General features: G+C 72.9%; 52 protein-coding genes (2 of these 52 running past the window's edge). 26 read left to right on the top strand and 26 right to left on the bottom strand.

Annotation, left to right across the window (positions count from 1 at the left end):
- Positions 1-114 carry the 3' portion of an SsgA family sporulation/cell division regulator gene (locus AB0D49_RS35185; protein WP_362765948.1) on the top strand. Its footprint begins 297 nt before the window's first position, so the window shows 114 of its 411 coding nt (coding positions 298-411); its start codon lies off the left edge, out of view; it ends in the stop codon at positions 112-114.
- Positions 115-125: 11 nt separating this feature from the next.
- Here AB0D49_RS35185 and AB0D49_RS35180 read toward each other — a convergent pair whose 3' ends face one another.
- Positions 126-1,046 carry a dioxygenase gene (locus AB0D49_RS35180; protein WP_362765945.1) on the bottom strand — a complete coding sequence of 307 codons (921 nt, stop codon included), beginning with the start codon at positions 1,044-1,046 and terminating at the stop codon, positions 126-128.
- A 186-nt stretch (positions 1,047-1,232) separates the two neighbouring features.
- Here AB0D49_RS35180 and AB0D49_RS35175 point away from each other — a divergent pair, with 186 nt between their 5' ends.
- A complete protein-coding gene (locus AB0D49_RS35175; RefSeq protein ID WP_362765942.1) occupies positions 1,233-3,827 on the top strand; it encodes a long-chain-fatty-acid--CoA ligase in 2,595 nt (864 codons plus the stop codon).
- Positions 3,828-3,852: 25 nt separating this feature from the next.
- On the opposite strand, the gene AB0D49_RS35170 is transcribed toward AB0D49_RS35175, so the two are convergent.
- From AB0D49_RS35170 to AB0D49_RS35160, 3 genes are all read right to left on the bottom strand, one after another.
- Positions 3,853-4,872, bottom strand: coding sequence for a Gfo/Idh/MocA family oxidoreductase (locus tag AB0D49_RS35170; protein ID WP_362765939.1), 1,020 nt, complete (start codon positions 4,870-4,872; stop codon positions 3,853-3,855).
- Between the two features lie 54 nt (positions 4,873-4,926).
- A complete protein-coding gene (locus AB0D49_RS35165) occupies positions 4,927-6,021 on the bottom strand; it encodes a chemotaxis protein (protein ID WP_362765936.1) in 1,095 nt (364 codons plus the stop codon).
- Positions 6,022-6,110: 89 nt separating this feature from the next.
- A complete protein-coding gene (locus AB0D49_RS35160; RefSeq protein WP_362766011.1) occupies positions 6,111-7,844 on the bottom strand; it encodes an alpha/beta hydrolase in 1,734 nt (577 codons plus the stop codon).
- Positions 7,845-8,266: 422 nt separating this feature from the next.
- Between AB0D49_RS35160 and AB0D49_RS35155 the strand changes: the two genes are divergently transcribed.
- The gene (locus tag AB0D49_RS35155; protein ID WP_362765933.1) at positions 8,267-8,977 is read left to right on the top strand and encodes a chaplin; all 711 of its coding nucleotides are present in this window, start codon (positions 8,267-8,269) and stop codon (positions 8,975-8,977) included.
- A gap of 76 nt (positions 8,978-9,053) precedes the next feature.
- Here the strand turns inward: AB0D49_RS35155 and AB0D49_RS35150 are convergent, their stop codons facing one another.
- Positions 9,054-9,536 (bottom strand): nucleoside deaminase, encoded by a 483-nt coding sequence (locus tag AB0D49_RS35150; protein ID WP_362765930.1) that lies wholly within the window; start codon positions 9,534-9,536, stop codon positions 9,054-9,056.
- A 202-nt stretch (positions 9,537-9,738) separates the two neighbouring features.
- Between AB0D49_RS35150 and AB0D49_RS35145 the strand changes: the two genes are divergently transcribed.
- Complete coding sequence (locus AB0D49_RS35145) at positions 9,739-10,530, top strand: GNAT family N-acetyltransferase (RefSeq protein WP_362765927.1); 792 nt, start codon at positions 9,739-9,741, stop codon at positions 10,528-10,530.
- On the opposite strand, the gene AB0D49_RS35140 is transcribed toward AB0D49_RS35145, so the two are convergent.
- Positions 10,512-11,888, bottom strand: coding sequence for a Cmx/CmrA family chloramphenicol efflux MFS transporter (locus AB0D49_RS35140; RefSeq protein ID WP_362765924.1), 1,377 nt, complete (start codon positions 11,886-11,888; stop codon positions 10,512-10,514). The genes AB0D49_RS35145 and AB0D49_RS35140 overlap by 19 nt on opposite strands.
- A 388-nt stretch (positions 11,889-12,276) precedes the next feature.
- Positions 12,277-12,858 carry a hypothetical protein gene (locus AB0D49_RS35135; protein WP_362766008.1) on the bottom strand — a complete coding sequence of 194 codons (582 nt, stop codon included), beginning with the start codon at positions 12,856-12,858 and terminating at the stop codon, positions 12,277-12,279.
- An 88-nt stretch (positions 12,859-12,946) separates the two neighbouring features.
- Between AB0D49_RS35135 and AB0D49_RS35130 the strand changes: the two genes are divergently transcribed.
- Entirely contained in the window at positions 12,947-13,717 is a 771-nt protein-coding gene (locus AB0D49_RS35130; protein WP_362766005.1) for a metalloregulator ArsR/SmtB family transcription factor, read from the top strand.
- A gap of 126 nt (positions 13,718-13,843) precedes the next feature.
- Here the strand turns inward: AB0D49_RS35130 and AB0D49_RS35125 are convergent, their stop codons facing one another.
- Positions 13,844-14,290: an SPW repeat protein gene (locus tag AB0D49_RS35125; RefSeq protein ID WP_362765921.1), complete on the bottom strand. Its 447-nt coding sequence runs from the start codon at positions 14,288-14,290 to the stop codon at positions 13,844-13,846.
- A gap of 485 nt (positions 14,291-14,775) precedes the next feature.
- Here AB0D49_RS35125 and AB0D49_RS35120 point away from each other — a divergent pair, with 485 nt between their 5' ends.
- The 5 genes from AB0D49_RS35120 (at position 14,776) to AB0D49_RS35100 (ending at position 19,245) form a co-directional block, all read left to right on the top strand.
- Positions 14,776-14,928 carry a putative leader peptide gene (locus AB0D49_RS35120; RefSeq protein ID WP_362765918.1) on the top strand — a complete coding sequence of 51 codons (153 nt, stop codon included), beginning with the start codon at positions 14,776-14,778 and terminating at the stop codon, positions 14,926-14,928.
- A 143-nt stretch (positions 14,929-15,071) separates the two neighbouring features.
- Positions 15,072-16,196 carry a dimethylsulfone monooxygenase SfnG gene (gene sfnG, locus AB0D49_RS35115; protein WP_362765915.1) on the top strand — a complete coding sequence of 375 codons (1,125 nt, stop codon included), beginning with the start codon at positions 15,072-15,074 and terminating at the stop codon, positions 16,194-16,196.
- A 23-nt stretch (positions 16,197-16,219) separates the two neighbouring features.
- Positions 16,220-17,437: an acyl-CoA dehydrogenase family protein gene (locus AB0D49_RS35110; RefSeq protein WP_362765913.1), complete on the top strand. Its 1,218-nt coding sequence runs from the start codon at positions 16,220-16,222 to the stop codon at positions 17,435-17,437.
- A gap of 68 nt (positions 17,438-17,505) precedes the next feature.
- Positions 17,506-18,060 (top strand): NADPH-dependent FMN reductase, encoded by a 555-nt coding sequence (gene ssuE, locus AB0D49_RS35105; RefSeq protein ID WP_362765910.1) that lies wholly within the window; start codon positions 17,506-17,508, stop codon positions 18,058-18,060.
- Positions 18,061-18,120: 60 nt separating this feature from the next.
- Positions 18,121-19,245, top strand: a complete 1,125-nt coding sequence (locus tag AB0D49_RS35100) for an LLM class flavin-dependent oxidoreductase (RefSeq protein WP_362765907.1) — start codon at positions 18,121-18,123, stop codon at positions 19,243-19,245.
- Here AB0D49_RS35100 and AB0D49_RS35095 read toward each other — a convergent pair.
- Entirely contained in the window at positions 19,242-20,348 is a 1,107-nt protein-coding gene (locus AB0D49_RS35095; RefSeq protein ID WP_362765904.1) for an acyl-CoA dehydrogenase family protein, read from the bottom strand. The two genes, AB0D49_RS35100 and AB0D49_RS35095, sit on opposite strands and share 4 nt — an antisense overlap.
- A gap of 359 nt (positions 20,349-20,707) precedes the next feature.
- Between AB0D49_RS35095 and AB0D49_RS35090 the strand changes: the two genes are divergently transcribed.
- Together AB0D49_RS35090 and AB0D49_RS35085 are read left to right on the top strand one after the other, a co-directional pair.
- Entirely contained in the window at positions 20,708-21,589 is an 882-nt protein-coding gene (locus AB0D49_RS35090; RefSeq protein WP_362765901.1) for a glycoside hydrolase family 19 protein, read from the top strand.
- A gap of 69 nt (positions 21,590-21,658) precedes the next feature.
- Positions 21,659-23,029, top strand: a complete 1,371-nt coding sequence (locus AB0D49_RS35085) for a phospholipase (protein ID WP_362765898.1) — start codon at positions 21,659-21,661, stop codon at positions 23,027-23,029.
- A gap of 140 nt (positions 23,030-23,169) precedes the next feature.
- Here AB0D49_RS35085 and sph read toward each other — a convergent pair whose 3' ends face one another.
- Positions 23,170-24,165 (bottom strand): sphingomyelin phosphodiesterase, encoded by a 996-nt coding sequence (gene sph / locus AB0D49_RS35080; protein ID WP_362765895.1) that lies wholly within the window; start codon positions 24,163-24,165, stop codon positions 23,170-23,172.
- Between the two features lie 120 nt (positions 24,166-24,285).
- Positions 24,286-24,747, bottom strand: a complete 462-nt coding sequence (locus AB0D49_RS35075) for a pyridoxamine 5'-phosphate oxidase family protein (RefSeq protein ID WP_362765892.1) — start codon at positions 24,745-24,747, stop codon at positions 24,286-24,288.
- A 379-nt stretch (positions 24,748-25,126) separates the two neighbouring features.
- Between AB0D49_RS35075 and AB0D49_RS35070 the strand changes: the two genes are divergently transcribed.
- Positions 25,127-25,522, top strand: coding sequence for a VOC family protein (locus tag AB0D49_RS35070; RefSeq protein ID WP_362765889.1), 396 nt, complete (start codon positions 25,127-25,129; stop codon positions 25,520-25,522).
- A 67-nt stretch (positions 25,523-25,589) separates the two neighbouring features.
- Positions 25,590-26,672 carry an adenosine deaminase gene (locus AB0D49_RS35065; protein ID WP_362765886.1) on the top strand — a complete coding sequence of 361 codons (1,083 nt, stop codon included), beginning with the start codon at positions 25,590-25,592 and terminating at the stop codon, positions 26,670-26,672.
- Here the strand turns inward: AB0D49_RS35065 and AB0D49_RS35060 are convergent.
- Positions 26,642-27,151, bottom strand: a complete 510-nt coding sequence (locus AB0D49_RS35060) for a DinB family protein (protein WP_362765883.1) — start codon at positions 27,149-27,151, stop codon at positions 26,642-26,644. The two genes, AB0D49_RS35065 and AB0D49_RS35060, sit on opposite strands and share 31 nt — an antisense overlap.
- A 516-nt stretch (positions 27,152-27,667) precedes the next feature.
- Positions 27,668-28,573, bottom strand: a complete 906-nt coding sequence (locus AB0D49_RS35055) for a LysR substrate-binding domain-containing protein (RefSeq protein ID WP_362765880.1) — start codon at positions 28,571-28,573, stop codon at positions 27,668-27,670.
- A 117-nt stretch (positions 28,574-28,690) separates the two neighbouring features.
- Between AB0D49_RS35055 and mgrA the strand changes: the two genes are divergently transcribed.
- Complete coding sequence (gene mgrA / locus AB0D49_RS35050; protein WP_362765877.1) at positions 28,691-29,683, top strand: L-glyceraldehyde 3-phosphate reductase; 993 nt, start codon at positions 28,691-28,693, stop codon at positions 29,681-29,683.
- Positions 29,684-30,063: 380 nt separating this feature from the next.
- Complete coding sequence (locus tag AB0D49_RS35045; RefSeq protein ID WP_362765874.1) at positions 30,064-30,474, top strand: hypothetical protein; 411 nt, start codon at positions 30,064-30,066, stop codon at positions 30,472-30,474.
- A 536-nt stretch (positions 30,475-31,010) separates the two neighbouring features.
- Here AB0D49_RS35045 and AB0D49_RS35040 read toward each other — a convergent pair.
- Entirely contained in the window at positions 31,011-32,342 is a 1,332-nt protein-coding gene (locus AB0D49_RS35040) for a streptophobe family protein (RefSeq protein ID WP_362765871.1), read from the bottom strand.
- Positions 32,343-32,490: 148 nt separating this feature from the next.
- Between AB0D49_RS35040 and AB0D49_RS35035 the strand changes: the two genes are divergently transcribed.
- Complete coding sequence (locus AB0D49_RS35035; RefSeq protein WP_362765868.1) at positions 32,491-32,946, top strand: ATP-binding protein; 456 nt, start codon at positions 32,491-32,493, stop codon at positions 32,944-32,946.
- Positions 32,947-33,021: 75 nt separating this feature from the next.
- On the opposite strand, the gene AB0D49_RS35030 is transcribed toward AB0D49_RS35035, so the two are convergent.
- Complete coding sequence (locus AB0D49_RS35030) at positions 33,022-33,909, bottom strand: RNA polymerase sigma factor SigF (RefSeq protein ID WP_362765865.1); 888 nt, start codon at positions 33,907-33,909, stop codon at positions 33,022-33,024.
- Between the two features lie 231 nt (positions 33,910-34,140).
- Between AB0D49_RS35030 and AB0D49_RS35025 the strand changes: the two genes are divergently transcribed.
- Positions 34,141-34,632: a helix-turn-helix transcriptional regulator gene (locus tag AB0D49_RS35025; RefSeq protein ID WP_362765862.1), complete on the top strand. Its 492-nt coding sequence runs from the start codon at positions 34,141-34,143 to the stop codon at positions 34,630-34,632.
- A 13-nt stretch (positions 34,633-34,645) separates the two neighbouring features.
- Here the strand turns inward: AB0D49_RS35025 and AB0D49_RS35020 are convergent, their stop codons facing one another.
- Positions 34,646-35,254: an ATP-dependent Clp protease proteolytic subunit gene (locus tag AB0D49_RS35020; RefSeq protein WP_362766002.1), complete on the bottom strand. Its 609-nt coding sequence runs from the start codon at positions 35,252-35,254 to the stop codon at positions 34,646-34,648.
- 28 nt (positions 35,255-35,282) lie between these two features.
- A complete protein-coding gene (locus tag AB0D49_RS35015; protein ID WP_362765859.1) occupies positions 35,283-35,942 on the bottom strand; it encodes an ATP-dependent Clp protease proteolytic subunit in 660 nt (219 codons plus the stop codon).
- A gap of 205 nt (positions 35,943-36,147) precedes the next feature.
- Here AB0D49_RS35015 and AB0D49_RS35010 point away from each other — a divergent pair, with 205 nt between their 5' ends.
- Positions 36,148-36,627, top strand: a complete 480-nt coding sequence (locus tag AB0D49_RS35010) for a VOC family protein (RefSeq protein WP_362765856.1) — start codon at positions 36,148-36,150, stop codon at positions 36,625-36,627.
- Between the two features lie 27 nt (positions 36,628-36,654).
- Here AB0D49_RS35010 and AB0D49_RS35005 read toward each other — a convergent pair whose 3' ends face one another.
- Positions 36,655-37,572 (bottom strand): SGNH/GDSL hydrolase family protein, encoded by a 918-nt coding sequence (locus tag AB0D49_RS35005; protein ID WP_362765853.1) that lies wholly within the window; start codon positions 37,570-37,572, stop codon positions 36,655-36,657.
- Between the two features lie 169 nt (positions 37,573-37,741).
- On the opposite strand from AB0D49_RS35005, the gene AB0D49_RS35000 reads away from it, so the two are divergent.
- Positions 37,742-38,941, top strand: a complete 1,200-nt coding sequence (locus AB0D49_RS35000; protein WP_362765850.1) for an esterase-like activity of phytase family protein — start codon at positions 37,742-37,744, stop codon at positions 38,939-38,941.
- A gap of 55 nt (positions 38,942-38,996) precedes the next feature.
- Here AB0D49_RS35000 and AB0D49_RS34995 read toward each other — a convergent pair whose 3' ends face one another.
- Positions 38,997-40,001 (bottom strand): zinc-binding alcohol dehydrogenase family protein, encoded by a 1,005-nt coding sequence (locus tag AB0D49_RS34995; RefSeq protein ID WP_362765999.1) that lies wholly within the window; start codon positions 39,999-40,001, stop codon positions 38,997-38,999.
- A 124-nt stretch (positions 40,002-40,125) separates the two neighbouring features.
- On the opposite strand from AB0D49_RS34995, the gene AB0D49_RS34990 reads away from it, so the two are divergent.
- The 3 genes from AB0D49_RS34990 (at position 40,126) to AB0D49_RS34980 (ending at position 43,065) form a co-directional block, all read left to right on the top strand.
- Positions 40,126-40,926 carry a VOC family protein gene (locus AB0D49_RS34990; RefSeq protein WP_362765847.1) on the top strand — a complete coding sequence of 267 codons (801 nt, stop codon included), beginning with the start codon at positions 40,126-40,128 and terminating at the stop codon, positions 40,924-40,926.
- 105 nt (positions 40,927-41,031) lie between these two features.
- Positions 41,032-41,721 carry a ribonuclease H gene (locus tag AB0D49_RS34985; protein ID WP_362765844.1) on the top strand — a complete coding sequence of 230 codons (690 nt, stop codon included), beginning with the start codon at positions 41,032-41,034 and terminating at the stop codon, positions 41,719-41,721.
- 123 nt (positions 41,722-41,844) lie between these two features.
- Complete coding sequence (locus AB0D49_RS34980; RefSeq protein ID WP_362765996.1) at positions 41,845-43,065, top strand: FAD-dependent monooxygenase; 1,221 nt, start codon at positions 41,845-41,847, stop codon at positions 43,063-43,065.
- Between the two features lie 48 nt (positions 43,066-43,113).
- Here AB0D49_RS34980 and AB0D49_RS34975 read toward each other — a convergent pair whose 3' ends face one another.
- From AB0D49_RS34975 to AB0D49_RS34945, 7 genes are all read right to left on the bottom strand, one after another.
- On the bottom strand, positions 43,114-43,773 hold the full coding sequence (locus tag AB0D49_RS34975) for a DUF2238 domain-containing protein (RefSeq protein ID WP_362765840.1): 660 nt from the start codon (positions 43,771-43,773) through the stop codon (positions 43,114-43,116).
- Between the two features lie 75 nt (positions 43,774-43,848).
- Positions 43,849-44,925: a hypothetical protein gene (locus AB0D49_RS34970; RefSeq protein ID WP_362765993.1), complete on the bottom strand. Its 1,077-nt coding sequence runs from the start codon at positions 44,923-44,925 to the stop codon at positions 43,849-43,851.
- Positions 44,926-45,191: 266 nt separating this feature from the next.
- Positions 45,192-46,772, bottom strand: coding sequence for a serine/threonine-protein kinase (locus tag AB0D49_RS34965; protein WP_362765837.1), 1,581 nt, complete (start codon positions 46,770-46,772; stop codon positions 45,192-45,194).
- 133 nt (positions 46,773-46,905) lie between these two features.
- Positions 46,906-47,865 (bottom strand): threonine/serine dehydratase, encoded by a 960-nt coding sequence (locus AB0D49_RS34960; RefSeq protein WP_362765990.1) that lies wholly within the window; start codon positions 47,863-47,865, stop codon positions 46,906-46,908.
- Positions 47,866-47,927: 62 nt separating this feature from the next.
- Positions 47,928-48,608, bottom strand: a complete 681-nt coding sequence (locus AB0D49_RS34955; RefSeq protein ID WP_362765834.1) for an AIM24 family protein — start codon at positions 48,606-48,608, stop codon at positions 47,928-47,930.
- Between the two features lie 58 nt (positions 48,609-48,666).
- A complete protein-coding gene (locus tag AB0D49_RS34950; RefSeq protein WP_362765831.1) occupies positions 48,667-50,010 on the bottom strand; it encodes a CAP domain-containing protein in 1,344 nt (447 codons plus the stop codon).
- Positions 50,011-50,407: 397 nt separating this feature from the next.
- Positions 50,408-52,531: an alpha-galactosidase gene (locus AB0D49_RS34945; protein ID WP_362765828.1), complete on the bottom strand. Its 2,124-nt coding sequence runs from the start codon at positions 52,529-52,531 to the stop codon at positions 50,408-50,410.
- A gap of 178 nt (positions 52,532-52,709) precedes the next feature.
- Between AB0D49_RS34945 and AB0D49_RS34940 the strand changes: the two genes are divergently transcribed.
- The 3 genes in view from AB0D49_RS34940 to AB0D49_RS34930 are tightly spaced (at most 36 nt apart) and all read left to right on the top strand, a layout consistent with a single transcriptional unit that may run on beyond the window.
- A complete protein-coding gene (locus AB0D49_RS34940) occupies positions 52,710-53,951 on the top strand; it encodes an ROK family transcriptional regulator (RefSeq protein WP_362765825.1) in 1,242 nt (413 codons plus the stop codon).
- 15 nt (positions 53,952-53,966) lie between these two features.
- Complete coding sequence (locus AB0D49_RS34935) at positions 53,967-55,280, top strand: ABC transporter substrate-binding protein (protein WP_362765822.1); 1,314 nt, start codon at positions 53,967-53,969, stop codon at positions 55,278-55,280.
- Between the two features lie 36 nt (positions 55,281-55,316).
- Positions 55,317-55,740 carry the start of a sugar ABC transporter permease gene (locus AB0D49_RS34930; RefSeq protein ID WP_362765819.1) on the top strand. 488 nt of this gene lie beyond the right edge of the window, so 424 of the gene's 912 nt are visible here — the first part of the coding sequence; its start codon is at positions 55,317-55,319; its stop codon lies off the right edge, out of view.

The raw sequence follows: 55,740 nt of genomic DNA, 5'->3' as shown, positions 1-55,740 counted from the left end.
ACCGCCGCCCTGCGCCGCTTCCTGGTCCGGACCTACGCCGTCGTGGCCCCCGGCACGGAGGACCTCGGCCCCGCGGTGGAGCGCTGTCTCAACGAACTCACCGGCCAGCCCTGAGCCCCGGGCGGCTAGGAACCCTCGGAGCGCGGCGGAGAGGCGGGCGCCAGGACGAGATCGTTGCGCACGGAGAACCAGGGACCCTCGGTACCGGCCGGGCGCCCCGGGGCGTCGCCGTCGTGCGCCACGAAGGCGCGGATCAGCGACGGCTTGACCGCGAAGACCGTGTCCGAGTCGAGGTATGCGCTGTCCGCGTCGAAGATGTGCGTGGTCAGCGACTGGAAGCCGGGCGCGTCGACCCGCAGATGGATGTGCGCCGGACGCCAGGGATGCCGTCCGGTGACCGCCAGCATCCGCCCGACCGGCCCGTCGTCCGGGATGGCGTACGCCGTCGGCCGGACCGCGACAAAGGAGTACGAGCCGTCCTCGCGGGTACGGAACCGGCCCCGCAGATGGTGCTCGGGCGCGCTCGGGTCCTGGACCGCGTAGAGCCGGTCGTCGCCGTTCTGCCAGACGTCGACCACCGCCCCGGCCACCGGTGCGCCCGAGGTGTCCAGGACCCGGCCGTAGACCCGGGTGGCCGGGCCCGCCGGGCGCTCGGCGATAGCGGCGCCGTACGGGCGTTCGGGTGAGCCCGCCGCCCAGAACGGGCCGAGGACGGTGGACTCGGTGGTCGTGCCGCCCTGTTCATGGGTGAGCGCGTCGACGAGCATGGACAGCCCGAGGGTGTCCGAGAGCAGGATGAACTCCTGGCGCTCGGCGGTGGTCAGCTCCCCGGCCGCCGTCAGGAACCGGATACCGGCGTACCACTCCTCCTGGGTCAGGCCCACCTCGGTGGCGTAGGCGTGCAGATGGTGGACCAGCCGCTCCAGGAGCAGCCGCAGCCGGGGCCGGGGGCAGTCCGCGAAGCTGGCGACGACGGCCGCGGTGATCTCCTCGGGGGTGGTGACGTCCGCCGTACGGCCGTCATCGGTGGTCGAGTCCCCGGTCATCCCGTTCTTCCCTTCTCCGGTCCCACATGACTCCTGCATGACTCCTGCGTTCTCCCCTCTCCCTTCCCCGGGAACGGCTCGGGCGGCCCCGGGACGCATGTTCGTACCCCCGCGGGGGCGGGCAGGTCGTCCGGGGTACGGATGCCGGTACGGCGGCGGACGACCGGATGAGGAGGGGTACCCCGGATGCAGGACCAGGGCATCGGCTCATGGCCCCGGCGGCGGGCCCGCAGGAGCCCCGACCGGATCGCCGTCGTCCACGACGGCACCCCGCTCACCTATCGCGCGCTGCACGAGCGGGTCGGCCGGCTCGCCGGGGCGCTGCACGAGCGGTGGGGCGTGGCCCCCGGCGACCGGGTCGCCCACCTCGGCCCCAACCACCCGGCGTTCCTGGAGAACCTGTTCGCCACCGCCGCCCTGGGGGCCGTCTTCGTCCCCCTCAACACCCGGCTCAGCGAGCCCGAACTCGCCCACATGCTCCAGGACAGCGGCGCCGGTGTGCTGATCGCCGGTCCGGAGCACGCGGCCACCGCGCGCGCCCTGCGGCCCGGGGCCCTGATCGTCGGCGACGCCTACGAGGCCGCCCTCGCCGCCGCGCCGGACCGGCCGCCCGCCGAGCGGACCGTCCGCCCCGAGGACCCCTGCGTCATCATGTACACCTCCGGCACCACCGGCACACCCAAGGGCGCCGTCCTCACCCACGGCAATGTCCACTGGAACAGCTTCGACGTCCTGATCGACCTCGACCTCACCGCGGACGACATCACCCTCGTCACCGCGCCGCTGTTCCATGTCGCCGCGCTCACCATGACCTGTCTGCCCACCCTCCTCAAAGGCGGCCGGGTCGTCCTCGCGTCCCGGTTCGACCCCGAGCGGGTCCTCGACCGGATCGCGCACGACCGGATCACCTTCCTGTTCGGGGTGCCCACCATGTACGCCCGGATCGCCGCCTCGCCGCGCTGGGCCGACGCCGATCTGTCCGCGCTGCGCATCCTGCTGTGCGGCGGCGCCCCCGTCCCCGAGGCCCTCATCCGGACCTATCTCGACCGCGGACTGTCCTTCGTCCAGGGCTACGGCATGACCGAGGCCACCGCCGGAGTGCTCTGCCTCGACACTGAGCAGAGCCGGGAGAAGGCCGGATCGGCGGGGGTGCCGCACTTCTTCACCGATGTCCGGGTGGTCGGCCCGGACCTCTCGGACGTGCCGCCCGGCACACCGGGGGAGGTCGTCGTCGCCGGGCCCACCGTGTTCCCCGGCTACTGGGGGCGCCCCGACGCCACCGCCGACGCGTTCACCGACGGGTGGTTCCGCTCCGGCGATGTGGCCGTGACCGACGCCGACGGGTACACCTCCCTCGTCGACCGGGTGACGGACCTGTTCATCTCCGGCGGCGAGAACGTCTATCCCGCCGAGGTCGAGAACGTGCTCCACCGCCATCCCGCCGTCGCCGAGTGCGCCGTCCTCGGCGTGCCCGACGCCACCTGGGGCGAGGTCGGCCGGGCTCTCGTCGTACGGCACGCGGACAGTACCGCCGACGCCGCCGAACTCCTCGCGTTCGCCGCCGAGCGGCTCGGCCGGTACAAGGTGCCCAGGACCGTGGAGTTCGTCGACGCCCTGCCCCGCAACGCGGCCGGGAAGGTCCTCAAGGCCCAGCTCAGAAGGACAGCCCCCGTCGCGGCGCAGAAGGAGCCCCGTATGGAAGCCGACGCCACCGGATGCGTCCCGATCGCGTTCGACCACCGGCCGCCGCCCACCCGGGTGACCTTCGGCCCCGGCGCCCTGGACACACTGCCCCGGCTCGCCGCCGACCTGGGCCTGCGGCGGCTGCTCGTGCTGTCCACACCGGGCCGTGCCGGGCTCGCCGCGACCGCCGCCGAACTGCTCGGACCGCACTGCGCGGGCCGCTTCCCGCACGCCCGGACGCACGTCCCCGCCGAGGTCGCCGGACAGGCCCGCGCGGTGGCCCGCGACCTGGGCGCCGACGGCTGCGTCGCCGTCGGCGGCGGCTCCACCACCGGACTCGCCAAGGCGCTCGCCCTGGACCCCGGCCTGCCCTACGTGGCCGTCCCCACCAGCTACGCGGGCTCCGAGGCCACCTCCGTGTGGGGCCTGACCGACTCCGGCCGCAAGACCACCGGCCGCGACCCCGCCGTCCTGCCCCGCGCGATCCTCTACGACACCGACCTCACCCTCACCCTGCCCGCCCGCACCTCCGTCACCAGCGGCATCAACGCCATCGCGCACGCCGCGGAGGCCCTCTACGCCCCCGACACCTCCCCCTTCGTCGCGCTGCTCGCCGAGGACGGCGTCCGGCGGCTGGTGGGCGCGCTCCCCGGGATCGTCCGCGACCCCGTGGACCGCGCGGCGCGCGGCGACGCCCTGTACGGGGCCTGGCTGTGCGGCTCCTGTCTCGGCCTCACCACGATGTCCCTGCACCACAAGCTGTGCCATGTCCTCGGCGGCGCTCTCGACCTGCCGCACGCCGAGACCCACACCGTGGTCCTGCCCTATGTCCTCGCCTTCAACGAGGAGGCCGCGCACGACCGGCTCGCACCGCTGCGCCGGGCGCTGGACACCCCGTACCCGCCCACCGCGATCCAGCGGCTGGCCCGCTCGCTCGGCGCGCCCCGTTCGCTCGCCGACCTCGGGATGCGGGCCGACGACATCGACCGCACCGCGGAGCTGCTGCTCGCCCAGGGGCCGTTCACCAACCCGCGCCCGGTCGGCCCCGCCGACGTCCGCGCGCTGCTGCGGGCGGCACACGGGGGAACGGACGTGTGACGGGATCTGCGGGGCGGCCCGCCGGTCAGGCGTCCGGGTACAGCGCCGGGCGGGGGGCCAGGTCGACCGGCGTGCGGACGCCCGCCTCCAGGGCGCGCACGCCCGCCTCGGCCACCGCGGTCGCCGCGTAGCCGTCCCACGCGTCGGGGCCGGTGACCCGGCCCTCCCGCGCGGCGGCCACCCAGTCCCGCAGCTCACGGTCGTAGGCGTCGGCGAACCGGACGACATAGTCCTGCGGGACGTCCTCGCGGGCCTCGCCGTCCACGGTGAGGCGCGGACCCTGGTCCTCGCCGATCCGGGCGCTGCCGCGCTCGCCGACCGCCTCGCAGCGCACCTGGTAGCCGAAGCCGCAGTTGACGAAGATCTCCACATCCACCAGGGCGCCGCCCGCGGTCTCGAACAGCAGGAACTGCGGGTCCTGGAGCCCGTCCGGCGCCCGCCCGGACGGGGTCGGCCGCAGCGCCGTGACGGCGGTGATCTCCTGGCCGAGCAGCCAGCGCGCGGCGTCGATCTCATGCGACACGGAACTGCTGATCAGCATCGCGGAGGTGAAACCGGGCGGCGAGGAGACATTGCGGTGGACGCAGTGCAGCATCAGCGTCCGGCCCAGCCGACCCGCGTCCAGCACCTCCTTCAGCCGCCGGTACCCGGCGTCGTAGCGCCGCATGAACCCGAGCTGCACCAGCCGCCTGCCGAGCGCGGTCTCCGCCGCCAGCACCCGCAGGGCGCCCGCCGGGTCCGGTGCCAGCGGCTTCTCGCACAGCACCGGCAGCCCCCGCTCCAGCGCGGCCAGCACCGCCGCCTCGTGCAGCCGGTCCGGCGAGGCCACGATCACCGCGTCCACCCCCGGCGACTCGAGGGCGGCCTCCGGCTCCGCGTGCAGCGCCACACCGTCCAGCCCGGCCGTCGCCCGCTCGGCCCGCTCCCGGTCGGGGTCGGCCACCGCGACGACCCGGGCGCCGCCCACCCGCCGCCCGATCCGACGAATGTGGTCCGCGCCCATGTGCCCCGCACCCAGCACGGCAACGCCCAGCAGTTCACCCACGTACGCACACTCCCTCGGGCCGGAGACCTCCGGCCAGGGTAGATCGCGGGGCGGTCAGTAGCGCAGGACGCCCGCGATGCCCCGGGCGTCGCCCAGCGTGCCGTCCGGGACGAAACGGACGTCGGCGCCGGTCTCCAGGCAGGTCTCCACGATCTCGTCCACGATGTCCTCCCGGGCGTCGAGGTCGCCGCCCTCGGCCGGGATCAGATGGTCGCCGTCGTCCCGGACGGTGACCCGGAAGTTCTCCTCGACCGCCAGCAGCCGCACCCGGGCCTCCCGGGCGTTCCGCCACAGCTCGTCCACCCCGGCCGCGAACTCCTTGCGGCCCCGCGCCGCTTCCAGCTCCCCGGTGATCTGCCGCACCGCCCGCGCCGCCGCCTCCCGGACCGCCGGGCGCACCGCCTGCCACACCGCGTCCGGGGTGCCGTGGGTCAGCCCGCCGTGCGGTACGTGCACCGCGCCCCGCACGACCGACCCGACCTCGTCCAGCGTGGCCAGCGCCGTCGTCTCCCCGGTGACGAACAGCGGCCGGGGGCTGCCGCGCAGGACGGCGTCCATCGCGCCGTCCGCCGCCCGCAGAAAGGCGCGGGTGCGCTCGTCGCGGAAGGTGCTCGGCGTGTCCCCGATCTGCTCCTGGCGCTCCGGGTCGAAGTTCTCCGCCGCCCGGGTCATGGGGAACGCCCCGACGACGGCCTCCCGGACCCGGTCGCCGCCGCCGTTCCACAGCGTGGCCCGGTCCGCCGACACCGACAGCACCCAGAACGGCCGCTCGGCGGCCTGCGCGGAGACCAGATTGCGGGTCAGGAACGTGTCCGAGAGCACCACCCGCTCCGGCACACTCCGGGCCAGCGACCACACCTGGTGCTCACCCGGCGCCGCGAAGATCACCAGACCGTCCTCGGAGTGCGCGAGATCGACCTCGGTCAGCGCCTGGTCGAGCTGGGTCACCACCTGCGCCCGCCGCTCCTTGGTGACCGCGGGATCGGCCTCCAGTTGCTTCTTGGCCTCGGCCAGCACATTGCGCAGCCGGACCGGGTCCTGGGCGTTGTCCGGCTCACGGCGGTGGGTGGGGGTCAGGACGGAGACGGCCGGATAGGGCCGCGGACGGCGCAGCTCGGCAAGGGTCGCGGGACTCAGTGCGTGCTCCATGACAGCACCATAGGGCCGATTCACGGACGGGGCATTTGGTGGCGTTCGCGACATCTCTGAGTGCCACACGGAGCGCCTCTCGGAGCGGCTCACGGGCGCTCGTCGTCGCCGCAGGAACTGCCGTTCGGCGGCAGTGAGCCGTACAGCAGGAACGCGTCGACCGTGGAGCGCACACACCTGGAGGAGGCGTACCCGGTGTGCCCGTCGCCCTTGTTGTCCAGCACGACCGCCGCCTCGCCCAGGCGCCGCGCGGTCTGCTCGGTCCAGCGGTACGGCGTCGCCGGGTCGCCCCGCGTACCGACCAGCAGCATCTTCGCCGCGTCGACGTCCTTGACCCGCTCCCGGATGAAGTCCGTGCCCTGCGGGCGGCCGTAGCACAGCAGCACCTGGGTGAGCTGGTGCGTGCCGAACACGGGGGACGCCTGCTGGTACGCGGCGCGCAGCCGGGCCAGCTCCCGGGTGAGGCGCGCCGCGCTCGGCCGGTCGGGGTCGTCGGCGCAGTTCACGGCGACCAGGGCGGCCGGGAGATTGTCGAAGGGGATGTCCTCCTCGGCGACGGGAGTGTCGTGCGGGGCGGGGGAGTCGGAGGGGGAGGCGGGGTCCGTGGGGGTCGTGGGGGTGGTCGGGTCTTTGACGGTCGTCGGGTCCGTGGGCGTCGTCGGGTCCTTGGGGTGTGTCTCCCGTGCCGGCCGTGGCCGGGGAGCCGTCGTGACCGTCACCCCGCCCGGTGCCGCCGCCCCGCCCGTCGCGAAGTTCTCCACGCCCCGGGTGTCGCCGTCCTCGACCAGCGAGGCGAGCGCCCGCTCCAGCAGCGGCCACAGCCGCTCGCTGTACAGCGCCTGCCCGATCGCCCCCACCAGGTCCTGGCCGGTGAACGGCCCGTTGAACGTGGTCGGCACCGGGTCCTCGTCCAGCGACCGGACCAGCTTGACGACGTCCTCGCGCGCCCGGCGCGGATCTTGGCCGAACGGACAGGCCACGTCACCGACGCACCAGTCCAGGAAGTCCTCCAGCGCGGTCTGCTGGCCCTTGGCGCCCGCGATGCCCTGGGTGGCGAGCGGTTCGGTGAGGGTGTCCACGCCGTCCAGGGTGATCCGGCCCACCCGGTCGGGGAACTGCGCCGCGTACACCGCGCCCAGCCGGGTCCCGTACGAGAACCCGAGGTAGTTGAGGTCGCGGTCGCCGAGGGCCTGGCGTATGACGTCCAGGTCGCGCGAGACGTCCACGGTGCCCATGTGGTGCTGGACCGGGCCCGAGTGCCGGGCGCATTCGGCCGCCGCCGCGCGCAGCCGCCGCAGCAGCGCCGCCGGGTCGGCCAGCGGATCGGTGGCGTCCGCCTCGGTGCCGTCGCTCTCGTAGGCGGCGGTGCCGCAGGTGACGGGGGAGGAGCGGCCGACGCCGCGCGGGTCGAAACCGACCACGTCGTAGCCGTCCGTGAGGCCCATGAAGTCCTCGCCGCCGTAGGCGAGTTCGGTCACCCCGGCGCCGCCGGGGCCGCCGAAGTTCAGGACGACCGAGCCTCGTCTGTCGCCGGTGGCGCGATAGCGGGCGAGGGCCAGGCCGAGCGTTCCGGCGCCGGGTCTCGCGTAGTCCAGCGGCACCGTGACCGTGCCGCACTGGAGGTCGCGGGGCATACCGTCGCCCTCGCAGCCGCCCCAGGCCACCTTCTGGCGGTAGAAGCGGGTGAGGTCGGGCTCGGCGGCGCGCTTCCCGGCGGTGGCGGGCGCGGTGGCGGTTGCCGTGGCGGGGAGCGCGGTGCCGACGAGCGCGAGACCGGTGGCCGCCGCGACGACCGCGGGGCGCACCAGCAGCCTGCTCAGCATCGATGCCTCCAAGGCGGCCTGCGGCTGCTGCCGCGCCGCGAACCGGGGAACGGGGCCTCGGCTCACGATAGGCGGCACCTGTCCGGGCCGCCCGTCGGCGAGGGGCGGCGGGCGGAGGCGCGCTGTGCCGTAGGCCATCGGACCGGTGCTGGTGCTGGTGCTGGTCCCGGTGCCGTACGCCGTCGTGCCGATGGCGAACCCGGACCCGGACCCGGACCCGGACCCGTATCCGTGCCGTGCGGGCGCCGCGCGCTCTGTCTGGATGATCACGTGATGTGATCCATACCCGGTTTTGCGACCAGTTCGATAAGTCTGTCCACTCGATGGGGTGAAAGGACGATTGGCCATAACTCGGATGGTTCGCCTGCGTTTTATCCCGTACGGGCGACCGCCCGTGACCCAGTCTGGAAGGCAGGCACCCTATGAAACGGGTTACCCGGAACGGTGTGATCGCCGTCGCCGCCGCCTCCGGCGCGATGGCCGTGGCGTTTCCCGCGCAGGCCGCCTTCGCTGTCGGAGGCTCCTCGGCGGGCGGTGGTGCAACCGGCTCACCAGGGCTGATCTCCGGAAATACGATTCAGCTCCCGGTGGATGTCCCGGTGAACGCGTGCGGCAACACCGTGAATGTGGTAGGGCTCCTCAACCCGGCCGCGGGCAACACCTGCGCCGCCGAGAGCGCCGGTGGCGACGCCGGGGCCGGGCAGCCGGGCGGGGCGCCCGAGGGGGCGACGGCCGAGGGCGGGTCCCAGGGCTCACCGGGGCTGCTGTCCGGCAACGGAGTCCAACTGCCCGTCGAACTGCCGGTCACCATCAGCGGCAACAGCGTGAACGTCGTCGGCGTCGGCAACGCCGCCACCGGCAACGAGTCGGACGACCGGCCGGGCCCGCGCAAGCCTCCGGCGCCCCCGGAACGCCCGGAACCCCCGGTGGAGCCGCCGGTCCCCGGCACACCGGAACCCCCGGCCCGGCACACCCCCGCTCCCGCGCCGCCCGCCCCGGCCCCGCCCGGCACCACGGCCTCGCTGGCCCATACGGGTACGGACGCCACTCTGCCGGTCGCGCTCGGCGCGGGCGCGCTGATCCTGGGCGGGGCGGCGCTCTACCGGCGCCACCGTCCCGGCGCGGCCCGCTGACCGGACCGCACCCGCAGGGTCCAGGCCCCGTCGGCGGACGCCTCCGGCGGGGCCGAGCCCTTGCCGTCCGCTCCGGTCAGCCTCGCGGTGTGTGCGCCCGCCGGTGCAACGCGCGGATCTCCTCCACCAGTTCCGGGACCGGCCCCTCCACCGTCACCCCGGGCGCCACCTCCTGCACCGGCAACGGCCGTACCGGCGCGGGCTCCACGCCCAACTCGGCCAGCCAGGAGACCAGTTGCGCCGAGGACGCCACGTACACGATGCGGCCCAGGCCCACCCAGCCGTGCGCCGCCGCGCACATCGGGCAGTGCTCACCCGAGGTGTACACCGTGGCCCCCGCGCGCTCCTCGGGGGAGAGGTGCCCGGCCGACCAGCGGGCCAGCTCGAACTCCGGGTGGCGGGTGCGGTCGCCGTCCGCGATCCGGTTGCGGTCCTCGGCGAGCACCGTCCCGTCGGCCCCCACCAGCACCGATCCGAACGGTTCGTCCCCGGCGTCCAGCGCCTCGCCCGCCAGTTCCAGACAGCGGCGCAGATACGGCAGCTCGGTGGTGTCGACCATGGCGTACGGCCTTCCTCTCGCGCCCCGGCCCGGCGATGACACCGGCGCCGGTCCTCGGCAGTGATCTTCCGGCAGCCTACGTCGGACCGGCGGACCGGCCCACGTGATATCCGCCGGGTCCGGTAGGTCGCCGGTCCGCCCGGTCTGTGAGGTTCGGCGAAATTCGTTGCCTTGAGCACGCTGTGGTGATGAAGTGTGGCCTATGGATCACTCCGGGGTACTCGCACTCTTCGACCGGGACATGCGCGAGAGTGCGCGCCCCGACGGGCCCGACGCCGTGGTCGAGCGGGTGGGCCGGGTGGTCCGCCAGACCGCCCCCGCCCACGGCTGGAACGGGGTGCTCTGGTCCGACCTCGACGAGTCCACCGCCGACGCGGCGATAGCCCGGCAGATCGCCGACTTCACCGCGCTCGGCCGGGAGTTCGAGTGGAAGGTGTACGGCCATGACCTCCCCGTCGACCTGGGGCAGCGGCTCGCCTCGGCCGGGTTCACCCCGGAACCGGAGGAGACGCTGATGATCGGCGAGGTGGCCGACCTCGATCTGGACGCCGACGCTCCGGACGGCATCCGGATCGTCCCGGTCACCGACCCGGCCGGCGTCGACCTCGCCGTCGCGGTCCACGAACGCGCCTTCGGTACCGACGGCTCCCGGCTCCGGCGCCGGATGCTGGCCCAGTTGCAGGCCGACCCCGACGCCGTGGTGGCCGTCCTCGCCCTCGCCGGGGACGAACCCGTCAGCGCGGCCCGGCTGGAGCTGGCGCCGGGCGCGCGCTTCGCCGGACTGTGGGGCGGCGGCACCGTCGAGTCCTGGCGGGGCAGGGGCGTCTACCGCGCGCTGGTCGCCCACCGCGCCCGGGTCGCCGTGGCGAACGGCTTCCGCTATCTCCAGGTCGACGCGCTCGCCGCCAGCCGCCCCATCCTCGAACGCCTAGGCTTCCAGCCGCTCACCACGACCACGCCGTACCTGTACGTGCCTCAGGGCGCCTCGGCGTGACGTCCGTCGACGGCGTGGCCGTCGGCGGGACGGGGGTCGGTGGGACGGGGGTCTGCGGTGGGGCCGTCGGCGGTGCGGCCCCCGGCGGGACGGGGGTCCGAGGTACGGCGGTCGGCGGTGCGGCCCTCGGCGGGACGGGGGTCTGCGGTGGGACGGGGGTCCGAGGTACGGCGGTCGGCGGTACCGGGGCCCGCGTTACGGCGGTCCATGGCGCGTGCCCGGTGCCGCGCCCGGTCGGCGAGGAGCACACCGCCCGCCGCCGCCGACAGCGCCACACTCACCGCCACCGCGAAGCGGGCGTCCTGCCCGGCCCCGGCGGCCGTCGCGGCGAGCAGCGGACCCGCGAAGGCACCGGCGTTGAGCCCCACGGTCGCGAACGAGCCCGCCAGCACCGGGGCGTCCGCCGCGGTGTGCATGACCCGGTTGATCAGCGACGCGCCGACGCCGAAGGACAGCGCGCCGAGGAGCACCGCGAGCGGGAGCAGCGCCCAGGCCGAGGTGCTGCCCAGCGCCAGGACCGCCCAGGCGGCGGGCAGGGCGAGCAGCGCGATCCGCAGATCCCGCTTGAGTGTGCCGTCCGCGGTGCGGCCCGCCCAGGCGACCCCGGCGGACGCGCCGACCCCGAACGCCGCCAGCAGCCCCGGTACCGCGCTGCCGGCCAGCCCGGTCACCTCGGTTGCCAGCACCGCGAGATAGCCGAAGGTCGCGAAGGTCGCCCCGTTGACCAGCGCCCCGAGCAGCAGGGCGACCCGTACCGGCCGTGACCGCAGGACCCGTGCCTCGGTGCGGACGGACAGCGCGACGGGGGCCGCGGCGTCGGCCGGGGCCGAGCGGAACACCAGGGCCAGGGCGGGCAGACACAGCGCCGCCACCGCCCAGAACGCGGCCCGCCAGCCAGCGAAGTCACCGAGCGCGGCCCCGGCGGGCACACCGACGACACAGGCCAGCGTCACCCCGGACAGCAGTACGGCCGTAGCCCGCGCCCGGCGCTCGGCGGGCACGGCGTCGTGCGCGACCGACATGGCCACCGCGAGGAACCCGGCGTTGGTCACCGCCGCGATCACCCGGGTGGCGAAGAGCACGGCGAAGTCGCCGGTGAGCGCGCCGACGAGATGCACGGCGACGAACGCCGTCAGGAACCCGGCGAGCGCCCGGCGCCGGGGCAGCCGGGCGCCCAGCGCGGCCATCACGGGCGCGCCGAGGACCATCCCCACGGCGTAGGCGGAGGTGAGGCTCGCGGCGGCACCGGTCGACACCGACAGATCGGCGGCGATGCCCGGGACCAGCCCGGCGAGCATGAATTCGGAGGTGCCCTGCGCGAACACGGCAAGGCTGAGGACATGGAGGAACAACGGCACGGAGATCGGCTCCCACGGCGGACGGACGAACGGGGATGCCGTGGGCCGGGCGGGTCGGAGCCGGTCGGGCGTGACACGGAGGTCACGGCGCGACGACACGACGGGAGAACCGGGCCCACGGATACGGGGGTCCGGTCACGGGAGGCGGAAGCGGTCGGGACGACCGACGCGCTACGGCTGAGAACCTGTCCGCCGCCGGGTGACCGGCGGCCTGGCTCTGTCCGACTCGGGCTGTGTCATGACGGGGACCTTAGCGGGGGCCGTCCCGGCGATCAACGGGGTTTTCGCGGTGGCACCGGTTCCTTGAGCCTCAGCCCCCAGGGGCCGCGAGCCCAAGCCCTGGTTCCCCTGCCCGGCAGCCTGCCCTGAGCCCCCGCCCTCCCACACCTCACCCCCGACCCACGCCCCCCACTCCCTCACTCCCCGTCACCCACCCCGTGGCCAGGACCACTTCCCGCGCCAGCGCCGGCACCGGTTGTCCGTCCGTGGTGATCCTGACCGTGTCCGCCGGGGCCTCCCGGTCCAGGAGCCGGGCCTTGCGGGCGCTGCCCGCGAGTTCCCCGGCCAGTTCGGAGCCCAGCTCCCGGCCGGAGAGCCGGAGCGCGGTCGTCTCGTCGGTGGCGGTCAGCAACACCCGTACGATCCGCACGTCCGGGCCCATCGCCCGGTGGAACATCCCGGCGGACTCGCCCAGCACGCTCACGGTGTTGGTGTAGATCAGCCGCCGGTGGCCGAGTCCGGCGTAGGTGGCCCAGACCGCCGTCAGATTGCGCTCGGTGACCGCCGACCGGTGGGGGTCGCCCTCCGGGGCGGGATGGACCATGCCCATGAAGTCGCCGTCGATCACGGCGTGCGCCACCCCGGCGGTGCGCAGCAGGGCCGAGACCTCCCAGCCGACCGTGGTCTTTCCGACGCCCGCGCGTCCCCCGATGAGCAGTACCTGAGCGGTCTTCGCCGGTGTCCGATCCATGCGGACCAGCGTGCCGGGCCGGGTCGCGCTTGACATGCAAGTAATTGCCTGCATAACTTTAAGTGTGCAATCAGAGAGTGACTCCGCGATGGACCGGGTCTTCAAGGCGCTGGCCGACGACACCCGCCGCAGGCTGCTGGACCGGCTGCATGAGCAGAGCGGTCAGACGCTCGGCGAGCTGTGTGCCCGGATCGAGATGACCCGGCAGTCGGTGACCCAGCATCTGGCCGTCCTGGAGGCCGCGAATCTGGTCAGCACGGTGCGGCGGGGCAGGGAGAAGCTGCACTACCTCAATCCGGTGCCGCTCCATGAGATCCAGGAGCGGTGGATCGACAAGTTCGAGCGCTCGCGGCTGCGTGCGCTCGGTGCCCTGAAGCGACGAGCCGAGGAAGCCATGACCGACAAGCCCAACTATGTGTACGTCACCTACATCGCCAGCACACCCGAGAAGGTGTGGGACGCGCTCACCGACGCCGAAGTGACCGCCGACTACTGGGGCCACAGCAATGTCTCGGCGGACTGGCGGCCCGGCTCGCGCTGGGCCCATGTCCGCACCGACGGCTCCGGCGTCGAGGACATCGTCGGCGAGGTCGTCGAGAGTGACCGGCCCACCCGGCTGGTCACCACCTGGAGCGACCCGGCACGGGCGGACCAGGCGGACGCCTACTCCCGTGTCACCTACGACATCCGGCCGCACGAGGACATCGTCCGGCTGACCGTCACCCATGAGGACCTGTACGACGAGGGCGAGCTGGCGGACTTCTCGCTCGGCTGGCCACAGGTGCTCTCCAACCTGAAGTCGCTGCTGGAGACCGGGCGTTCGCTGCCGCAGAAGCCCTGGCTGGTGCCGACGTCCTGACCCGGACCCCGACCCGGACCGTGAGCCCGGCACGGCGGTGGCCGGTCGGCGGGGCTGTGCGCCCCGCGGACCGGCCGTCCGCTGTCGCGGTTCTTCCAGGTCCGATGACCTCTCTTCCGCTCCCGTCTACGTCACTGGCTTGCGGGCGGTCCTGAACGCCGCACCGGCACAGGCCAGGCCGAGCACGATCGCCAGCGCTCCGATGACGACGTTGTTCCAGATGACGCCCCGGTCGGGGCCGGTGCCGACGATCCACGGCGCGATGATCATCCATACGCCCATCGCGCACATGGCCCAGCTCAGGCCGTACATGCGTTCCGGGGCCCTGGTGAATCCAAGGGCCAGGAGACCTATCGCGATACCCATGATCAGATTGTGGGTCGCGAGGGCCGGCTGGGTGGCCGAGTAGTGGACTATCCACGGGGACGCCGCACAGTACAGGCCCAGCAGGAACACCGGGCCGTCCATGAGCGCCACATCGCGGCCGCCGAGCATACGGGCGTAGCGATCCCGCATTTCGGAGACATCGGGGTGGCTCGATATGTCACCCCTGGTGTGCGAGACATTGGCCATGAGTCGTCTCCCTTGTGACTGGCAGGCATTACCGCTTCTGGTGCGGTGTGCGGTAAACGCCGCATAAGTTCATTGTGCTCCTTTTTCGGACTTATGTGTAGCGCTCAGCGAGGGCGGCCGGTAGGCGCCGGTAGGCGGCCGATCGACAGGGCGGCGGCCGGGACGGCGGCCCGGCATCAGCGGCCCCCCGCAGGTGTCCCGCAGGGTCTCGCCGGGTCCCGCAGGCGTCCCGGGTGATCGGCCCCGTGGATCGGACACCGCCGGAGCGCCCCGCTCCCGGCGTCCCGTCCGGCAGCCGCCGCAGGGTGCGGGCGCGGTCGCCCGGCCGCCGCCCGGCGCGGTGAACGGTGTTGCCGGTGCGCGGTCACCGCGATCACCGCGCTCACCGCGGTGAGATATTCCCGCTGTTCGATCCATGGCGCCGATGAATGCAGGCCGCATTCCCGCGAGTTCACGGTTTCCCCGGCCCCTGTCCATGAAATTCAATGGTCCGCGATTCGAGACCGCTCGGGTCCTCCTTGACGCCCGGACAGGCGGCTGCGACGATCGACGGCATGATGATGCGACTGGACCTCACGCGGCGACGGCATGTCGATCTCGCGCGTGTCTCCAGCGCCTCCTGTTGCGCCGCGGCCTGATCACCTCCCCCGATCCGCCGCGCTCCGCGCTCCTCTCCCCCTCCTTTTCTTTCACCCCCTATTCACGCGCCGGTACATGTTCCACCGGCGGCCGTGGATGAACGAGGTGTGCCCGAAAGGGATGTCCGCAACAGGAGTTCCCGATGCCCGCCCAGCCCCTTCAATTCGCCTATTGGGTACCCAATGTCAGCGGTGGACTCGTCACCAGCCGCATCGAACAGCGCACCGACTGGGGATACGACTACAACCGCGAACTCGCCGTTCTCGCCGAGAACAACGGATTCGACTACGCCCTCAGCCAGGTCCGCTACATGGCCAGTTACGGCGCCGAGTACCAGCACGAGTCGACCGCCTTCAGCCTCGCCCTGCTGCTCGCCACCCAGCGTCTCAAGGTCATCGCCGCCGTCCACCCCGGCCTCTGGCATCCCGGCGTCCTCGCCAAGTTCGGCGCCACCGCCGACCATCTCTCCGGCGGCCGGTTCGCGGTGAACGTCGTCTCCGGCTGGTTCAAGGGCGAGTTCACCGCCCTCGGCGAACCCTGGCTGGAACACGACGAGCGCTACCGCCGTGCCGAGGAGTTCATCCGCGCGCTGCGCCAGATCTGGACCGAGGACCACACCGAACTCGCCGGAGACTTCTACCGGCTGCGCGACTTCACCCTCAAACCCAAGCCGCTCACCAGCGCGGAACGCCCGCACCCCGAGATCTTCCAGGGCGGCAACTCCACCGCCGCCCGCGCCATGGCGGGCCGGGTCTCCGACTGGTACTTCTCCAACGGCAAGGACTTCGCCGGGGTGACCGAACAGCTCACCGACGTCCACCGGTCCGCCGCCGACGCCGGGCGCACACCACCGAAGTTCGGCCTCAACGCCTTTGTCGTCGCCCGTGACACCGAGGCCGAGGCGCGGGCGACGCTGCGCGAGATCATCGCCCGCGCCGACACCGAGGCAGTCGAGGGCTTCGGCGCCGCCGTCCGGCAGGCGGGGCGGTCCACCGCCGACGGCAAGGGCATGTGGCAGGACTCCACTTTCGAGGACCTGGTCCAGTACAACGACGGCTTCCGTACCGGGCTCATCGGCACCCCCGAGCAGATCGCCGACCGGATCGTCACCTACAAACGGCTCGGCGTCGACCTGTTCCTGCTCGGCTTCCTCCACTACCACGAGGAGGTCGCGTACTTCGGCTCGCGCGTGCTCCCCCTGGTCCGGGAACGCGAGGCCGCCCTCCCGGACCCCGACAGCGCCCCCACCGCACCCGTCCCGGCCTGACCCCCCACCGCGAAAGAGGCCCCATGAGCACCGTCACGCCCACCGACTGGACCGCCCGCCCCGCCCCGGACAGCGCCGGGGACTGGATCGCCCGCGCCGCCGAGGTCGCCGCCGTCCTCGCCACCGACGCCGCCGCCCGCGACCGGGCCGGCGCCACTCCCCACGCCGAGGTCCAACTCCTCAAGGACTCCGGACTGGTCACCCTGCTGGGCCCCACCGCGCACGGCGGTGCCGCACAGGACTGGCCCACCGCCTACCGGGTGGTCCGGGAGATCGCCAAGGCCGACGGCTCCATCGGCCAACTCCTCGGCTACCACTACCTGTGGAACTGGGCCGCCCGCCTGGTCGGCACCCGGGAGCAGTGGGAGCACATCGAGGCCGAGGCCGCCCGCCACCGCTGGTTCTTCGGCGGCGCCGTCAACCCCCGCGACCATGACGTCACGGTCACCGAGGACGGCGACGACCTGGTCTTCACCGGCCGCAAATCCTTCTCCACCGGCAGCAAGGTCTCCGACGTCACCGTCCTCGAAGGCGTCTTCGAGGTCACCGACCGGCATGTCTTCGCGATCGTGCCCTCCGACAGCGCGGGCCTGACCTTCCACGACGACTGGGACAACATCGGCCAGCGCCTCACCGAGAGCGGCAGCGTCACCCTCGACGGCGTCCGCGCCCCCTGGTCCGCCGCCGCCGGATACATCGGCAAGGAGTTCCAGCCGCGGGTCTACAACACCCTCAACGTCCCCACCATCCAACTGGTCTTCGTCAGCTTCTATCTGGGCATCGCGGGCGGCGCCCTGGAGTCCGCCGCCACCTACACCCGCGAGAAGTCCCGCTCCTGGCTGCACGGCGGCCACGACCGCGCCGCCGACGAGCCGTACGTCATCGACACCTACGGCGATCTCACCGCCAAACTGTGGGCGGCCGAGGCCCTCGCCGACGCCGTGGCCCACGAGGGACAGCGGCTGCACGACGACCCCGACGCCGTCACCGCCCAGCTCCGCGGTGACTTCGAGGTCCGGGTCGCCGCCGCCAAGGCCCGCGCCACCGAGGTCGCCCTGGAGATCAGCAGCCGTATCTTCGAGGTCACCGGCGCCCGCTCCACCACCACCGCCGAGGGCCTGGACCGCTTCTGGCGCAACATCCGCACCCACACCCTGCACGACCCCGTCGCCTACAAGCGGCGCGAGGTCGGCCGCTGGGTCCTGGACGGCACGCTGCCCGAACCCACCTGGTACTCCTGACCGCCACTCACCGGGCGCCCGCAGCCAGGCGGGCGCCCCGCTCGTCCCGTTTCCCGAAAGAGGACCGCATGGCCACCGTCCTGTCCGTCTCCGGCAGCCCCTCCGCCTCCTCCCGCACCAACCGGCTGCTGCGCCACCTCGACCAGCGGCTGATCGCCCAGGGCCACGACGTCGTCCCGCTGGACGTCCGCACCCTGCCCGCCGAAGCCCTGCTCGGCGCCGACTTCCGGCACCCGGCGATCGTCACGGCCACCGAGCTGTTCGCACGGGCGGACGGCGTCGTCGTCGGCACCCCCGTCTACAAGGCGTCCTACTCCGGAGTCCTCAAGGCGCTGCTGGATCTGCTGCCGCAGTACGCGCTGGCGGGCAAGACCGTGCTGCCGCTCGCCACCGGCGGCACCACCGCCCATGTGCTGGCCATCGACTACGCCCTGCGCCCCGTCCTCAGCTCCATGGGCGCCGGGCACATAGTGCAGGGCTGGTTCACCCTCGACAAGGACATCACCGTCCATGACGACGGCTCCCTCACCGTCGCCGGCACCGCCACCGAGGCGCTCACCCAGGTCGTCGACCAGTTCTCCCTGGCCCTCGGCAGCACCCCGCTGCTGGCCGCCGCGAGCTGACATGCCCGCCCCCGCCGACGCCACCACCACGGGCCGCGCCGCCGATCGGAGAGATGTCCGGTGACCCTCACGTTCCACTGGTTCCTGCCCACCAACGGCGACAGCCGGGACGTCGTCGGCGGCGGCCACGGCACCCCGGCCACCGCCACCGGCCGGGACCGCCCGCCCACCGTCGCCTACCTCGCGCAGATCGCCCGCGCCGCCGAGGACCTCGGCTTCGTCGCCGCCCTCACCCCCACCGGCGCCTGGTGCGAGGACGCCTGGCTCACCACCGCCATGGTCAGCCGCCACACCGAACGGCTGAAGTTCCTGGTGGCGTTCCGCCCCGGCTTCCTCTCCCCGACCCTCGCCGCCCAGATGGCCACCACCTTCCAGCGGCAGTCCGGCGGACGGCTCCTGCTCAATGTCGTCACCGGCGGCGAGAGCCACGAGCAGCGGGCCTACGGCGACTTCCTCGACAAGGACGACCGCTACCGCCGTACCGGTGAATTCCTCACCGTCGTACGGCGGTTGTGGAAGGGCGAGACCGTCGACCTGGACGGCGACCATCTGCGGGTGGCGGACGCCCGGCTGGCCCGGGTGCCCGACCCGGTGCCCGAGGTGTACTTCGGCGGGTCCTCACCCCTCGCCGGACAGATCGCCGCCCGGCACGCCGATGTCTACCTCACCTGGGGCGAACCGCCCGCCCAGGTCGCCGAGAAGATCGCCCGCCTGCGCCGGCTCGCCGCCCGCGAGGGCCGCACCCTGCGCTTCGGCATCCGGCTGCATGTCATCACCCGCGACACCGCCGCCCAGGCATGGGCCGAGGCGGACCGGCTGCTCGCCGGATTCGACCAGGACACCGTCCGCGCGGTGCAGCGCGGGCTCGCCCGCAGCGAGTCCGAGGGACAGCGCCGCATGGTCGCCCTGCACGGCGGCTCCCGCGACGCCCTGGAGATCCACCCCAACCTCTGGGCGGGCATCGGCCTGGTCCGCGGCGGCGCGGGCACGGCCCTGGTCGGCAGTCACACCGAGGTCGCCGACCGGGTCGAGGAGTACCACGCCCTCGGCATCGACGAGTTCGTCCTGTCCGGCTATCCCCATCTGGAGGAGGCGTACTGGTTCGGCGAGGGCGTCCTGCCGCTGCTGGCGCGCCGGGGCCGCTGGCACCATCCGGCGGGGGACCAGGTGCCGTTCGCGAGCTAGCGCGGGTCCGTCCCCAGGTGCGCGAGATGCGCCGCCCGTACCGGTGCCGTCTGGGCCTGGATCAGCAGGAACATGCCCTCCCGGTACAGCCGCTGGGCCGGGCTGTCGAGGCTCATGGCCCGGCCGCCGCCCGCGACCACCGCCGCCGTGGTCGCCGCCCGCATCAGATCGTGCGCCCGCACCCGCAGCGCGAGCCGCTCCTCGATCCGGGGCTCCGGCCCGTCCGCCTCGGCCAGCGCGTACGCCTGCTCCCGCACCTGGTCGATCCGCTCCCGCAGCGGCTCCGCCGCCGCCCGCGCGTCCGCGTCCAGCAGGTCCAGCGCCGCGTAGGCGATCCCGAACAACGCCGGGGACGCGTTGGCGCTGCGCGCCAGGTCGACGGCGGCGAACTCGGCCTGAGGGACGCGCAGCAGGACCGCCTCCCGCTCCACGAGCAGACCGTCCAGTTCCAGGGCGACGGTCCGGGCGGCCGTCAGCGCCGCCAGCCGCATCGGCGCCGACGCGCGCAGTCCGGGCCGCTCCCGGGCGTCGGTGAAGGCGAAGACCAGCTCCGGGCCCGCGTCCCCCTCGGCGACCCCGGCGAGCAGCATCACGTCGTTCAGCCCCCAGCCGGTGTACCAGGGCACGGTCCCGTCGAACCGCCAGCCCTCCGCCACCGCCGTCGCCCGGACCGGCACCCGGGGATAGGCCCGGACATGGGCGTAGGCGATGCCCGCCACCAGCTCACCGGTGGCCAAAGGGCGCAACAGCCGCTCCCGCACCGGCGCGTCGGAGCGGGCCAGCAGCCGGACCGGGGTGTGGTGCTGGGTCTGCACGAACCAGGTGGAGCAGCACGCCCCCGCCAGGATCTCCGCGACCTCCCGCGCCACGGTGTCCGGTGCCCCGGCACCGCCGTACGCGACGGGCGCGCTCACCCCCAGCAGACCGGACGCGCGGATCGCCGTGAGATGACCGGGCGGGACCTCGGTGCGGTCCACCTCCTGGGCGCGGGGGGCGAGGAGTTCGCGGGCGAGACGACGGGCGCGGTCGATCAGGGGGTGGGGTGGGGAGGTGGGGGAGGGGGAGGGGGACGAGGGGGAGGGGGGCGGCGGGGCGCTGGTCATGGGGACGATTCTCCGCCCCGGGCTGTGTGCCGCCCGGCGCCGACTCCCCGTAAGTCTCCTCACCGCCCCGCGCCGACCCCGTACACCTCTCCGCCTCCCTGTGTTGACCCCCCGTATGCCTGCGTACCGCCCCCGCTGAACTCGCCCCCCGCGCCCTGACCTGCGTCGACCCGATCGGCCCGGTCGAGAACTGGTCTACACCCTTGACTGGTACAGACCAACGCGGTTGAGTGTGCGTCCACAACCCCCCACCACGGCCGCCCCGACCGTCGTGACCGGTGACACCGGTGCGCGCGGGCAAGGTCGGCTTCGCCCTGCCTTGCGCGGGTGCGGCCGTGCTCCGCGAAGGAGTTCACTCCGTGAAGAGGCGCCTCTCCGCCGTTCTGTCCGCTCTCGCCATCGCCGCCTCCGTACCGGTCGTCCTCCCGGCCGCCGAAGCGGTCGCGGCCCCCTGCTCCAGCTATCCCAACTGGGTGGCCGGGCAGTCGTACGCCGCCGGTGCCGTCGTCCGCTACACCGACGGCAAGGCGTACATCGCCGAACACGCCAATCCGGGCTACGACCCGACCATCAGCACCTGGTACTGGGAGCCGTACGCGTGTGACACCGGCACTCCGAACACCAGCTTCGTGGTCACCGAGGCGCAGTTCAACCAGATGTTCCCGGGCCGCAACTCGTTCTACACGTACAGCGGGCTGGTCTCGGCGATGAGCGCCTACCCGGCGTTCGCCAACACCGGCAGCGACACGGTCAAGAAGCAGGAGGCCGCGGCCTTCCTCGCCAATGTCAGCCATGAGACCGGCGGACTGGTCCACATCGTGGAGCAGAACACCGCCAACTACCCCCACTACTGCGACTGGAGCCAGCCCTACGGCTGTCCCGCCGGACAGGCCGCCTACTACGGGCGCGGACCGATCCAGCTGAGCTGGAACTTCAACTACAAGGCGGCCGGGGACGCGCTGGGCATCGATCTGCTGGGCAACCCCTGGCAGGTCCAGAACAACGCGTCCATCGCCTGGAAGACCGGCCTGTGGTACTGGAACACCCAGCGCGGCCCCGGCACCATGACCGGTCACGCCGCGATGGTGAACCAGGCGGGCTTCGGGCACACCATCCGCTCCATCAACGGCTCCCTGGAGTGCGACGGCAGGAACCCGGCGCAGGTCCAGAGCCGGATCAACAACTACAACCGGTTCACCCAGATCCTCGGAGTTTCACCCGGCGGTAACTTGTCCTGCTGACGCGGTCCGGCCCGGCGTGGTGTCATGCACCTGACTTCCGACCTGAACCTCCGGACGAAGGACCCCGTCATGCGCACCCCCCACGCCCTGCTCGCCACGGCCGTCGCGCTCGCCGCGTCGGCCGTGGTGCCCGTTCCGGCCACCGCCGCCCAGGCCGCCGCCCCCACGCCCGGCGCGTACTACGTGCAGAGCGCCGTCACCGGGCTGAACGCCGCCGACGCCAGCGGCGCGGTCGAGCAGCACAACCCCAAGGGCAACGAGGACCGCCAGCAGTGGACCCTGCGGGCGAACGGTTCCGCCTACGTCCTGGAGAACACCGACGCGCCCGGCTCCTGTCTCGGCCGCTCCGGCGCGCAGGCCAGGACCGTCCCCTGCGCCGGGGCCGACGCCCCCTGGGAGATCACCCCGACGGGCACCGACCAGTACACCCTCAAGGCCCCCGGCACCGACCGTCACCTCACCGTCGCCGCCAAGCCGTCCGGCGCGAACTACCCGGCCCCGCTCGCCGTCGGCGGCGCGGGCGCCCTCGCCGCCTGGTACCTCACCCCGGTGACCTCCCCCACCCGCCCGATGCCCCCCGCGAGCGAGCGCACCCTCGACCAGGTCACCTTCCTGACCTCGCACAACGCCTACGCCAACGGCGTGGACGGCGGCTTCGCCCCGCCCTTCGTCAATCTCTTCCCCAACCAGTCGCGCGGCATCAACCAGCAACTCGCCGACGGGGTCCGCGGATTCATGCTCGACATCCACCAGACCCCGGACGGCGCCATCCTCTGCCACAACAGCTGCACCCTGGTCAGCCGCCCGGTCGCGCTCTGGGTCGACCTCCAGCGGATCGTGGACTTCCTCAAGGCCAACCCGGACCAGATCGCCACCGTCTTCCTGGAGGACTACGTCGACCCGGCCGTCCTGCGCTCCGAACTCGCCCGGGTCGGCGGCCTCTCCGACGTCCTCTACCGCCCCGACCGGACCGGCGTCCGGCAGAACGGCTGGCCCCGGGTCGCCGACCTGATCGCCGCCGACGACCGGCTGCTGATCTTCACCGACCACAGCCGCGCCGCCGACCAGTCGGCGGGCCTGACCCGGGACAGCTTCGGTGTGATGTACCAGAGCGAGTGGACCGTGGAGAACTACTGGTCCATGGGGTCCGGCGTCGGCGCCTCCGACTGGTCCTGCTACAGCCGCTGGTACGGCGCCGACACCAATATCCCGCTCACCCGCACCGAAGGTGCCTTCCGGCCGCTGTTCGTGATGAACCACTTCCGCGACACCCCGATGTCCGGCACCGCCGGGACCGACAACTCCAAGCTCACCGACCGCGCCCGCCGCTTCTGCGAACCGGCCGCCCGCAAGAAGCCCACCTTCCTCGCCGTGGACCGCTACGACCTGGGCAACCCGAAGGCAGCGGTGGACACCCTCAACACGTACGTCTACCCGTAGGACCCGTAGGACCCGTAGGACCCGGAAGCCCGGGAAGACCTTGGTGTGACCCGTACGACCCGTACGACCCGTACCACCCGTACGACCCGTAGGACCGGCAGGTCGGCCGCCCCCCGCCCCCAGGGCGGCCGACCTTGCCCTCAGCTCCCGGCGCCGGTCACCGGGTAGTGGTCCGAGAGATTGGTGTACGTGTAGTCCGTCCCCCAGCTCGACACCGTCCAGGGCGCGCTGGTCTCCTTGACGACCTCGTTCCGCCACACCACCGGACGGGCGTGCCCCGCCCGGTGCAGGACATGGTCCAGGTCCTCGCGCGGATCGGACGGATACCGGTCCAGGGCGATCGAGTTGTCCCGGGTGTCGAAGGAGTACGGGTGCCCGGTCCGGGCGTCGGCCTCGACCAGCCCGGCGTCGGCCAGCATCGAGCCGTACTCGGCAGCGCGCGAGTCGACATTGAGATCCCCGGCGACGATCACCTGCTCCCCGGGCGGGATGTTCTTGCCGTCCAGGAACGCGTCCACGGCGCGGAACTGCCGGCTGCGGGTCCGGGCCGCCTCACCCGCGCCGCAGCCGGGGTCGGTGGACTGGGCGTGGGTGCCCAGCACATGCACCTTGCTGCCGTTCACATTCAGCACCACATAGGCGAAGCCCTTGTTGGACCACCAGTCCGCGCCGCACGCGTCCTGATAGACCCACTGCTCCTTGCGCAGCACCGGCCACTTGCTGAGGATCGTCACCCCGCCGTCCTCCGGGGTCGTCGCCGAGTACGCGCCGCCGGTGGCGTCCCAGCCGCTCCTGGTCCGCCCCACCACCGGCGTCTGGTACGGGTAGCGGTCGGCGAGCCGGTTCTTGAGCGCGTCCGAGGTCGTGTTGTCGAACATCTCCTGGAGGACGATCACGTCCTGCCCCTGGACGAAGGGCGCCCCGGCGATCGCCGCCGCGCGGTGGGCCTGACCCCAGTTCGGGTAGAGGGACGTGCTCATCAGGAACGCGTTGTACGACAGCACCTTGAGCGCGGGCGCCGGGGCGGCGGCCGACGCGGTGGGCGCGGAGCCCAGCAGACCGGCGGCGGTCAGTGAGCCCGCGACCAGGGCGGCGGCGGCCCGGACACGGGTACGGCGGTATGCGGTGAGCGTCACTGGATCTCCCTGTGGCTGAAAGGGGGTTGAGTGGCGCCGCATATCAAACCAGCGGGGATTACTCCCAGGTAACACCTGTGCGGGAGAAGGATGACCGAGGGGCGTACAGGGCGGAAGTGTTCAGACGAGCCAGCTTCCGTCGCGCATGATGTGCCGCTGCGGCAGCTCCCGCTCCTCGTGCCAGCACTGCACCGCGCGCGGAGTCACCCGGTAGTAGGCGTACACCGCCCGGTCCGTACGCGGGTCCCAGCCCGTCTTGCGCCGGAACGCCTCCGCCGCACCGGCCGGTACCTCCGTCCGGTCGTGGACCTCCACGTCCCCGTCGATCAGGACGACGTCCCGGGTGTCACCGAACGCCAGCCGGACCGCCCGCGCGCCGGTGGCGAGATTGCGGCCGGTGGGATTGGTGGGGCGGGTGGCCAGCCAGACCGCGTCGTCGTGCCAGACGAACCACAGCGCCACCAGACACGGCACCCCGCCGGTGTCCGCCGACGCCACCCAGATGTCCGTCTCGCGCTCCAGCCGCCCCAGTACGTCCCGCTTGCGCTGCTCGCGGTCGCGCGGCACCTCCGTGATCGTCATGCCGGGCATGCTAGGGCCTGTCGTTTGGATCATCCTGGCCGTCAGCCGCAGTGCCTTGGCGGCCGACCCGAGCGGGGTCTGGTGCGTGCAGCTGCAAGGCGGAGGAGGGAGTCGACGCGGAGCGTCGGCGAGTGACGACAACGCGGCAGATGTGCGTGCCAGGCCCCGCGAAGCGCCGGGATGATCCAAACGACAGGCCCCGGCCGCCGGATGGCCTCCGGCGGCTAGCGGCCAGGGGTGTAGGACTCCCGGCGGAGGGGCGGGCGGCAAGCCGGGGAGCGGATCGGAGGCCGCCCGGGACAGGGGTCGCACCCCTAGGTGGCGCGGTCCGCGTTTTACGTATAACCTCTCCGGTCAACCGTACTCCCGGAAGGTCCCGATGCGACGCGTCGCCCTGGTCAGCCTTGTCGTCGACGACTACGACGAGGCCATTCGCTTCTACACCGAGGCCCTCGGCTTCCGGCTCGCCGAGGACACACCGCGTCCCGACGGCTCCCGCTGGGTCGTGGTCGAACCGGGTACCGAGAGCGCCGGTGCCGCCGTACTGCTCGCCCGTGCCAAGGGCGAGGCTCAGCGGGCCCGGATCGGCGACCAGACCGGCGGCCGGGTCGGCTTCTTCCTGCACACCGACGACTTCGCCCGCGATCACGCCCGGATGCTGGCCGCCGGAGTGACCTTCCTGGAGGAGCCCCGGCACGAGCCGTACGGCTCGGTGGCCGTCTTCCAGGATCTGTACGGCAACCGGTGGGACCTGCTCCAGCCCACCGCCCCGTAGGTCCGCGCCGCCCTTCTCCGTTCTGTACCTCAGCTTCCGTCCTGTCTCGTCCCGGAAAGACCACATCATGACCCCTACGCGCGTAGATGACGCCACGCTCCGCAGGCTCCCCAAGGCCGTGCTGCACGACCACCTCGACGGCGGACTGCGTCCCGCCACCGTCGTGGAGCTGGCCGAGGCCGTCGGCCACACCCTGCCCACCACCGACCCCGACGGCCTCGCCGCCTGGTACTACGAGGCCGCCAACTCCGGTGACCTGGTGCGGTACATAGCCACCTTCGAACACACCCTCGCGGTGCTGCAGAACCGCGAGGGCCTGCTGCGCACCGCCGAGGAGTATGTGCTCGACCTCGCGGCCGACGGGGTGGTCTACGCGGAGGTCCGGTACGCGCCCGAGCTGATGCTGACGGGCGGGCTGGCGCTGCCGGAGGTCGTGGAGACCGTGCAGCAGGGGCTCGCGGCCGGGATGGCGAAGGCGGCGGCGATGGGGACGCCGGTCCGGGTCGGCACCCTGCTGTGCGGGATGCGGATGTTCGACCGCAGCCGGGAGATCGCCGACCTTGCGGTGGCGTTCCGGGACGCCGGGGTCGTCGGCTTCGACATCGCGGGCGCCGAGGACGGCTTCCCGCCCGCCGACCACCTCGCCGCCTTCGAGCATCTGCGCCACGAGAGCGTGCCGTTCACCATCCACGCCGGTGAGGCACACGGTCTGCCCAGCATCCACCAGGCGCTCCAGGTGTGTGGCGCCCAGCGGATCGGGCACGGGGTGCGGATCATGGACGACATCGTGGACGGCAAGCTGGGGCGGCTCGCCGGATGGGTCCGCGACCGCCGGATCGCCCTGGAGATGTGCCCGACCTCCAACCTCCAGACGGGCGCGGCGACCTCCATCGCCGGGCACCCGATCACCGTACTGAAGGACCTGGGCTTCCGGGTCACCCTCAACACCGACAACCGGCTGGTCTCCGGCACCACCATGAGCCGGGAGATGTCCCTGCTGGTGGACGAGGCGGGCTGGACCGTCGACGATCTGCGCACGGTCACCGTGAACGCGGTGAAGAGCGCGTTCATCCCGTTCGACGAGCGCCGGGCGCTGATCGAGGACGTGGTGCTGCCGGGCTACGCGCGCTGGACCAGTCCGGCGGCGTAGGCGGCCTGTCCGATGTGCTGGAGATCGTCGGACAGCACGCTGACCAGCCGTACGCCGAGGGTGACCGGCGGCTCCCAGCCTTCGTCCACCACCCGTTCCAGGTCCTTGGCGGTGAGTGCGCGCAGCGCTCCGAGGGTCTGGGTGTGGACGGTGTCGTAGTAGCCGGTGAGCAGCCGCCCGTCGGTCACCCGCACCTGGGCGACCTGGGCGGGGGTGTGCCCGTAGCCGGTGTCGTGGTGGGGCAGGCCGAGGCCGAAGCGGTCCGGCCAGTCGCCGGAGAGCCAGATCTGGTCGAGTCCGAACGCGTCGGCGATGTGGTCGTCCTGGACCCGGGTGAGATGCCAGACCAGCCAGGTCACGGAGTTGGCGGCGGGGGAGGGGCGGGCGTTGAGCCGCTCGGCGTCGAGCCCCTCCACCACGGCGTGGACCTCTTCCCGGATGCGGTCGTAGCCGTCGATGAGGATGTCTTTGGCATGCATGGCTCCAGCCTCGCGCACGTCACTCCGGCCCGCCGCCGCTGCCTGCCGCCGACGTCAGCGGATCACGCTGGTTGCTTGAGCCGGTCGCCGGTCGCCGGTCGCCGGTCGCGTGTGTCCGCGTGCGTCCGCCTGTGCTGACCGTTCGCCGCGTCAGTCCGCGTGCGCCGGTCGCTGGCCGCGTGCGTCCGCCTGTGCCGAGCGTTCACCGCGTCCGTCGCTGTGTGCCGGTCGCTGGCCGGGTCCGTCTGCCTGTGCCGACCGGCGTCGAGGCCCGCTGCCTGTGCCGAGTGTTCGCCGCGTCCGTCGGTGTGCGCTGGTCGCTGGCCGGGTCCGTCTGCCTGTGCCGACCGGCGTCGACGCCCGCCGCCTGCGCCGAGTGTTCGCCGCGTGCGTCCGTGTGTGCCGGTCGCTGGCCGGGTCCGTCTGCCTGTGCCGACCGGCGTCGAGGCCCGCTGCCTGTGCCGGGCGTTCGCCGCGCCCGCCACCTGCGCCGACCCCTCGCCGTCCCGTACCCCCCTACGCCGACCGTTCGCCCCGTCCGCCGCCCGTCTCCAGTAGGCCCATCAGTGCGCGGGCCGCCGGGCTGGTGGCCTGGGCCGGTGGGAGCAGGGCCACCGTCTCGTAGAGCGTGTCCTCGGTGTCCCGTACCGGGAGCGCGGTCAGTGACTCCCGCTTGAAGCGGAAGTGTGCCGGGACGACCGCGATGCCGAGGTTCTCGTCCACCATGTCCAGCAGTCCGTGCACATCGTTGACCTCCAGCGCCACCGTGCGCCGCACCCCCGCGGCGGCGAACGCGGCGTCCGTGGTGCGGCGCGGCCCCCAGTCCGGGTGGAAGTCCACGAACACCTCGCCGCCCAGCTCCCGGGGTGTCACCGCCGCGCCCGTCCGGGCCAGCCGGTGCCCGGGATGGCACAGCACGGTCATCGGCTCGCTGGTCAGCGGCACCCGGCGGAGCTGGTCCGGGTCCTCCGACGCCGACTGCACCACGAACGCGAGATCCAGCCGCCCGGCCGCCACCTCCTCGGCCAGCGCGCCCGAGCCCGCCTGCCGCAGACAGATCTCCACATCCGGGTGGCGTCTGCGGAACGCGGCCAGCAGCCCCGCCACATGCACCCCGGCGATGCACTGCTCGGAGCCGAGTGCCAGCATCCCGCGCAGTACGCCCTGCACCGCGGCCACCGCCTCGTGCGCCGCGCGCACCTGGGCGAGGATGCGCTCCGCCTCGTCCAGCAGGGCGCGCCCGGCGGGGGTCAGGGTGACCCGGCGGGTGGTGCGCACGAACAGCGGGGCGCGCAGCTCGCGCTCCAGGGCCCGGATCGAGGCGGACAGCCCCGACTGGGAGACCATCAGCCGCTCGGCGGCCCGGGTGAAGTGCTGGTCCTCGGCGACCGCGACGAAGTGCTGGAGATGGCGCAGTTCCATGATTGAGCAGCGTAGTCGCTCAATTCCATCTGATTCTCCTGTTGGACCACTGCACACGGGACGGGTCACAGTGGGATGCCCCACCCTGCCCGACCGGCCAACCCTGATGGAGTCGCGTTGTACACCGCACACCCCGACCGCTACGCGGATCTTCCCTACCGGCGCACCGGACGCAGCGGTCTGCGCCTCCCGGCGCTCTCGCTCGGCCTGTGGCACAACTTCGGACCCGACCGCCCCGCCGAGACACAGCGGGCCATCCTGCGCCGCGCCTTCGACCTCGGCGTCACCCACTTCGACCTCGCCAACAACTACGGCCCGCCGCCCGGCGCCGCCGAGTCCGCGCTCGGCGACGCCCTGCGCGCCGACCTCGCCCCGTACCGCGACGAGCTGGTGATCTCCACCAAGGCGGGCTATCTGATGTGGCCCGGCCCCTACGGGGAGTGGGGTTCGCGCAAGTACCTGCTGTCCTCGCTCGACCAGAGCCTCGCCCGGATGGGCCTGGAGTACGTCGACATCTTCTACTCGCACCGCTTCGACCCGGAGACTCCGCTGGAGGAGACGATGGGCGCGCTGCACTCCGCCGTGCAGCAGGGCAAGGCGCTGTACGTCGGGGTCTCCAACTACTCCGCCGGGCAGACCCGCGAGGCCGCCCGCATCCTGCGCGAGCTGGGCACCCCGCTGCTGATCCACCAGCCGCGCTACTCGATGCTCGACCGCCGCCCCGAGGACGAGGGGCTGCTCGACGCGCTGGACGAGCTGGGCGTCGGGTCCATCGCCTACTCCCCGCTGGAGCAGGGCCTGCTCACCGGCCGCTATCTCGACGGCGGTATCCCCGAGGACTCCCGGGCGGCGGGCGCCAGCCCGTTCCTGACCGCGGACACCGTGGCGGAGCAGTTGGAGCGGCTGCGGGCGCTCGACGGGATCGCCCAGGACCGGGGCCAGACCCTCGCCCAGCTGGCGCTGGCGTGGGTGCTGCGCGGGGGCAGGGTCACCTCGGCGCTGATCGGCGCGAGCAGCGTCGCCCAGCTGGAGGACAGCGTGGGCGCCGCCCGTCGGCTGGACTTCGACCCGGAGGAACTGGCCCGGATCGACGCGATCGTCAAGGGCTGATCCGGCCACCGGGGGCACGGGCGCGCCCCGGAGCGCGCGGAAGTACACCCCACGCCCGGGGGCGCGCAAGGGTGCGTGCCCGGCCGTGGGGGCGCGTGCGGGCGCCCCCACGATGCCCCCGACCGCCTCTTCGGAGGCACGGTCGCCCGCGCCCCCCTTCGGTCCCCCGCGCCCCCGCCCTCACCGGCGGCTCCGTGTGAGCCGTCGGCCAGCTCACCCCTTTTCGGCCATCCACTCCCGCGAATATGCCAAGAGACTGGCCGGAAAGTAATGGTGACAGTGTGTCAAGAGTGAACATACTCAACGTGAGGGGCAGTACACCGCTCCGAGCCGCACGAAAGCGAGGCAAGGCCGCACGCGATCAGCGGGGGAGTGGAAAGGTGCACGACGAATTCCTGTGCCACGTCACGGCGTACGGGGTGTGCGACGGCCGGCGGATCGGCGTTCCGCTCGGCACCTATCGCGCACCGACCCTGGCCCTGGCGCTCTGGTGGCTCCGCGACCGGGCGTCCTGGATAGCGGAGCGGCTCGACCCGCTCCCCGACAACCCGCAGATCCCGCAGGGCGCCCTCGTGCCGGTCGCCGCCGGGGTGCCGGACGTGCCCCGGCTGCTGCGCCGCTGGTGCGCGGACGCCGCCCAGCAGGAACTGGTGGCCGACCAACTGGCGGTCGGGCGGCTGGTCCGGATCGCGGCGAGCGATGACACCACCGAGTACGAACTGCTGGCCGAGTCGGTCGACGCCCTGCGGATGCAGCGGACGGTACCGGCGCTGGTGGTGCCGGTCGGCTGACCACCGGGGGTGGCGTCGTGGGCGGTCCGTGGTGACCGGCGGTCACGGTGGGCGGGCGCGGGCGTGGCCTGTGCGGCGCGGGTGTCGGGCGTAGGGGTGGTCGGCGGGCCATGGTTCCGGCCGTGGGCGTGGCTGGTGGAGTACGGCTGCCGGGCGCGGGCGTGGTCTGTGGGGTGCGGCTGCCGGGCGTAGGGGTGGTCTGCGGGGCATGGATACCGGGCGTGGGAGTGGTCGGTGGAGTACGGCTGCCGGGCGCGGGCGTGCCCTGTGGGGTGCGGTTGCCGGGCGTAGGTGTGGCCTGTGGGGTGCGGCTGCCGGGCGTGGGCGTGGTCTGCGCGGCACGGTTGCCGGGCGTAGGCGTGGTCTGTGGGGTGCGGCTGTCGGGCGTAGGGGTGGTCTGCGGGGCATGGATACCGGCCGTGGGCGTGGTCGGTGGAGTACGGCTGCCGGGCTTGGGCGTGGTCTGCGCGGCACGGTTTCCAGGCGCGGGCGTGGCCCGCGAGGTACGGCCACCGCCCGTAGCCGTGGCCGGTGGGTCACGGCGACGCACGCGGTGGAGCGTCCGGCGTGGGTGGGATCCCGCCGAGGCCGCCCGCCCGGCGGACCCCCGCCACCAGCAGCCCGCCCGCGCACCCCGCGACCAGCCCCCACAGCGCCGCCAGCCCCAGCGCGGGCCACCACCCGGGGCGCAGGAACAGGTCCCCGGCCAGATCGTCGCCCAGACCGCCGATGCCCAGCACCGACAGCCCGTAGTGCGCGCTGATCCGGCACAGCAGACACATCGCCAGGACCGTCAGCACCAGACCCGCCGCCATCCGCAGCCCGAGCCGCCACAGCGGGGTACGGGCCGGGGATCGGGCCGCCAGCACGGCCGCCGCGCCCAGCAGCAGCACCGCGTCCACCACCACCAGCCACCACACCCGGCCGTCGTACTCCGCCAGCGTGCGCAGATTCAGCGTCGACACATCCGGGCCGCGCAGCACCTGGTCCAGCAGCCGGGGCATGGGCAGCCCGAACGGCCCGTCCACCCGGCCGTGCCAGGTGACGCCCAGACCCAGGGTGAACACCAGCCACACCAGATTCGGCAGCCCCAGCAGCAGCACCGCGAAGGTGTCCGCCGTATGCCCCCGCGATGCCGCCACCACCAGCCCGATCACCACTCCCACCGCGACCACCACCAGCGCCAGCCCCACCATCGCGTACGCCACCGGACGCACCGACGCGTGCAGCCGCAGCGCCGCGCCGGTCAGTGGCGCCCGGCGCGTCACCAGCAGGGCCGGCAGCAGTACGCCCGCCAGCCACAGCAGCCCGAACAGCACGGTGCGCGGCACATCGGTGGTGAAGCCGACCTCCGGCGAGATCCCGAACAGCTCCGTCAGCCGCCGCGCCGCGCCCTCGCCCAGGGTGATCCGGAACATCTGCCGCGCCGCGAACGCCAGCCCCAGCAGTGCGGGCACCCACAGCACCGCGATCCGCAGCGTCCAGCCCGCCAGCCCCGCCGGATCCACCACGGCCCGGTGCCGCAGCGGCCGGAGGAACCCGGTGGCGATCACCAGCGCCCCGGCCAGCGTCACGGACAGCGGTACGACACTCAGGCCCGCGTCGGTCGTGGCGAGCCCGCCCGCGTCCCCGCGCATCCGCAGGGCACCGCCCACCGCCGTCACCATCGTCGCCGCGACCACCCTCGGGTACGCGGCGTCCGGCAGGGCCGGCGCCCCGGCCGCCCACAGCCCCAGCGCGGCCACCACCGCCATCGCGACCAGCCCGGCGACCACCGTGAACAGGGCGTCGAACCAGCCGTGCCGGACGATGTCCGCCCCACCGGGCGGCGCGGCGGAGGGGGACGGCGTCGGGCCGGGGGCGGTCATCCTGTCACGCTAGGCAGCGATCCCGGCGGGCGCCCGCCGGGAGGTCCGTCCGCGCGCCACCCCCCGTGCGGGGACTGCGACGCCCGGCACTGGGTAGCAGCACTGGTGCAGCAGCGTCCGGCCACGCCGGCTTCCGAGAGAGAACCGCATGATCGAGCACCGGGACGGGGCAGTGATGCCGACTGGTTTCGACGTGCCCGTCGAACCGTTGCGGCGCGCGGCGCACTACACCGGGGAACCGGGGTGCATCGCCGACGCGCGGGCCTTCGCCGGGCTCTTCCTGGAGCAGCTGAGAACCGAGTGGTGCGCCAGGATCGGTGCCCGCGCCGAGGACGAGGTGCTCCTCGTCGTCAGCGAACTCGTCACCAACGCCGACCGGCACAGCAACGGGCCGTACATCCTGGAACTGGAGGGCACCGACGCCCAGGTGACCGTCTATGTCTACGACAGCAGCGCGGCGCTGCCCCGCGCCTACCCGCGCGACCCGGAGCGCGTCGGCCGCCACGGTCTGGAGATAGTGCACGCCCTCACGGCCGAGGTGACGGTCGAGCGGGTACCGGTGGGCAAGCGGGTACGGGCGGTGGTGCGGGTCGCCACCGAGTGACCGAGCCGAGTGGCAGAGATGGCAATGGGGGGGGAGTCTCCCTCCGCCCCCTCACCTCTCCCGCCAGGTCTCCTCTCAGGCGCAGCCCAGCTCGCTCAGCATCCCCTTGCGCAGCCGGACGATGATCCGCTTCAGCAGCCGGGACACATGCATCTGGGAGCAGCCCAGCTGTTCGCCGATCTCCGCCTGGGTGGCCTCCTCCACGAACCGCATGTGCAGGATGCGCCGGTCGCGCTCGCCCAGCTCGGCCATCAGCGGGGCCAGCGAATGGACGTCCTCCACCAGCCGCAGCCCGTGCTCCTCGACGCCGATGAAGTCCGCGAGCACCGCCTCGCCGTGGCCCGGGTCCTCCCCGGTGAGGGCCGCGTCCAGGGACGAGGAGTTGTAGCCGTTGGCCGCGAGCTGTGCCTCGACCACCTCGTCCGGGCTGATGTCCATGACCGCCGCCAGCTCGGCCACCGTAGGCTCCCGGTCCAGATGACCGGCCAGTTCCTCACGCGCCTTCGCCAGCTCGACCCGGGCCTCCTGGAGACGGCGCGGCACGTGCACCGCCCAGGTGGTGTCCCGGAAGAAGCGCTTGATCTCGCCGACGATGTACGGCAGCGCGAACGTGGTGAACTCGACCTCGCGGGAGAGGTCGAACCGGTCGATCGCCTTGATCAGACCGATCATCCCGGTCTGGACGATGTCCTCCATGTCGTCGCCGCGCCCACGGAAGCGTCCGGCGGCGAACCGGACCAGCGAGATGTTCAGCTCGATCAGCGTGTTGCGGACGTACTGGTGCTCATGCGTCCCCTCCTCCAGCTCCGCGAGCCGGGGGAAGAGCTGACGGGACAGCTCACGTGCGTCCAGTGGCGCCACGGTCCGCGGGTCCACCGAGTCCGGCAGTATCCCCTCCCCCGCTCGGGTCCCGGCGGTGTCGCTGCCGACCGTTGCCTCCGACCTGATCACGGCGGTGTCCATTGCCTCTCCCACGAACATCAAAGTCCGGTTTTTGTCGTCGGGTTGCTGCCTCGGTCCGTGCCTCTTCGCTGCCTCGGCTACCCAGGGTTCACCGAGCCATGCACACTTCCTCCCGGACCGAACGCGCGCCTGACGCACCGGACGTGGGCCCGGCGGAGCGCCGACGCGGATTTCCCGCAGAGCGGAATCCGCAGCACTTCCCGGGACGGCCGGGGCTCCTAGGCTGGAGAGGTGAGCGACCAAGCGCCCCGAGCGTCCGACGAAGCCCGTGTCATCCCGCTGCGCCCCGCCGCGCCCGCACCCGTGCCTGTGCCGACGCCTGTGCCTGTGCCTGTGACCACGCCCGTGCCGCGAGCCGTGCCCCGGAGCGGGCCGTCGGCCGCCGAGCCGTTGTGGCGGGACCTCGTCGGCGATGTCCTGCGCCGCGAGCGCCTCGCGCAGGAGCGCACGCTGAAGGACGTCGCCGACGAGGCCCGGATCTCCATGCCGTACCTCTCCGAGGTGGAGCGGGGCCGTAAGGAGGCGTCCTCGGAGGTGCTGGCCGCCGCCGCCCGCGCCCTGGGCCTGGGGCTCGGCGATCTGCTGTCGCTGGCCCAGGGCGAACTGGTCCGGACGGCGAGCCGGACCGCCGTCCGCCGCCGGACGCCGTCCCATCCCACCGGCACCGCCCGCGCGCCCCGTGCCACCCGTTCGTCCTACGACGGGCTGCTGCTGGCCGCCTGACGCGGCAGGCGGGTCAGGTCGGAGAACCGACGGCCCGCCTGCTCAGCACCTCGTCCGCGAGCCCGTACTCCACCGCCTCCCGCGCGGTGAACACCTTGTCGCGGTCCATGTCCGCGCGCAGGGTGGGGAGGTCATGGCGGGTGTGGTGGGCCAGCACCTCCTCGACCTGGCCGCGGATACGGACCATCTCCTTCGCCTGGAGCGCCAGATCGGAGACCGTGCCCCGGCGGCCCCCGGACGCGGGCTGGCCCAGCAGCACCCGCGCGTGCTCCAGCACGAACCGCCGCCCCGGGTCGCCCCCGGCCAGCAGCACGGCCGCCGTGGACGCCGCCTGTCCCACACAGAACGTCGAGATGGGCGCCTGGACGAACGTCATGGTGTCGTAGATCGCCATGAGGGAGGTGATGGAGCCGCCGGGGGAGTTGATGTAGATCGCGACCTCGTTGTCGGGTGCCGCCGACTCCAGATGGAGGAGTTGCGCGATGACGACGTTGGCGACCCCGTCGTCGATCTCCGTGCCGAGGAAGATGATCCGCTCGGAGAGCAGTCGGCTGAACACGTCGTAGGACCGCTCGCCCCGCGGGGTCTTCTCGACCACGTTCGGGATGGTGTAGGAGCCCATGTCGATGCCCCCGTGGGTGGTCGTCATGTCACAGTCCCATCCGTCGTCGCGCGGCGGCCGGGCGGATGTCGGCGAACGACTCCACGATCCGGTCGACCATGCCGTACTCGATCGCCTGCTCGGGGGTGAACCAGCGGTCGCGGTCGCCGTCGCGGGAGATGGTCTCCGCGCTCTGGCCGGTGTGCTCCGCGGTGATCCGCTCCATGGTCCGCTTGGTGAAGTCCAGGTTGTCCGCCTGGATCTCGATGTCCGCCGTGGTGCCGCCGATCCCGGCGGACGGCTGGTGCATCATGATCCGCGCGTGGGGCAGCGAGAACCGCTTGCCGGGAGTGCCCACACAGAGCAGGAACTGACCCATGCTGGCGGCGAAGCCCATGGCGAGGGTGGCCACGTCGTTGGGGATCAGCCGCATGGTGTCGTAGATGGCCAGACCCGCGTGGACCGAGCCGCCGGGGCTGTGGATGAAGAGGCTGATGTCGGTGTGCGGGTCCTCGGCGGACAGGAGCATCAGCTGGGCGCAGACCCGGTTCGCGGAGACCTCGTCGACCTGCGTGCCCAGCAGCACGATCCGCTGTCCGAGCAGTTGGGCGGCGAGATGGTCGTCGAACCGGGTGGGCCGGGTGTCGCCCTCCTCGGCCCGGGGCGGTCCGCCCGGACCGGGGAAGGCGGTGAGCGCAGACAGTGACATCGGGACTCCTGGTCGTCGTGGTCGTCGTAGTCGTCGTGGTGCGGGAGATGTCCGTGTCCTCAACTGTCCGCCGACGGGGGCTCCCACCGGGGGTTTCTCGGCTCGCGGCAGATTCGCCGACGGCAGAGCGGCCGGGACCGATGAGTTCCGGGACGGGCGGGGGTCGGTAGGGGTGACACCGGCACCGGCTGACGGGAAGGCACGCATGAGCACCGATGGATTCACCACCTGCCTCTGGTTCGACGGCCAGGCGGAGGAGGCCGCCCAGCACTATGTGTCGATCTTCAAGAACTCGGCGTCCGGCGAGGTCGTCCGCTACGGCGAGGGCGCGCACTTCCCCGCCGGGACCGCGCAGACGGTGGAGTTCACCCTCAATGGACAGCGGTTCGTCGGGCTGAACGGGGGACCGCAGTTCTCCTTCACCGAGGCGGTCTCCTTCCAGATCCCGTGCGCGGACCAGGACGAGATCGACTACTACTGGGCCAGGCTCGGCGAGGGCGGGGAGCCGGGCCCGTGCGGCTGGCTCAAGGACAGGTACGGCGTGTCCTGGCAGGTCGTGCCCGAGCGGCTGATCGCGATGGTCAAGGACCCGGACGGCGAGAAGGCGTCCCGGGCGACCCAGGCCATGATGCGGATGGGCAAGCTGGACCTCGCCGAGCTGGAGCGGGCGTTCGAGGGACGGTGACCCGGCGGTCACCGTGCGGCCCGGTCGTCACCGGGCCGCGCCCACCGCCCGGGTGATCTCCCGCGCCATCCGCAGAATGCCGGGCGAGCGCACCGGGCACGGCTGGGGCGTCGAGGTCGTCGGCGCCAGACAGAAGTGCAGGTAGTCGTCGCTCCGGTGCAGGGCGGTGAGACCTTGCGCCGGGTCCGTGCAGTACTCGGGGTGGGCGCGCTCGTAGGCGGTGCACGGCAGTCGTTCCACCCAGGTGTAGCGGTCGCCCGCGCCGGTCACCACCCGGCCCGCGTCGGCCAGCGCGTGCCCGCTCGCGGCGGCCTGCTCCCGGTAGAGGTCGTTGACCAACTCGACCCGCTCGGGCGTGATCGGGTCCGGACCCTGGAGGACCCAGACGATCCGGGGGCGCCGGTCGCCGCCCGCCGCCGCGATCTGCTCGGTGAGCCGCCGCGCGTCCGCCGTGTACCGGTCGAGGTAGCGCGCGCGGGAGGCGTCGTAGGTGATGCCGTCCATGCACGGGGTGTAGCCCCAGGCGTTGCCCCAGAACTGGAGCACCACCACGTCCGGCCGCTCCCGCCGTACCAGTGCCGCCGCCTTGTCCGCGTCCGGGACGAGGGACTGCTCGCCGGTGCCCTCCAGGTAGTCGCACAGGGTGGTGCCCGAGTAGGGGGCGCTGGTGTAGTCGGCGCCCAGCGCGCGGCGCAGCTCCTGGCCCAGCACGGTCTGGTTCTCCATGGCGAGCGAGTCGCCGATGTACACGACGGACAGGTCCCGGACCGGGGGACGGGTGGACCGCGCGGGTGCGGGGGCCTCAGGGGAGGGGGCCGCGTTCTGCTGGGTGGTGCCGCTCGCCCGGGGGACCGGCGGCACCCGCGTCGGCGCCGACTCCGGGTCCGCGCAGCCGCCCAGCACCAGTACCGCGCCCAGGACGCCCCCGAGCCACCGGCCTCGCATCCACGCCCCCGCCCGTCGTCCGCCGCCGAAAGGGACCCAGGCAAGCACACCGGGCGACCCTTGGGAAGGCACGTGGGTGACAGGAGTTCCCGGATCGCACGCGGGTGCGAGCCGAGTCCGTCGACTGGAGTTGGGCCGGTGGTCATCCGGTGTCCCTACGGTGCGCGCCATGAGAAGACCTTCGATCATGCTCGGCGCCGTCGTCCTCACGGTGGCGCTGGCGTCCCCCGCCGCCGCCAAGGGCCCGCACCAGGGCGGCGACTTCGGCCGCGCCACCCTCACCGGCTTCGCCGCCCTGCCCGCCGAGACCTACGTCCCGGACAGCGAGCCCTCCGGCGCCCTCATCGGCGCGGGCCCGTTCAACGGCATCGCCGCGCCCTTCCAGGACCAGCCGGTGCAGGGCTTCAGCGGGGTCGTCAACCGCCACGACGGCACCTATGACGTGCTGTCCGACAACGGCTACGGCAACAAGGCCAACAGCGCCGACTACCTGCTGCGGGTGCACCGGGTGAAGCCCGACACCCGCACCGGGAAGGTCACGGTGCTCGGCGGCTTCAACCTCCGCGACCCGTACCGCAAGGTGCCGTTCGCGCTCACCCGCGCCGACCGGGTCCTCACCGGCTCCGACTTCGACGTCGAGTCGATCACCCGGACCGCCGACGGCACGTACTGGATCGGCGACGAGTTCGGCCCCTGGCTGCTGCACTTCTCCGCCACCGGCACACTCCTGGAGGCCCCGGTCCCGCTGCCCGGCGTGAAGGCGCCGGAGAACCCCGACCTCGGCGGCGCCCAGCCCAACCTGGGCAGCAGCAAGGGCTTCGAGGGCCTGGTGCGCTCGGTCGACGGCCGGACCCTGTACCCGCTGCTGGAGGGCACGGTCGCCGGGGACACCCCCGGTGACCTGCGGTTCAGCCAGTTCGACCTGCGCACCCGCAGCTACACCGGGAAGAAGTTCGTCTACCGGCTGGAGTCACCCGCGCACGCCATCGGCGACGCCATCGCCGTCGACAAGCACCGCTTCCTGGTCATCGAGCGGGACGGCGGACAGGGCGCCGACGCCAAGTTCAAGCGGCTGTACCTGGCGGACACCCGCGACCGGAACAAGGACGGCGTCCTCGACAAGACACTGGTCGCCGATCTGCTGGACATCGCCAACCCGAGGAAGCTCGGCGGGTTCGGGGAGACGTTCCGCTTCCCGTTCACCACCATCGAGGACGTCGTCCTGCTCGACGACCGCACGGTGGCCGTCCTCAACGACAACAACTTCCCGTTCTCCTCGGGCCGCACCCCCGGCACGGCGGACAACAACGAGTTCATCACCGTCCGGCTGGCCGAGCGGCTGCACGCCGACCCGCGCGCGTTCCGCTGACCGCGTTATCCCTCGTTATCCCTCGTTATCCCTCGTCATCCCTCGTTATCCCTCGTTATCCCTCGTTCACCAGGACCGCCGCTCCGTCGAAGGCCCCCGCCTTCAGATCCCTGAGCGCCCGCGGCGCGTCCGGCATCCCATAGGTGTGCGTCGTCGCCCGTACGTCATGACGGGCGGCGAGCGCCAGGAACTCCCGGGCGTCCTCACGGGTGTTGGCGGTGACGCTGCGGATCTCCCTCTCGTAGAAAAGGTCCGTGGCGTAGTGCAGCGGCGGTACGTCGGTGAGGTGGATACCGGCGACGGACAGGACGCCGCCGCGGTCCAGGGCGCGCAGCGCCACCGGGACCAGGTCACCGACCGGGGCGAACAGGATCGCGCTGTCCAGCGGCTCGGGCGGCGCGGTGTCCAGGTCCTGGGCGGAGGCCGCGCCCAGGTCGAGGGCGAGCCGCCGGGCCGCCGCGCCCCGGGTCACCACATGCACCCGGGCGCCCTGGGCCAGCGCGACCTGGGCGCACAGATGGGCGCTGCCGCCGAAGCCGTACAGCCCGAGGCGCCCGCCGGGCGGCAGCGCGGCCCGCTTCAGCGCGCGGTGGCCGATGATGCCCGCGCACAGCAGCGGGGCCGCCGCCACATCGTCCAGGGCGTCCGGGAGCCGGTGGGCGAACGGCGCCGGGACAGTGGTGTACCCGGCGTATCCGCCGTCGGCGTCCCAGCCGGTGTAGGCGGACGCCGGGCAGAGGTTCTCAGCGCCGCGGCGGCAGTAGGCGCAGGTGCCGTCGGTGTGCCGCAGCCAGGCCACGCCAACCCGGTCGCCGACCGTGAAGTCCCGCGCCGCCGGGCCCAGCGCCACCACCTCGCCCACCACCTCGTGGCCGGGGACGACCCCGGGCCGGTGCACCGGGAGGTCGCCCTCGGTGATATGCAGATCGGTCCGGCACACCCCGCACGCCCGGACCCGCACCAGCAGTTCGTCCCCGGCGGGCTCCGGCACCGGCCGCTCCACCCGGACCAGCGGCTCCCCCTCCACCGGTCCCGGCGTCCGCACCGACCACGCCCGCATCGACCCACCGGTCATCGCAGCCTCCCGTTCCGCCGCGCCGCTCCGGCGTCCGGCGCGCGCCGGACGCCCCCAGTGACTAGCGTGAGGTATCGGGATACTTCTGACGAGCGGAGGGAGCGCCGTCATGACCGTGCAACCCCAGGGAACCCCCGTCTGGGCCGACGCGATGTTCGCGGACGTCGAGGGGGCGAAGAACTTCTACGGCGAGGTCCTCGGCTGGACCTTCGGCGAGGCCAGCTCCGAGTACGGCAACTACACCCAGGCGTTCGCGGACGGCAAGGCGGTCGCCGCCGTCGTCCCGCCGATGCCCGGCCAGGAGGGCACCTCGCAGTGGTGTCTGTATCTCGCCTCGCCCGACCTCGCCACCACCGCCGCCGCGATCCGGGCGAGCGGCGGCCAGGTCCTGATGGAGCCGATGCAGGTCGCCGACTTCGGCTCGATGTGCATCGCGAGCGACCCCGGCGGTGTCGTCTTCGGGGTCTGGCAGGCCGGTACGCATGAGGGGTTCGAGGCGTCCAAGGAGCAGCCCGGCGCCTACTGCTGGGCCGAGGTCTTCACCCGCGACCCGGCGAAGTCCGACGCGTTCTTCCCGGCGGTCTTCCCGTACACCGCCCAGCAGATGGCGGGCGACCAGATGGACTTCCGGATCTACCGCGTGCAGGGCGAGCCCGTGCTCGGCCGGATGAAGATGACGGAGGACTTCCCGCCCGAGGTGCCGCCGTACATCAACGTCTACTTCAACGCGGCCGACGTCGATGACACCGTGGCCCGCGCGACCAAGCTCGGCGCCGTCCTGCGGTATGGACCGGTGGACAGCCCCTTCGGCCGGTTCGCCGCGCTCAGCGACCCGTACGGCGCGAACTTCTCGGTGCTCGACACCACCCGCCTGACCGGCGAGGCACCGCCGCTGACCGACGTCTCCTAGACACCGCCTCTGACCGACGTCTCCTGGCCACCGTCCCTGACCGACGTCCCTGGCCCCTCCTGGGCGCCGGACCGGTCCCGGGGGCGGTCATGGCATGATCGGCACATGCGTGAACGAGTGGTGGCCGCGTGCGACGGGGCTTCGAAGGGGAACCCGGGACCGGCGGGCTGGGCGTGGGTGGTCGCGGACGACACGGAGGCCCCGCGCCGCTGGGAGGCCGGGCCGCTCGGCCGGGCCACCAACAACGTCGCCGAACTCACCGCCCTGGAGCGGCTGCTCACCGCCGTCGACCCCGAGGTGCCGCTGGAGATCCGGATGGACTCCCAGTACGCCATGAAGGCCGTCACCACCTGGCTGCCCGGCTGGAAGCGCAACGGCTGGAAGACCTCCGGGGGCAAGCCGGTCGCCAACCAGGAGCTGGTGGTGCGGATCGACGCACTGCTCGACGGCCGCAGCGTCGAGTTCCGCTATGTCCCCGCCCACCAGGTCGACGGCGACCCGCTCAACGACTTCGCCGACCGGGCCGCCAGCCAGGCCGCCGTCGTCCAGGAGCCCGCGGGCAGCGACCTCGGCTCCCCGGTGCCGCCGCCCTCCCCGGACACCCCCACCGCGAGCGCCCCGCGCCGCAAGCCCGCCCGCAAGACCGCAGCCGCCTCCTCGTCGGCGGGCCGCACGCTCAAGGCCAAGTACCCCGGGCGCTGCCCGGTCTGCGGGCGGTCCTACGCGGCCGGGGAGACCATCGCCAAGAACGACCAGGGCTGGGGTCACCCGGAGTGCCGCTCCGGCGCCTCCTGACCGCCCGCGTCCCCCCGCTGCCGCCGTCCCGCTCGTGGCGTCGTCCACGCGCCCGGAAGGACACCCTCCGACTGCTACTCTGCGTTGTCAATCGACCGCTTTAAGTGACTTCCAGAGGTGTCCGTGAAGGTCGTCTGCGTCGGCGGCGGGCCCGCCGGCCTGTATCTGTCGATCCTGCTGAAGCGGCAGGACCCCACCCACGACATCACCGTCCACGAACGCGACCCGGAGGGGTCCACCTACGGGTGGGGCGTCACCTACTGGCGCGGACTCCTCGACAAGCTGCACGCCCACGACCCCGAGTCCGCGCTCGCCATCGACGCCGGCTCGGTCCGCTGGAGCGACGGTGTCGCCCATGTCCGCGGCCTCGCCACCCGGCACAGCGGCGACCAGGGCTTCGGCATCGGCCGCCACCGGCTGCTGGAGATCCTCGCCGCCCGCGCCCGCGAGATGGGCGTCCAGGTCGACCACCAGCGCGAGATCACCGCCGACCGGCTGCCCGACGCCGATCTGGTGGTGGCCGCCGACGGCGTCCGCAGCGCCCTGCGCACCCGGCACGCCGACGCCTTCGGCACCGAGGTCCGCTCCGGCCGCAACCACTACATCTGGCTCGGCACCACCAAGGTCTTCGACGCCTTCACCTTCGCCTTCGTGGAGACCGGCCACGGCTGGATCTGGTGCTACGGCTACGGCTTCGGCGCCGACCGCTCCACCTGTGTCGTGGAGTGCGCGCCCGAGACCTGGACCGGCCTCGGCCTGGACCGCGCGGGCGAGGAGGACGGGCTCGCACTGCTGGAGAAGCTCTTCGCCGACGTCCTCGACGGCCACCGCCTGATCGGCCGCTCCTCGACCGACGGCGCCGCCCAGTGGCTCAACTTCCGCACCCTGACCAACCGCACCTGGCACCACGGCAACCTGGTCCTGCTCGGCGACGCCGCCCACACCACCCACTACTCCATCGGCGCCGGGACCACCCTCGCCCTGGAGGACGCCATGTCCCTGGCCGGTGCCCTGCGCGACCGGCGGGACCTGCCCCGCGCCCTCGCCGCCTACGAACAGGAGCGCAAGCAGGCCCTGCTGCCGGTCCAGAGCGCCGCCCGCTACAGCGCCCAGTGGTACGAGAACCTGCCCCGGTACATCGGACTTCCCCCCGACCAGATGTTCGCCCTGCTCGGCCAGCGCCACTCCCCACTGCTGCCATACGTCCCGCCGCAGCTGTACTACCGGCTGGACCGGGCGGCGGGACGGCTGGAGCCGCTGCGGCGCCTCAAGCGCTGGCTGGGACCGAGGGTCGCGCGGGCGGTACAGGGCCGGGCGACGGCGGGCCGCACGCAAGGGGACTGAGCGCGCAAGGGGACTTGAGCAGGCAAGGGGACTGAGCGCGGACGGTGTCTACGGCCGGCCGTCCGCCAGCGCGGTCAGCTGCCGGTCGTGCACCCGGCTCAGCAGCGTCAGCGACACCACCGCGCCGATCAGCGCGCAGAACATGTCCCACTGGGTGTCCCAGACGTCCCCCTGGGTGGCGAGGAACGCGTCCGCCGCCTCCCCGCCGATCACCGCCGCCGCCCACTCCAGCATCTCGAACACCGCGCTGAACGCCAGACACGCGCACACCGCCAGCGGCGCCAGCCACCGGCTGCCCCGCAACGGCGAGGTACGCACCAGGAGTTCACGGACCAGGATCGCCGGGACGAAGCCCTGCATCAGATGACCGAACCGGTCGTACGGATTGCGCTCCAGGGCGAACGTGTCGCGCACCCAGTCGCCCGCCGGGACCTCGGCGTAGGTGTAGTGCCCGCCGAGTGCCAGCACCAGGGCGTGCGCGGTGAGCAGTACGCACAGCAGCCCGGTCAGCGGGAACCGCCGCCACATCAGCACGATCAGCGGCAGCCCCAGGAAGATCCAGAACGTCTCCAGGAGCCAGGTCGCCCGGTCCGCCGGGCCCCAGGCGGACACGGCGACACCGGCCACCACCACCCCGGCCAGCACGGCGGGCAGCCGGGTGCGGCGCGGGCCGGGACGGGTGACGGGCAGAACGGGGGCGGCGGACATCACAGGACTCCTCGGCTGGACCTCGATCGGCGAGCCCCATCGTGGCGCCGCCCGGCCGCCCCGGCATGAGTACGGCTACTCAGCCGGACCTGAGCCCTGCGGACGCCCCTTCCCACGGGCGCCGCGCAGCGCGGTCAGACAGGAGGCGATGGCCTGCTGGAGATCCTCAAGACGGGCCAGCATGTCGTCCTCGTAGAAGTCCTGCGCGTCGTCGAAGGTCAGCTCCTCGAATGCCTTGGTCGCCTTCTGGAGACTGCTGTAGAACTTCGTCCGGCGCTCGCTCACCCGCAGCTCGGGATCGGCCTGCACGGTCTCCGCGACCATGTTCTTCATCGTGTCGTACGCGTCGGACGCCCACTCGCCGGAGTCCTCGTCCTCCGCCAGCTCGTCGATCAGCGACAGATGCCGCTCCGCCTCGTGCCGTACGTCGGCGGGCGCGTCCACGGTCTGTCCGGCGGGTGTCTTGATCTGCCCCGACTCGGCGATCTGGCGGACATAGCCGATCCGGTCGGCGGACCGGCTCTCGGTCGCCACCGCCTTCTTCAGATCGTCCGTGCGCACCACGTCCCGGGCCAGTTCCGCCTGGAGTTCCGGGTCCTCGCGCACCCGGTCCAGCAGGGCCCGGCGGGCGGCCTGCGCGGTGGACGGGTCGGCCAGGATCGCGGCCCGCAGCGCGGTCGGGTTCTCGGCCACCTCCAGCGCCTTGGTCGGCCGGATGCCCTCCGCCTCGGCGGCCTCGGCGATGGCGGTGCCCCGCTCGGAACCGGCGCTGTTGCGCGAGCTGTAGTAGCCCAGCCAGACATCGGCGTCCGGCAACTCCACGTCCTGGCCCGGCTCCAGCGCCTCGAACTGCGGCACCATGCCGTCGTCGGCGGCCCGGTCCCACGCCCGGTAGTACCGCATGACCCGCTCCGGGGAGCAGTCCGCCAGCGCCGCGAACTCCTTCGCCGACACCTTCACCGAGCCCGCCGGGGCCTCGTCCACGCCCTGTCCGCCGGGCCGCACGTTCCGCGCCACCAGCAGCGCGAACGCCCAGCCGCCGGTACGGGCGTAGACGCCGAACGTGCGGGCATCACGAGCGACCAGGTCGCTGGCAGCGGCGACCTCGGAGACCCCGTCGAGGGGCGGCACGGGGGCGGGTACGGCGGCCATGGCGGGTACGGCGGAGGGGGCCGGGTCGGCGGGCGGGGCGGTCGACGGACCGGCCGCTTCCGTAGCCTCGGCCGCTTCCGTCGCCTCGGACGGATCGATCGCCTCGGTCGCCTTGGTCGCCTCGGTCGTCAGGGTCACGAAGAACACTCCTGTGGGGCGGGGAACAGTGCTGCGGACATACAGACAGGCAGCCTATATGCACCCATTGACCGTGGTTTGCGCACCCCGCACCGCACGTGCCCCCGGAGGCGGACAGTACCCGGCGTTCAGTCCACCGGTGGGCGGAACGTCCGCAACACCGTCGCCAGTGCCTCCCGGTTGGCCCGGTCCGTCCAGTCCGCCGCCGGTGTCGTCCAGCGCACCGAGTACCCGATCCCGCCGCCCGCCGAGACGCCCCGCCCGAACGTCCGTACCCGGGTGCCGTCCACGTCGGCCAGCCAGTCGATGTCCGCCGCCTTGCGCCCCTGATACGTCGTCGGCTCGATCTCGCCGATCCGTTCGTAGCCGTCGGTCTGCTCCAGACCGGGTTCCACGTCGTCCCGCCAGACGGCGACGGGATCGGGGCCGACCCGCTCGCTGTAGGTGACCGTCAGGGTGCGCGGATCGCCCTCGGCGCCGAGCACCACCCGGTAGGCGAGGTCGGAGACCTTGTCGGTGGCCAGGGCCGTCCACCCTTCGGGCAGCGCGACCGAGAACCCGAGCGGTGAGGTGAACGTCCGGAACCCTGCGGGGAGTCCGGAACGGGAGGGAGTGGGGGAGGGGGACGGGGGCTGGGACGGGGGAGGAGTGGGCGGTGTGGTGGGCGGGGCCGATGCCGACGGGCGGGGCGGGGGCTCGGGCGCGGCGGCGGAGCCCCCGTCGCCGGACGGCTGCCGTACCGCCGCCGCCACGGCGACCGTCACCCCGGCCAGCGCCAGTGCCGTACCGGCCACCAGCCACCGCCGGTTCCACCGGGACCCGGCGTGCACGGCGGAGGCGTACGCGTGGCTCAGCCGGGGTCGGGGGCCGGCCGGCGGGACCGCCTCCGGGTCGGCGCTGAGCACTCTGACCAGCGCGTCACGTGTCACCGGGCGGCTCAGCCGTTCCCGGGAGTTCTTGCGGAGCAGGCCCGTGATCACCTGGGCGAGCGGACCCGCCCGCAGCGGCGCCCGCAACGGCAGCCGGTCCACGCCCCGGAGCGTGGCCTCGGGCCGGTCCCGGTCCCGGAACGGCGGACGCCCCTCGACCATCGTGTAGAGCAGCGCGCCCAGCGCCCACAGATCAGCGGCCGGACCCACCCGCTCGTCCCGCGCCTGCTCGGGCGAGGCGTACGACGGTGCCGTCAGCCGGGGCGCGAGGGTCGCGCCCGCGAGACCGAAGCCGAGCACCAGGAGCGGACCCCGGTCCGGCACGAACACCTGGCCGGGGCTCAGCTCCCCGTGGGTGATGCCCTCGCCGTGCGCCGCGTCCAGGACGTCGAGCAGCTCAAGACCGAGCCGAGCCGCCCGGACATAGTTGAACGACCCCTCCTCCGCGAGGAGTCCGGACAACGGTGTGCCGCCCGGCCACTCGGTGGCCGTCCACAGGCTGTCCCCGTCCGCGAAGGTCTCGATCACCCCCGGCACCCGGCCTGGGGCCAGCGCGCCCATCGCCTCCGCCGTGCGCAGTATCCGCCCGGTCGCGCGCCGGGCGGTGCCGTCGCCGCTGCCGGGCGGCAGACCGACCCGGGTCAGCAGACACGGGCGGCCCGCGTCGACGTCCTCGCCGTACCAGCTGACGCGGTTCGTCTCCTGTTGCACCGCGTCCAGCAGCCGGTACCGCCCGGCGACCAACTCGTGCGCGACGACATGCGCCTCGGCCATGCTCATCCCTCACTGCACCCCGCTCCCACCTTTCCCACTGGTACGCAGCCGGTGACGGCCGGTGTTCAACGAGAACGGCAACTGGGCGCAGATGTTCCGGGTTTCCCGGCGCGGGCGGGCGGTTCGGGCCTTCCGCAGGTCAGAGCAGGCCGAAATCCGCCGTCCAGCGGGCCATCTCGGCCGGTGCGGTGTTCCCGCCGCACACCACCAGACCCAGCCGGGCGTCGTCGCCGACCCGCTCCAGAATTCGCCGGGACGCGGGCAGCAGACAGCCCGCCGCGGGCTCCACCCACAGCTTGGCGTGCTCGGCGAACTCCAGACAGCCCCGTACGGCCTCCCGGTCCGGCACCACCAGGACCTCGGTGACCAGCGCCGCCACATGGTCGTAGGTGAGCTGGGAGACCGCCGGGGCGGAGAGGGTCGTCACGATCGACGACGGGGTGATGGGGACCGGGCCGCCCGCGCGCAGCGCCTCGGACATCGCCGCCGCGCCCTCCGTCTCCACGCCCCAGATCCGCAGCCCCGGCCGCCGGGCCCGCAGCGCCGCCGCGACCCCGGCGATCAGCCCGCCGCCCCCGATGCTCACCACCACGTCGGTCAGCTCCCCGGCATCCGTGTCGAACTCCAGCCCGACCGTGCCCTGGGCCGCGATCACCACCGGGTCGTCGAACGGGTGGACCAGGGTCAGCCCCTCGTCCCGCAACCGCCCGACCAGCTCGAACGCCGACGCCATCGAGTCGGTCAGCCGCACCGAGGCGCCCGCGTCGCGCGCCAGCTCCACCGACCGCGCGGGCGCGGTGCGCGGCATGACCACGGTGGCCTTCACATCCAGCGCGGCGGCCATCACCGCCAGCGCGATGCCATGGTTGCCGCCGCTGACCGCGACCACCCCGGCCGCCCGCTCGGCCTCGGTCAGCGCCAGCAGCCGGGCCGTGGCACCGCGCGCCTTGAACGACCCGGTGCGCTGCAACAGCTCCAGCTTGGCGGTCACCGGGACGCCCAGCAGGGCGGACAGCCCCGGGCTCGGCACGGTGGGCGTGCGCACCACATGCCCGGCGATCCGCCCGGCCGCCGCCTCGATCTCGGACACACCGATCACTTCTGCCACCTCGTCGCTCACGGTCCCTCGGTCCTCTTCCGCTCGTATGGGGTCTGACGCGGTCAGTGCTGCTGCGGCTTGGCCGCGGTCGCCTCGCTGGGGCGGACGACGACATGGCCCTGGCCCTGGAGCATCAGCTGCACCGCCTCACCGGACCCGCCGCGCAGCATCGAGCCGACCGACTGGGAGCGGTGCAGGGACGTCTGGAGCCCCGCCGTCCAGCCGACCACCGCGTCCGTGTCCACGTACACCGGCGACTGCGGGGCGACCGGGATGACCAGCGGACTGCCCTCGCACACCAGCCCCAGGCGGCCGTATCCGGTGAAGACGCTGTTGAACAGGCCGCCGCCGGTGATGCCCGCGCCCTTCACGGTCGCGATCCGGTAGGCCAGCGTGGGGTCGAAACACAGCACGTTCCGCCCGTTCACGGTGAACTCGTCGCCCTGCTCCAGCTCCACGATGAAGCAGTTCTGGGCCTCCTGGGCGAACCATGCCTCGCCCTGGCCGCGCACCGACATCAGGGGCAGCCCTTCACCGGTGACGGCTCGCTTCAACATGCCGCCGACGCCGCCCTGTCCCTTCCGCTCGAACTGGAGGCCGCCCCGGTAGGCGACCATCGCGCCCTGCCGGGCCAGCATCTCGCCGTTGACGGTGTACCTGATGCACTTCGTGTTCTCGATCGTCATGCCCGGCGCGGTGGCCGGCTGGACCATGTACTCACTGGAAAAGAGGTCGCCCTTCATAGGGGCATCGTGTCCCGGATGTGGTCCTTCCGGCAAAGCCCCGCCCACCTGTGGCTCTCTACCCGCCGAACAGCTGGGTCCAGTACGTGCCCGACCGGCCGCCGCCCGCGAAGCCGATGCCGATATGGGTGAAGTCCGGCTTGAGGATGTTGGCGCGGTGGCCGGGGCTGTTCATCCAGCCCGTGACCACCTCGGGGGCGGAGCGCTGGCCGCAGGCGATGTTCTCCCCGATGGAGCGGTGCCGTGAGCCCGCCGCGGCGGCCCGGTCCCAGGGCTTGCCGCCGTCCGGCGCGGTGTGCGCGTAGAAGTCCCGGGCCACCATGTCGGCGCTGTGCGCCTGCGCCGCCGCCGCGAGCAGGGTGTCCGGCGTCAGCGGACGCAGGCCCGCGCGGACCCGCTCCCGGTTGGTCAGCTCGGTCACCTCCGCCGCCGTACGCGCCAGGTCGGCCGGGGTGGCGGGGCGGGCCCACAGCGCCGTCCAGAACAGGTCGCCGCTGCGGCGCTCCGTCGCGTACCCCAGCCCGGCGTGGGTGAAGACCGTGTCGTACAGCGTGCGCCGGGGCTGCTTGCCGCGCTGGAGGTAGGTCACGAACTCGCCCGGCGTCCGCGGCCCCGACACCAGATGCTCGCCTATGGTCAGATACGCGAACCCGGCGCCGACGACCCGCTGGTACACCGCGACCCCGTCACCGCCCTCCACGCCGAGCCGCCCGGCCGACGCCATCGCGGCGGCGTGCGCCCGCGCGGCCGACGAGAGCCGGGCGTCCAGCACGACGGGCGGTGCGCCGGCCTGGGCGCGGGCCGCGTTGACCAGCCCGAGGTAGCCGTCCGGATCGGCGGACGCCGGGGGACGGGACGTCGGGGGAGGAGCGGATCCCGGGACACGCTGGGCCGGTATGAACGGCTGTGGCGCGGGCGCCGGGTCCTCGGTCACCTGCACGCCGAAGTCCCGGGCGAGCCCCGCCAGCCCGTCGCCGTACCCCTGGCCGAGGGCGCGGAGCTTCCAGAGGTCGCCTCGGCGGTAGATCTCGGCCAGCAGCAGGACCGTCTCCTGCCGGGGCGGCGGGGGGACGAACCGGGCCACCGGGCGTCCGCCCGGACCGGTGACCTGGAGGGCGGGGGCGGGCAGTCGCCCCAGGGGCGTACCGGGCTCGGCGGCGCTCACCACGATCGTGACCCGGGTGGCGCCGGGGCGCAGCGCGGCCGGGTCGACGGTCAGGGCGTCCCCGCCGAGGCGGGCGCCGGGGGCGGCGGGCTGGTTGAAGAACACGAAGTCGGCGTCCCCGCGGACCTTGCCGTCGTCGCCCGTGACCAGCGCGGACACATCGAACGGGCCCGCGACCCGGAGGACCAGCGGCCCGGTGGGCAGGGCCACATTCCCCCCGGGCACCAATTCGCTCATGCCGCCGCCCTCACCCGATCGCCCGACCCGCTCACGCTCACGAAGCGGATCTTTCCCGGACAACGCCCCGCGCAAAGCCGTGGTTCCCACGGGAACCCTGAGGAAACCCCCACGGAGACCCCACGGAGACCTTTACGCCGACCCCCACGGAGACCTGTGCGCGGACCGCACGGAGACCCTTGCGCGGAGACCTGTGCGCGGACCGCACGGAGACCCGTGCGCGGAGACCTGTGTGCAGACCCCGGGAACCCGTGTGCAGACCCCCAAGGAGACCCTTACGCAGACCCCCGAGAAAGCCCCAGGCCACACGCTCCCCGGCGGCCCCCGGCGAACCCCGGCGGAACTCCCGGCGAACCCCTCAGCCCCGCCCATCCCCGCGCACGCTCACCCCACCCGCTCACCCCACCCGTTCCAACCGCACCGCCCAGCTCCCCCAGTCCCCCCGGACGATCTCCAGCTCCAGCCCGTACTCCATCAGGACCGTCCCGTGATGCACGGTCCCGCTCGCGGTGTCCCGGTACAGCGCTCCCGCCGTGAGCCCCCGCAACCGCACCGGCCACCGCGCGGCCCCGTGCCGCGCCCCCCGCTGCCATGCCAGCACCAGCGTCTCGCCGCCGTCCCCGGCGACGTACTGCACCACCGTGGGACCCTCCTGGTCCGGTCCGGCCGGGCGGTACAGGTGCCCGTGCTGGACCAGGTGCCTGACCTGCTTGTAGAAGGCGACCAGGTCCGCCGCCTCCGACAGCTCGGCCTCCGACCAGGTCGACAGGTCCCCGCCGAGGCCGAGCAGCCCCGCCATCGCCACATGGAACCGGAACGACAGCGGCACCGACCGCCCGGTGAGCTGGTTGGGCGCGTCCGTCACCCATGCCGACATGACCCGCGGCGGATACACCTGGCCGAAGCCGTGCTGGATCGCGATGCGGTCCTCGGCGTCGGTGTTGTCGGAGGTCCACGCCTGGTCCGTACGGGACAGGACGCCCAGGTCGACCCGGCCGCCGCCGCCCGCGCACGCCTCGATCCGCAGCGCCGGATGGTCGGCGCGCAGCCGGTCCAGGACGCCGTACAGATTGGTCACATAGCGGGTCCACAGACGGTCCGCGCCGTCCGGTTCGCCCGGCCAGGACGCCTCGCCGAACGCGCGGTTCATGTCCCACTTCAGGAAGTCCACGGCATGGTCGCCGACCAGCCGGGTCAGCCAGCCGTACGCCCAGTCGGCCACGTCGTCGCGGGCCAGGTTCAGGACGAGTTCATGGCGCATCAAGGTGCGGTCGCGGCCGGGGACGTGCAGGACCCAGTCGGGGTGGGCGCGGTACAGGTCGCTGTCCGGGTTCACGTTCTCCGGCTCGACCCAGATCCCGAACTTCATCCCGAGCCCGTGCACGGTCTCGGCGAGCGGGCCGAGCCCGGCCGGGAAGCCGTCCGCCGACGGTGTCCAGTCGCCCAGTCCGGCCCGGTCGTCACGGCGGGCGCCGAACCAGCCGTCGTCCACCACATACAGCTCCACGCCCAGTTCGGCGGCCCGTTCGGCGAGCGCCTTCTGGCTGGTCTCGTCGACGTCCCAGCCGGTCGCCTCCCAGGAGTTGTAGAGCACCGGGGCGGTCTCGTCCGGATGCGGGACGACATGGTCGCGGACGTACGTGTGCCAGGCACGGCTCGTCGCGCCGAAGCCGCCCTCGCTGAACAGGCCCGCGAACACCGGGGTGGTGTGCTCCTCGCCCGGGGCGAGCGGTACCCGTACCCCCTCGTGGCCGCCGCCGCCGGCGAAGGCGGCCCGGCCGTCGGGGGTGCGCTGGGCGGTGAGCCGCCAACTGCCGCTCCAGGCGAGGGCCGCGCTCCACACCCGGCCGTGCTCCTCGGTGGTGTCGCCCGCGTCCACCATCAGCCAGGGGTTGGCGTGGTGACCGGTCACCCCGCGCCGGCTGGTGAAGGTCGTCTCGCCGTACGGCAGCGGCTCGCGGCGCAGTTGGGTCTCCGCCGACCACTGGCCGGTGACATGGCTGAGCCGGTAGCCGGGCAGCGGTGGCAGCGTCCACGTGGCGGAGTCGGCGCGCAGCACCTCGACGCGCTCGTCCCCGGCGTTGCGCAGCACCGTGTGCCGCTCGATCACATCGCTGTCCTCGCGCACCCGGTAGTGCAGGGCGACCTGGAGCGGGTAGCGGAGGTCGTGGAAGCGCAGCACCAGCTCTTCCGTGCCGGGGGCCGGGGTGCGGACCTCATGGCCGGTGTGCTGCCAGGTGAAGCCCCGGGTGCCGTCGGCGTAGCGGACCTGGAGCGCGGGCGGCCCGTAGTGCACGCCGTCGTCCGCGGGCAGTTCCTCGCCCACCGCGCGACGGCCCTCGAAGCTGCTGTGCGGCTCCCCGACGGGCACGGTGAGATCCGCCGCCTCGGCCGGGGTCAGCCGGGGCCCCCACGCGACATGGCCGGGCGCGCCGGTCTCGTCGATGCGCAGGGCGTACGACGTGCGCGGGGTGGTCAGCAGCCACACCCCGGTGTCGGGTGCGTGGGAGATCAGCGGCATGGGGCCTCACGTTCCAGGCTGGGCAGATGCTGACCCCTAGAGAACGCGACCTTCGATCAGCTGTCAACGGGTCGGTGACATAGGCACATTGCATGGTTGATGCAGGGAGCAGTCACAGTTTCAACTGATTCTGTTTCTTTCATTGACAGCGGAAAATAAGGGACCTAGGTTCCCGGCCATGCAGTCGACCCCTCCTGGACGGCCTGTCGAGGCCGCCTTCCCGGCACAGACCCCGGCCGCCGCCCAGATCTTCACCACGGTGCTCTCGCACGGCCCCCTCACCCGTTCCGGGGTCGCCGACCGCACCGGGCTGTCGGCCGCCGCGGTCACCAAGGCGGTCCGGCCGCTGATCGAGGCCGGGTATCTCGTGGAGGACACCGACGACGCCCGCCGCGCGCTCGGCCGCCCCGCCAACCCGGTCCGGGTCGACGCCGGACGCGCGCTGTTCATCGGGGTCAAGGCCACCGGCGACGAACTCATCGGCGTGCTCACCGACCTGTGCTGCCGTATCCGGGTCGCCCGTCATCTGCCGCTCACCGACCCGGCGCCCGGCGCCGTCCTCGCCGCCCTTGCCGGACTCGTCCGGGAACTGCTCACCGAGGCCGAGGGGTTCGGCGTCCCCGTGCTCGGCCTCGGCCTCGCCGTGTCCGGCGATGTCGACCGCGCCGAGGGCGTCGTGCGCTACTCGCCGTTCCTGGAGTGGCGGGACGTGGCGCTCGCCGAACTGGCCACCATGACCACCGGACTGCCGGTCACCGTCGAGAACGACGTCCGCGCGCTCACCGTCGCCGAGCAGTGGTTCGGTGCCGGGGTCGGCCTGGACGACTTCGCGGTGGTCACCGTCGGCGCCGGGATCGGCTGCGGACTCGTGGTGCACGGCCAGGTCGTCGCCGGGGCGCACGGAGTGGCCGGGGAGATCGGCCATGTCGCCATCGACCCCGCCGGACCGCTCTGCCACTGCGGCAACCGCGGCTGTGTCGAGGCCATCGCCGCCGACGCCGCCATCCTCGCCCGCGTCCGGGAGACCACCGGCGCCGCCGTCACCGACACCGCCGAGGCCGTCGCCCTCGCCCACCGCGGCCACCCCGGGGTGCGCGAGGTGTACGCCGCCGCCGGGACCGCCATCGGCCGGGGCATCGCCACCGTCGCCAACCTCCTCGGACCCCAGCGGGTCATCATCTCCGGCGAGGGGCTCGCCGCCTACGACCTGTTCGCCGAGCAGATCCGGGACACCTTCGCCGCCTACGCCTTCGGCTCCGCCGCCCGCTGCGACGTCCAGACCCGCCCGCTGCCCTTCGAGGAGTGGGCGCGCGGCGCCGCCGCCACCGCCATCCAGAGCTTCATCCGGTCCGAGACCGGCTCAGACACCCACCGGCAGCGCCTCAACGGCGCCGCCCCGCGCGCCCAGCACGCGCACTAGCACGAGGAGCGACCCATGACGCAGCAGAGCCGTATATCCCCGGCCGCGCAGGGGCCCGGCCGGCGATCGGTGGTCGGCGGACTGTTCGGACTGTCCGCCGCCGCCCTGGCCGCCCCGGTCCTCACCGCCTGCGGCGGGGGACCGGGCGCCGACCCCGGCACGGTCACCTTCGGCTCCAACGGCGCCGACGCCACCCCGAAGAAGGCGTACGAGGCGGTCACCAAGGCGTTCGCCACCGACTCCGGGCTCACCGTGAAGACCAACACGGTCGACCACGACACCTTCCAGTCCTCCATCACCAGCTACCTCCAGGGCACCCCGGACGACGTCTTCACCTGGTTCGCCGGGTACCGGATGCAGTACTTCGCCAAGAAGGGCCTGGCCAGTCCCATCGACGATGTGTGGGAGACCATCGGCGGCGGCTTCAGCGACGCCGCCAAGCAGCTCAGCCGGGGCGAGGACGGCAAGTACTACTTCGTACCGCTCTACAACTACCCCTGGGCGGTGTTCTACCGGAAGTCGGTCTTCGCGGAGCGCGGCTACACCGTGCCCACCCAGTGGGACGAGTTCATCGCCCTCGCCAAGAAGATGAAGCAGGACGGCCTCGCCCCGGTCACCGCCGGGTACGGCGGCGGCGACAGCTGGTCCATCCTCGGCGCCTTCGACTACCTCGACCTGCGCGCCAACGGCTACGACTTCCACATGCAGCTGATGCGCGGCGAGGTCTCCTGGACCGACCGGCGGGCCGTGCGCGTCCTCGACCTCTGGCGTGAGCTGGCCGCCTACTACCAGACGGGCGGCGGCGGCCGGTCCTGGCAGGACGCCGCCCAGTCCCTCATCGACAAGAAGTCCGGGATGGCCGTCATCGGGCTGTTCATCGGCCAGCAGATCACCGACGAGGCGGTCCGCGACGACCTCGACTTCTTCGCCTTCCCCGAGATCGACAGCGCCCATGGCCTGACCGCCGTCGAAGCCCCCACCGACGGCTTCATGCTCAGCCGCAAGCCCAAGAACGCCGACGGCGCCAAGAAGTTCCTGGAGTTCCTCGGCGGCGCCCGCGCCGAGGAGCTGTACATGGGCGTCGACCCCAGCAACCTCGCCGTCAACAGCCAGGCCAAGACGTCCGCGTACCACCCGCTCCAGACCAAGTCCGCCGAACTCATCGGCGCCGCCCAGCACATCAGCCAGTTCGCCGACCGGGACAGCGACCCCGGGTTCATCTCCACCGTCGTGCTGCCCGGACTCGTCGAATGGCTCGGGCACCCCGACGACGGCACCGCCACCCTGAAGAAGATCGAGTCCCAGCGCTCCCGCTTCTTCACCTCCTGAGCGCCCGCACCCCCCCGGGACCCGAAAGGCTCCGCCGTGTCCTCCGCGACCTCCCCCGGGCGGCTGAGCCGGGGCGACCGTCTCTTCCTGGCGCTCGTCATCGGCCTGCCGCTGCTCGCCCTGCTGGTCTTCGTCTGGCTGCCCGCCCTCGCCTCGGTCGCCCTGTCCTTCACCACCTGGGACGGCATCGACCTGGCCGACATCGCCTGGACGGGCGTCGAGAACTACCAGCAGATCTTCACCAACTACCCGCCGTTCTGGCCCGCCGTCCAGCACAACGTGATCTGGCTGCTGTTCACGGCGCTGCTGCCCACCCCGTTCGGCATGTTCCTCGCCGTGCAACTGGACCGGAAGATCCGGTTCACGGCGTTCTACCAGACCGCGATCTTCCTCCCGATGGTGCTGTCGCTGGCGGTCGTCGGGTTCATCTGGGAGATCATCTACAACCCCGACACCGGAC

This window comes from Streptomyces sp. NPDC048290, assembly GCF_040652095.1.
Lineage (GTDB): Bacteria > Actinomycetota > Actinomycetes > Streptomycetales > Streptomycetaceae > Streptomyces.
Note: the sequence above shows the minus strand (reverse complement) of the source record. Positions and strands in the feature narration are given on the sequence as shown.

Excerpts from the sequence above, each read along its gene's own strand:
- AB0D49_RS35180 (WP_362765945.1), bottom strand. The coding sequence starts at position 1,046 with ATGACCGGGGACTCGACCACCGATGACGGCCGTACGGCGGACGTCACC.
- AB0D49_RS35175 (WP_362765942.1), top strand. The coding sequence starts at position 1,233 with ATGCAGGACCAGGGCATCGGCTCATGGCCCCGGCGGCGGGCCCGCAGG.
- AB0D49_RS35165 (WP_362765936.1), bottom strand. The coding sequence starts at position 6,021 with ATGGAGCACGCACTGAGTCCCGCGACCCTTGCCGAGCTGCGCCGTCCG.
- AB0D49_RS35160 (WP_362766011.1), bottom strand. The coding sequence starts at position 7,844 with ATGCTGAGCAGGCTGCTGGTGCGCCCCGCGGTCGTCGCGGCGGCCACC.
- AB0D49_RS35155 (WP_362765933.1), top strand. The coding sequence starts at position 8,267 with ATGAAACGGGTTACCCGGAACGGTGTGATCGCCGTCGCCGCCGCCTCC.
- AB0D49_RS35150 (WP_362765930.1), bottom strand. The coding sequence starts at position 9,536 with ATGGTCGACACCACCGAGCTGCCGTATCTGCGCCGCTGTCTGGAACTG.
- AB0D49_RS35145 (WP_362765927.1), top strand. The coding sequence starts at position 9,739 with ATGGATCACTCCGGGGTACTCGCACTCTTCGACCGGGACATGCGCGAG.
- AB0D49_RS35135 (WP_362766008.1), bottom strand. The coding sequence starts at position 12,858 with ATGGATCGGACACCGGCGAAGACCGCTCAGGTACTGCTCATCGGGGGA.
- AB0D49_RS35130 (WP_362766005.1), top strand. The coding sequence starts at position 12,947 with ATGGACCGGGTCTTCAAGGCGCTGGCCGACGACACCCGCCGCAGGCTG.
- AB0D49_RS35125 (WP_362765921.1), bottom strand. The coding sequence starts at position 14,290 with ATGGCCAATGTCTCGCACACCAGGGGTGACATATCGAGCCACCCCGAT.
- AB0D49_RS35120 (WP_362765918.1), top strand. The coding sequence starts at position 14,776 with ATGGTCCGCGATTCGAGACCGCTCGGGTCCTCCTTGACGCCCGGACAG.
- sfnG (WP_362765915.1), top strand. The coding sequence starts at position 15,072 with ATGCCCGCCCAGCCCCTTCAATTCGCCTATTGGGTACCCAATGTCAGC.
- AB0D49_RS35110 (WP_362765913.1), top strand. The coding sequence starts at position 16,220 with ATGAGCACCGTCACGCCCACCGACTGGACCGCCCGCCCCGCCCCGGAC.
- ssuE (WP_362765910.1), top strand. The coding sequence starts at position 17,506 with ATGGCCACCGTCCTGTCCGTCTCCGGCAGCCCCTCCGCCTCCTCCCGC.
- AB0D49_RS35095 (WP_362765904.1), bottom strand. The coding sequence starts at position 20,348 with ATGACCAGCGCCCCGCCGCCCCCCTCCCCCTCGTCCCCCTCCCCCTCC.
- AB0D49_RS35085 (WP_362765898.1), top strand. The coding sequence starts at position 21,659 with ATGCGCACCCCCCACGCCCTGCTCGCCACGGCCGTCGCGCTCGCCGCG.
- AB0D49_RS35075 (WP_362765892.1), bottom strand. The coding sequence starts at position 24,747 with ATGACGATCACGGAGGTGCCGCGCGACCGCGAGCAGCGCAAGCGGGAC.
- AB0D49_RS35070 (WP_362765889.1), top strand. The coding sequence starts at position 25,127 with ATGCGACGCGTCGCCCTGGTCAGCCTTGTCGTCGACGACTACGACGAG.
- AB0D49_RS35065 (WP_362765886.1), top strand. The coding sequence starts at position 25,590 with ATGACCCCTACGCGCGTAGATGACGCCACGCTCCGCAGGCTCCCCAAG.
- AB0D49_RS35060 (WP_362765883.1), bottom strand. The coding sequence starts at position 27,151 with ATGCATGCCAAAGACATCCTCATCGACGGCTACGACCGCATCCGGGAA.
- AB0D49_RS35055 (WP_362765880.1), bottom strand. The coding sequence starts at position 28,573 with ATGGAACTGCGCCATCTCCAGCACTTCGTCGCGGTCGCCGAGGACCAG.
- AB0D49_RS35040 (WP_362765871.1), bottom strand. The coding sequence starts at position 32,342 with ATGACCGCCCCCGGCCCGACGCCGTCCCCCTCCGCCGCGCCGCCCGGT.
- AB0D49_RS35035 (WP_362765868.1), top strand. The coding sequence starts at position 32,491 with ATGATCGAGCACCGGGACGGGGCAGTGATGCCGACTGGTTTCGACGTG.
- AB0D49_RS35030 (WP_362765865.1), bottom strand. The coding sequence starts at position 33,909 with ATGGACACCGCCGTGATCAGGTCGGAGGCAACGGTCGGCAGCGACACC.
- AB0D49_RS35020 (WP_362766002.1), bottom strand. The coding sequence starts at position 35,254 with ATGGGCTCCTACACCATCCCGAACGTGGTCGAGAAGACCCCGCGGGGC.
- AB0D49_RS35015 (WP_362765859.1), bottom strand. The coding sequence starts at position 35,942 with ATGTCACTGTCTGCGCTCACCGCCTTCCCCGGTCCGGGCGGACCGCCC.
- AB0D49_RS35010 (WP_362765856.1), top strand. The coding sequence starts at position 36,148 with ATGAGCACCGATGGATTCACCACCTGCCTCTGGTTCGACGGCCAGGCG.
- AB0D49_RS35005 (WP_362765853.1), bottom strand. The coding sequence starts at position 37,572 with ATGCGAGGCCGGTGGCTCGGGGGCGTCCTGGGCGCGGTACTGGTGCTG.
- AB0D49_RS35000 (WP_362765850.1), top strand. The coding sequence starts at position 37,742 with ATGAGAAGACCTTCGATCATGCTCGGCGCCGTCGTCCTCACGGTGGCG.
- AB0D49_RS34995 (WP_362765999.1), bottom strand. The coding sequence starts at position 40,001 with ATGCGGGCGTGGTCGGTGCGGACGCCGGGACCGGTGGAGGGGGAGCCG.
- AB0D49_RS34990 (WP_362765847.1), top strand. The coding sequence starts at position 40,126 with ATGACCGTGCAACCCCAGGGAACCCCCGTCTGGGCCGACGCGATGTTC.
- AB0D49_RS34985 (WP_362765844.1), top strand. The coding sequence starts at position 41,032 with ATGCGTGAACGAGTGGTGGCCGCGTGCGACGGGGCTTCGAAGGGGAAC.
- AB0D49_RS34975 (WP_362765840.1), bottom strand. The coding sequence starts at position 43,773 with ATGTCCGCCGCCCCCGTTCTGCCCGTCACCCGTCCCGGCCCGCGCCGC.
- AB0D49_RS34970 (WP_362765993.1), bottom strand. The coding sequence starts at position 44,925 with ATGGCCGCCGTACCCGCCCCCGTGCCGCCCCTCGACGGGGTCTCCGAG.
- AB0D49_RS34965 (WP_362765837.1), bottom strand. The coding sequence starts at position 46,772 with ATGAGCATGGCCGAGGCGCATGTCGTCGCGCACGAGTTGGTCGCCGGG.
- AB0D49_RS34955 (WP_362765834.1), bottom strand. The coding sequence starts at position 48,608 with ATGAAGGGCGACCTCTTTTCCAGTGAGTACATGGTCCAGCCGGCCACC.
- AB0D49_RS34950 (WP_362765831.1), bottom strand. The coding sequence starts at position 50,010 with ATGAGCGAATTGGTGCCCGGGGGGAATGTGGCCCTGCCCACCGGGCCG.
- AB0D49_RS34945 (WP_362765828.1), bottom strand. The coding sequence starts at position 52,531 with ATGCCGCTGATCTCCCACGCACCCGACACCGGGGTGTGGCTGCTGACC.
- AB0D49_RS34940 (WP_362765825.1), top strand. The coding sequence starts at position 52,710 with ATGCAGTCGACCCCTCCTGGACGGCCTGTCGAGGCCGCCTTCCCGGCA.
- AB0D49_RS34935 (WP_362765822.1), top strand. The coding sequence starts at position 53,967 with ATGACGCAGCAGAGCCGTATATCCCCGGCCGCGCAGGGGCCCGGCCGG.